Origin of the sequence: Microtetraspora fusca, assembly GCF_001570365.1 — a bacterium.
GTDB lineage: Bacteria > Actinomycetota > Actinomycetes > Streptosporangiales > Streptosporangiaceae > Microtetraspora > Microtetraspora fusca.
This window is the reverse complement of record NZ_BBYK01000071.1, coordinates 1-55,726: the sequence shown is the minus strand read 5'-3', so window position 1 is coordinate 55,726 and position 55,726 is coordinate 1. Positions and strand designations below refer to the sequence as shown.

The 55,726-nt window shown below is 71.3% G+C and carries 53 protein-coding genes (1 of these 53 cut by a window edge); 32 read left to right on the top strand and 21 right to left on the bottom strand.

Annotated elements, in window-relative coordinates:
• Positions 1-937, top strand: partial view of a hypothetical protein gene (locus AWQ68_RS33740; protein WP_066948616.1) — the 3' portion only. The gene continues 143 nt to the left of window position 1, outside the view; only the last 937 of its 1,080 coding nucleotides appear in the window; its start codon lies off the left edge, out of view; the stop codon is at positions 935-937.
• Positions 938-978: 41 nt separating this feature from the next.
• Positions 979-1,929 carry an SIS domain-containing protein gene (locus AWQ68_RS33735; protein WP_066948613.1) on the top strand — a complete coding sequence of 317 codons (951 nt, stop codon included), beginning with the start codon at positions 979-981 and terminating at the stop codon, positions 1,927-1,929.
• Between the two features lie 91 nt (positions 1,930-2,020).
• Here AWQ68_RS33735 and AWQ68_RS33730 read toward each other — a convergent pair whose 3' ends face one another.
• On the bottom strand, positions 2,021-2,404 hold the full coding sequence (locus AWQ68_RS33730; RefSeq protein ID WP_157546100.1) for a hypothetical protein: 384 nt from the start codon (positions 2,402-2,404) through the stop codon (positions 2,021-2,023).
• A 125-nt stretch (positions 2,405-2,529) separates the two neighbouring features.
• Here AWQ68_RS33730 and AWQ68_RS33725 point away from each other — a divergent pair, with 125 nt between their 5' ends.
• Together AWQ68_RS33725 and AWQ68_RS33720 are read left to right on the top strand one after the other, a co-directional pair.
• Positions 2,530-4,371, top strand: coding sequence for a M48 family metallopeptidase (locus AWQ68_RS33725; RefSeq protein ID WP_066948608.1), 1,842 nt, complete (start codon positions 2,530-2,532; stop codon positions 4,369-4,371).
• A 65-nt stretch (positions 4,372-4,436) separates the two neighbouring features.
• Positions 4,437-4,901 carry a GNAT family N-acetyltransferase gene (locus AWQ68_RS33720; RefSeq protein WP_066948605.1) on the top strand — a complete coding sequence of 155 codons (465 nt, stop codon included), beginning with the start codon at positions 4,437-4,439 and terminating at the stop codon, positions 4,899-4,901.
• A gap of 88 nt (positions 4,902-4,989) precedes the next feature.
• Here AWQ68_RS33720 and AWQ68_RS33715 read toward each other — a convergent pair whose 3' ends face one another.
• Both AWQ68_RS33715 and AWQ68_RS33710 read right to left on the bottom strand, forming a co-directional pair.
• Complete coding sequence (locus tag AWQ68_RS33715; RefSeq protein WP_066948603.1) at positions 4,990-5,238, bottom strand: hypothetical protein; 249 nt, start codon at positions 5,236-5,238, stop codon at positions 4,990-4,992.
• Positions 5,239-5,364: 126 nt separating this feature from the next.
• Positions 5,365-5,814: a DUF4188 domain-containing protein gene (locus tag AWQ68_RS33710; protein ID WP_218007141.1), complete on the bottom strand. Its 450-nt coding sequence runs from the start codon at positions 5,812-5,814 to the stop codon at positions 5,365-5,367.
• Between the two features lie 91 nt (positions 5,815-5,905).
• On the opposite strand from AWQ68_RS33710, the gene AWQ68_RS33705 reads away from it, so the two are divergent.
• Positions 5,906-6,598, top strand: coding sequence for a MerR family transcriptional regulator (locus AWQ68_RS33705; RefSeq protein ID WP_084464694.1), 693 nt, complete (start codon positions 5,906-5,908; stop codon positions 6,596-6,598).
• A 79-nt stretch (positions 6,599-6,677) separates the two neighbouring features.
• Here the strand turns inward: AWQ68_RS33705 and AWQ68_RS33700 are convergent, their stop codons facing one another.
• On the bottom strand, positions 6,678-8,228 hold the full coding sequence (locus AWQ68_RS33700; RefSeq protein ID WP_084464693.1) for an MFS transporter: 1,551 nt from the start codon (positions 8,226-8,228) through the stop codon (positions 6,678-6,680).
• Positions 8,229-8,282: 54 nt separating this feature from the next.
• On the opposite strand from AWQ68_RS33700, the gene AWQ68_RS33695 reads away from it, so the two are divergent.
• Together AWQ68_RS33695 and AWQ68_RS33690 are read left to right on the top strand one after the other, a co-directional pair.
• Positions 8,283-8,570 (top strand): ArsR/SmtB family transcription factor, encoded by a 288-nt coding sequence (locus tag AWQ68_RS33695; RefSeq protein ID WP_218007139.1) that lies wholly within the window; start codon positions 8,283-8,285, stop codon positions 8,568-8,570.
• A gap of 156 nt (positions 8,571-8,726) precedes the next feature.
• On the top strand, positions 8,727-9,971 hold the full coding sequence (locus AWQ68_RS33690) for a serine hydrolase domain-containing protein (protein ID WP_245656363.1): 1,245 nt from the start codon (positions 8,727-8,729) through the stop codon (positions 9,969-9,971).
• A 13-nt stretch (positions 9,972-9,984) separates the two neighbouring features.
• Here the strand turns inward: AWQ68_RS33690 and AWQ68_RS43805 are convergent, their stop codons facing one another.
• On the bottom strand, positions 9,985-10,200 hold the full coding sequence (locus AWQ68_RS43805; protein WP_169809037.1) for a hypothetical protein: 216 nt from the start codon (positions 10,198-10,200) through the stop codon (positions 9,985-9,987).
• 10 nt (positions 10,201-10,210) lie between these two features.
• Here AWQ68_RS43805 and AWQ68_RS33680 point away from each other — a divergent pair, with 10 nt between their 5' ends.
• Positions 10,211-10,459, top strand: a complete 249-nt coding sequence (locus AWQ68_RS33680) for a hypothetical protein (RefSeq protein ID WP_169809036.1) — start codon at positions 10,211-10,213, stop codon at positions 10,457-10,459.
• Positions 10,460-10,468: 9 nt separating this feature from the next.
• Here the strand turns inward: AWQ68_RS33680 and AWQ68_RS33675 are convergent, their stop codons facing one another.
• A complete protein-coding gene (locus AWQ68_RS33675; RefSeq protein WP_066948582.1) occupies positions 10,469-11,167 on the bottom strand; it encodes a GntR family transcriptional regulator in 699 nt (232 codons plus the stop codon).
• A gap of 183 nt (positions 11,168-11,350) precedes the next feature.
• On the opposite strand from AWQ68_RS33675, the gene AWQ68_RS33670 reads away from it, so the two are divergent.
• The 6 genes from AWQ68_RS33670 to AWQ68_RS33645 all read left to right on the top strand — a co-directional run bounded on the left by AWQ68_RS33670 (position 11,351) and on the right by AWQ68_RS33645 (position 17,789).
• Positions 11,351-12,127, top strand: coding sequence for a LamB/YcsF family protein (locus tag AWQ68_RS33670; protein WP_245656361.1), 777 nt, complete (start codon positions 11,351-11,353; stop codon positions 12,125-12,127).
• Between the two features lie 12 nt (positions 12,128-12,139).
• Positions 12,140-12,748, top strand: coding sequence for a 5-oxoprolinase subunit B family protein (locus AWQ68_RS33665; RefSeq protein ID WP_066948576.1), 609 nt, complete (start codon positions 12,140-12,142; stop codon positions 12,746-12,748).
• Between the two features lie 227 nt (positions 12,749-12,975).
• Complete coding sequence (locus AWQ68_RS33660) at positions 12,976-13,908, top strand: 5-oxoprolinase subunit C family protein (protein WP_157546097.1); 933 nt, start codon at positions 12,976-12,978, stop codon at positions 13,906-13,908.
• A gap of 13 nt (positions 13,909-13,921) precedes the next feature.
• Positions 13,922-14,728, top strand: a complete 807-nt coding sequence (locus AWQ68_RS33655; RefSeq protein WP_066948574.1) for a putative hydro-lyase — start codon at positions 13,922-13,924, stop codon at positions 14,726-14,728.
• A gap of 32 nt (positions 14,729-14,760) precedes the next feature.
• Positions 14,761-17,001 carry a serine/threonine-protein kinase gene (locus AWQ68_RS45395; RefSeq protein WP_084464691.1) on the top strand — a complete coding sequence of 747 codons (2,241 nt, stop codon included), beginning with the start codon at positions 14,761-14,763 and terminating at the stop codon, positions 16,999-17,001.
• Positions 17,002-17,039: 38 nt separating this feature from the next.
• Positions 17,040-17,789 carry a glucose 1-dehydrogenase gene (locus AWQ68_RS33645; RefSeq protein WP_066948568.1) on the top strand — a complete coding sequence of 250 codons (750 nt, stop codon included), beginning with the start codon at positions 17,040-17,042 and terminating at the stop codon, positions 17,787-17,789.
• A 13-nt stretch (positions 17,790-17,802) separates the two neighbouring features.
• Here AWQ68_RS33645 and AWQ68_RS33640 read toward each other — a convergent pair whose 3' ends face one another.
• Complete coding sequence (locus tag AWQ68_RS33640) at positions 17,803-18,429, bottom strand: PaaI family thioesterase (protein WP_066948566.1); 627 nt, start codon at positions 18,427-18,429, stop codon at positions 17,803-17,805.
• A 182-nt stretch (positions 18,430-18,611) separates the two neighbouring features.
• Between AWQ68_RS33640 and AWQ68_RS33635 the strand changes: the two genes are divergently transcribed.
• A complete protein-coding gene (locus AWQ68_RS33635; protein ID WP_066948563.1) occupies positions 18,612-19,259 on the top strand; it encodes a CHAP domain-containing protein in 648 nt (215 codons plus the stop codon).
• A gap of 52 nt (positions 19,260-19,311) precedes the next feature.
• Here the strand turns inward: AWQ68_RS33635 and AWQ68_RS33630 are convergent, their stop codons facing one another.
• Positions 19,312-21,558, bottom strand: a complete 2,247-nt coding sequence (locus tag AWQ68_RS33630) for an MMPL family transporter (protein WP_066948560.1) — start codon at positions 21,556-21,558, stop codon at positions 19,312-19,314.
• Between the two features lie 105 nt (positions 21,559-21,663).
• Here AWQ68_RS33630 and AWQ68_RS33625 point away from each other — a divergent pair, with 105 nt between their 5' ends.
• Positions 21,664-22,206 carry a TetR/AcrR family transcriptional regulator gene (locus tag AWQ68_RS33625; RefSeq protein WP_066948557.1) on the top strand — a complete coding sequence of 181 codons (543 nt, stop codon included), beginning with the start codon at positions 21,664-21,666 and terminating at the stop codon, positions 22,204-22,206.
• Between the two features lie 70 nt (positions 22,207-22,276).
• On the opposite strand, the gene AWQ68_RS33620 is transcribed toward AWQ68_RS33625, so the two are convergent.
• Positions 22,277-23,848, bottom strand: a complete 1,572-nt coding sequence (locus tag AWQ68_RS33620) for a serine/threonine-protein kinase (RefSeq protein ID WP_084464688.1) — start codon at positions 23,846-23,848, stop codon at positions 22,277-22,279.
• A gap of 251 nt (positions 23,849-24,099) precedes the next feature.
• Between AWQ68_RS33620 and AWQ68_RS33615 the strand changes: the two genes are divergently transcribed.
• A complete protein-coding gene (locus AWQ68_RS33615; protein ID WP_066948552.1) occupies positions 24,100-24,924 on the top strand; it encodes a HipA family kinase in 825 nt (274 codons plus the stop codon).
• Positions 24,921-25,307 (top strand): DUF3037 domain-containing protein, encoded by a 387-nt coding sequence (locus tag AWQ68_RS33610; protein WP_066948549.1) that lies wholly within the window; start codon positions 24,921-24,923, stop codon positions 25,305-25,307. Before AWQ68_RS33615 ends, AWQ68_RS33610 begins: the two co-directional genes overlap by 4 nt.
• On the opposite strand, the gene AWQ68_RS33605 is transcribed toward AWQ68_RS33610, so the two are convergent.
• From AWQ68_RS33605 to ispG, 3 genes are all read right to left on the bottom strand, one after another.
• Positions 25,288-26,130 (bottom strand): GNAT family N-acetyltransferase, encoded by an 843-nt coding sequence (locus AWQ68_RS33605; RefSeq protein WP_066948547.1) that lies wholly within the window; start codon positions 26,128-26,130, stop codon positions 25,288-25,290. The two genes, AWQ68_RS33610 and AWQ68_RS33605, sit on opposite strands and share 20 nt — an antisense overlap.
• A 39-nt stretch (positions 26,131-26,169) precedes the next feature.
• The gene (locus tag AWQ68_RS33600; protein ID WP_066948545.1) at positions 26,170-27,864 is read right to left on the bottom strand and encodes an alpha/beta hydrolase; all 1,695 of its coding nucleotides are present in this window, start codon (positions 27,862-27,864) and stop codon (positions 26,170-26,172) included.
• Between the two features lie 118 nt (positions 27,865-27,982).
• On the bottom strand, positions 27,983-29,146 hold the full coding sequence (ispG, locus tag AWQ68_RS33595; protein ID WP_066948543.1) for a flavodoxin-dependent (E)-4-hydroxy-3-methylbut-2-enyl-diphosphate synthase: 1,164 nt from the start codon (positions 29,144-29,146) through the stop codon (positions 27,983-27,985).
• Positions 29,147-29,542: 396 nt separating this feature from the next.
• On the opposite strand from ispG, the gene AWQ68_RS33590 reads away from it, so the two are divergent.
• A complete protein-coding gene (locus tag AWQ68_RS33590) occupies positions 29,543-30,646 on the top strand; it encodes a lytic polysaccharide monooxygenase (protein WP_245656359.1) in 1,104 nt (367 codons plus the stop codon).
• 56 nt (positions 30,647-30,702) lie between these two features.
• Here AWQ68_RS33590 and dxr read toward each other — a convergent pair whose 3' ends face one another.
• Positions 30,703-31,908, bottom strand: coding sequence for a 1-deoxy-D-xylulose-5-phosphate reductoisomerase (gene dxr / locus AWQ68_RS33585; RefSeq protein WP_066948539.1), 1,206 nt, complete (start codon positions 31,906-31,908; stop codon positions 30,703-30,705).
• A 120-nt stretch (positions 31,909-32,028) separates the two neighbouring features.
• Between dxr and AWQ68_RS33580 the strand changes: the two genes are divergently transcribed.
• Positions 32,029-33,036 carry a trypsin-like serine peptidase gene (locus tag AWQ68_RS33580; RefSeq protein ID WP_066948536.1) on the top strand — a complete coding sequence of 336 codons (1,008 nt, stop codon included), beginning with the start codon at positions 32,029-32,031 and terminating at the stop codon, positions 33,034-33,036.
• 61 nt (positions 33,037-33,097) lie between these two features.
• The gene (locus AWQ68_RS33575; protein WP_066948534.1) at positions 33,098-33,550 is read left to right on the top strand and encodes a GNAT family N-acetyltransferase; all 453 of its coding nucleotides are present in this window, start codon (positions 33,098-33,100) and stop codon (positions 33,548-33,550) included.
• Between the two features lie 24 nt (positions 33,551-33,574).
• Here the strand turns inward: AWQ68_RS33575 and AWQ68_RS33570 are convergent, their stop codons facing one another.
• Complete coding sequence (locus tag AWQ68_RS33570) at positions 33,575-35,023, bottom strand: aldehyde dehydrogenase family protein (RefSeq protein ID WP_066948705.1); 1,449 nt, start codon at positions 35,021-35,023, stop codon at positions 33,575-33,577.
• Between the two features lie 224 nt (positions 35,024-35,247).
• Here AWQ68_RS33570 and AWQ68_RS33565 point away from each other — a divergent pair, with 224 nt between their 5' ends.
• A complete protein-coding gene (locus AWQ68_RS33565; RefSeq protein WP_066948532.1) occupies positions 35,248-35,895 on the top strand; it encodes a TetR/AcrR family transcriptional regulator in 648 nt (215 codons plus the stop codon).
• Between the two features lie 15 nt (positions 35,896-35,910).
• On the opposite strand, the gene AWQ68_RS33560 is transcribed toward AWQ68_RS33565, so the two are convergent.
• Positions 35,911-37,326: a PucR family transcriptional regulator gene (locus AWQ68_RS33560; RefSeq protein ID WP_066948529.1), complete on the bottom strand. Its 1,416-nt coding sequence runs from the start codon at positions 37,324-37,326 to the stop codon at positions 35,911-35,913.
• A 96-nt stretch (positions 37,327-37,422) separates the two neighbouring features.
• Between AWQ68_RS33560 and gabT the strand changes: the two genes are divergently transcribed.
• Entirely contained in the window at positions 37,423-38,778 is a 1,356-nt protein-coding gene (gene gabT / locus AWQ68_RS33555) for a 4-aminobutyrate--2-oxoglutarate transaminase (protein ID WP_066948526.1), read from the top strand.
• Positions 38,779-38,974: 196 nt separating this feature from the next.
• On the top strand, positions 38,975-39,187 hold the full coding sequence (locus tag AWQ68_RS33550; protein ID WP_174554175.1) for a hypothetical protein: 213 nt from the start codon (positions 38,975-38,977) through the stop codon (positions 39,185-39,187).
• A 36-nt stretch (positions 39,188-39,223) separates the two neighbouring features.
• Here AWQ68_RS33550 and AWQ68_RS33545 read toward each other — a convergent pair whose 3' ends face one another.
• The gene (locus tag AWQ68_RS33545; RefSeq protein ID WP_157546094.1) at positions 39,224-40,528 is read right to left on the bottom strand and encodes an extracellular solute-binding protein; all 1,305 of its coding nucleotides are present in this window, start codon (positions 40,526-40,528) and stop codon (positions 39,224-39,226) included.
• A 101-nt stretch (positions 40,529-40,629) separates the two neighbouring features.
• Positions 40,630-41,955: an MFS transporter gene (locus AWQ68_RS33540; RefSeq protein WP_169809035.1), complete on the bottom strand. Its 1,326-nt coding sequence runs from the start codon at positions 41,953-41,955 to the stop codon at positions 40,630-40,632.
• Between the two features lie 128 nt (positions 41,956-42,083).
• Here AWQ68_RS33540 and AWQ68_RS33535 point away from each other — a divergent pair, with 128 nt between their 5' ends.
• Positions 42,084-42,875 carry an SAM-dependent methyltransferase gene (locus AWQ68_RS33535; protein ID WP_066948519.1) on the top strand — a complete coding sequence of 264 codons (792 nt, stop codon included), beginning with the start codon at positions 42,084-42,086 and terminating at the stop codon, positions 42,873-42,875.
• 145 nt (positions 42,876-43,020) lie between these two features.
• Here the strand turns inward: AWQ68_RS33535 and AWQ68_RS33530 are convergent, their stop codons facing one another.
• The 3 genes from AWQ68_RS33530 to AWQ68_RS33520 all read right to left on the bottom strand — a co-directional run bounded on the left by AWQ68_RS33530 (position 43,021) and on the right by AWQ68_RS33520 (position 47,461).
• Positions 43,021-44,526: a CoA-acylating methylmalonate-semialdehyde dehydrogenase gene (locus AWQ68_RS33530; protein WP_066948516.1), complete on the bottom strand. Its 1,506-nt coding sequence runs from the start codon at positions 44,524-44,526 to the stop codon at positions 43,021-43,023.
• Complete coding sequence (locus tag AWQ68_RS33525) at positions 44,513-45,808, bottom strand: aspartate aminotransferase family protein (RefSeq protein WP_066948513.1); 1,296 nt, start codon at positions 45,806-45,808, stop codon at positions 44,513-44,515. The genes AWQ68_RS33530 and AWQ68_RS33525 overlap by 14 nt, the downstream gene beginning before the upstream one ends.
• A 165-nt stretch (positions 45,809-45,973) precedes the next feature.
• A complete protein-coding gene (locus tag AWQ68_RS33520; RefSeq protein ID WP_066948510.1) occupies positions 45,974-47,461 on the bottom strand; it encodes an MFS transporter in 1,488 nt (495 codons plus the stop codon).
• An 86-nt stretch (positions 47,462-47,547) separates the two neighbouring features.
• Between AWQ68_RS33520 and AWQ68_RS33515 the strand changes: the two genes are divergently transcribed.
• The 6 genes from AWQ68_RS33515 (at position 47,548) to AWQ68_RS33490 (ending at position 53,379) form a co-directional block, all read left to right on the top strand.
• Positions 47,548-48,345 carry a TetR family transcriptional regulator gene (locus AWQ68_RS33515; RefSeq protein ID WP_066948507.1) on the top strand — a complete coding sequence of 266 codons (798 nt, stop codon included), beginning with the start codon at positions 47,548-47,550 and terminating at the stop codon, positions 48,343-48,345.
• An 81-nt stretch (positions 48,346-48,426) separates the two neighbouring features.
• Positions 48,427-50,037, top strand: a complete 1,611-nt coding sequence (locus AWQ68_RS33510) for a PucR family transcriptional regulator (protein WP_066948700.1) — start codon at positions 48,427-48,429, stop codon at positions 50,035-50,037.
• A complete protein-coding gene (locus AWQ68_RS33505) occupies positions 50,034-51,092 on the top strand; it encodes a DmpA family aminopeptidase (protein ID WP_066948504.1) in 1,059 nt (352 codons plus the stop codon). Before AWQ68_RS33510 ends, AWQ68_RS33505 begins: the two co-directional genes overlap by 4 nt.
• On the top strand, positions 51,089-51,436 hold the full coding sequence (locus AWQ68_RS33500; RefSeq protein ID WP_066948502.1) for a cupin domain-containing protein: 348 nt from the start codon (positions 51,089-51,091) through the stop codon (positions 51,434-51,436). Before AWQ68_RS33505 ends, AWQ68_RS33500 begins: the two co-directional genes overlap by 4 nt.
• 98 nt (positions 51,437-51,534) lie before the next feature.
• Positions 51,535-51,747 (top strand): hypothetical protein, encoded by a 213-nt coding sequence (locus AWQ68_RS33495; protein WP_066948499.1) that lies wholly within the window; start codon positions 51,535-51,537, stop codon positions 51,745-51,747.
• A gap of 156 nt (positions 51,748-51,903) precedes the next feature.
• On the top strand, positions 51,904-53,379 hold the full coding sequence (locus AWQ68_RS33490) for a phosphodiester glycosidase family protein (protein ID WP_066948496.1): 1,476 nt from the start codon (positions 51,904-51,906) through the stop codon (positions 53,377-53,379).
• Positions 53,380-53,665: 286 nt separating this feature from the next.
• On the opposite strand, the gene AWQ68_RS33485 is transcribed toward AWQ68_RS33490, so the two are convergent.
• Positions 53,666-54,550, bottom strand: a complete 885-nt coding sequence (locus AWQ68_RS33485; RefSeq protein ID WP_066948493.1) for a phenylalanine 4-monooxygenase — start codon at positions 54,548-54,550, stop codon at positions 53,666-53,668.
• A gap of 132 nt (positions 54,551-54,682) precedes the next feature.
• Between AWQ68_RS33485 and AWQ68_RS33480 the strand changes: the two genes are divergently transcribed.
• Positions 54,683-55,147, top strand: coding sequence for an Lrp/AsnC family transcriptional regulator (locus tag AWQ68_RS33480; protein ID WP_066948491.1), 465 nt, complete (start codon positions 54,683-54,685; stop codon positions 55,145-55,147).
• Positions 55,148-55,726 lie beyond the last annotated feature (579 nt).

The following is a 55,726-nucleotide window of genomic DNA, read 5'->3' as shown; positions in this document are numbered from 1 at the left end:
GAACCACTCGGTGATCGCCGGCGAGAGCGTGGTCGTCAAGTGGTTCCCGCGGCCGTCCCGCGCGCCGCAGCCGGCGCCCGACCTGCTGGCACATCTGTCCGCTTTCTCCCGCACCGCCACGCCGTACGCCGCCGTCTACTGGAAGGACGCGCTGGTCGCGCTGGTGACCGCGTACCTGCCGGAGGCCAGGGACGGCTGGGAGTGGTGCGTGGACGAGGCCGAGGCCGGGCGCACCGGCTTCGCCGCCGAGCTGGGCGCGCTGGCCGCCGAACTGCACCTCGCCATGGCGACCCCGTCCCCCGTGTTCCCCGAGCCGGTACGGCTCGCGCCCGACGGCAAGAGCGACGCGGGCGCGTGGGCGGAGCGCGCGGAGGAGGCGCTGCGCGACGCGCTCGCACTGACCGACGGCGAGGACGGCGCGTGGCTGACCTCCCGGGCCGACGAGCTGCGCCGCGAACTGGCGCCCCTGGCGACGGCCGGCCCGACCCCGCTGATCCGCATCCACGGCGACCTGCACGTCGGCCAGATCCTGCGGTGGCGCGACGGCTACGCGGTGGTGGACTTCGACGGGAACCCGACGGTGTCGGCCGAGGCGCCGGGCGGCGGCGCCTACCAGCCGGCCGCCCGGGACCTCGCCCAGCTCACCACGAGCGTCGATCACGTCGGCCAGGTGGCGATCCTCCGCAGGGGCGCCAACCCCGAGCGCGTCGCGGAGTGGGTCGCCGAGGCGCGGGCCGCGATCGACGCCGCGTACGCCGCCGGGCTCACAGAGGCAGGACGCTCCGACCTGCTCGACCGATCGCTGGTGCGGCCATTCGAGGTCGAGCAGGAGTGTCGCGAGTTGATTTACGCCGCCCGGCACCTGCCGCGCTGGCGCTACGCACCGATGGGCGTGCTTCGTTCCTGGTACGGCACCGATCCCGCCTTTACGAAGTAAGTCACGACAAAATAGGACAAAAAGAAAGATAGGAGTGCATTGTGGACGCGGGGCTGTTCGAGGCCGACCTGCTGGCCAAGCCGGAGGCGCTGGGCGCGCTGGCCGAATCGCTGGAGGCCGGTGACCCGTTCGAGGGCCTGCCCGAGCGCATCGACCGGGTGGTCTTCCTCGGGATGGGCAGCTCCCGGTACGCCGCCGGCGTCGTCGCGTCGCGGCTGCGCGCCTCCGGGATCGACGCCGTGGCCGAGTACGCCTCCGCCGCGCACACCGTGCCGGGGCCGGGGACGCTGGTGGTCGCCATCTCCGCGACCGGCGGCAGCAGGGAGACCCTCGACGCGCTCACCCGCTACACCGGGACCTCGTTCGTACTGGCCATGACCAACAAGCCGGGCTCCGCGGTGACCGAGGGCGCCGACCTGGTCGTACCCATGTCCGCGGGCGAGGAGCGTGGCGGCGTCGCGTGCCGGACGTTCCAGCACACCCTCGCGCTGCTGCTCGCGCTGAAGTCCCGGCTCGCGGGCGGCGGCGACGTCCCCGCGCTGGTCCGCCGCGCGGCCGAGGCCACCGCGGACCTGCTCGACCGGCGCGACGACTGGCTGAAGACGGCCTCCGACGTGCTCGACGGACCGCACGGCGTGTACGCGATCGCCCCCGCGGAGCGGCTCTCGTCGGCGGAGCAGTCCGCGCTGATGTTCCGCGAGGGCCCGCGCCGCCAGGCGGACGCGTGCGAGACCGGCGACTGGGCGCACGTGGACGTCTACCTCACCAAGACCTACGACTACCGTGCGCTGATGTTCCCCGGCTCCCGTTACGACGAGCAGGCCATGGAGTGGATCCGGCAGCGGGGCTCCACGGTGCTCGCGGTCGGCGGCGAGCTGGACGGCCAGGCCGCATCCATCCGGTACCGCCACGACGACGACCCGGAGGTCGCCCTGCTCACCGAGACGCTGGTCGCCGAGTTGCTCGCGGCCTCCTGGTGGGCCCGGGCCTGACGCGACAGACCGCGGCACGGGCCGTACCAGCGCGGGGCTCCCGGCGACGTCCGCCGGGAGCCTGTGCTCGTGTGCCCGGCCGCGGGCGACGTCAGCCGTACTTGAGCGAGACCTTGCGCATTTCGGCGAAGGCCGTCGACTCGTCGCCGAGGTAGCACCACGGCCAGTCGGTCACGAGGTCGCCGACCGCCGTGAACTGCTCCTTGGCGGCGGCGTGGTCCCCGGCCAGCGCGAAGGCGAACGCGAGCGCGTTGTGCCCGGCCGGCCAGCCGGGACGGCGCCGGAAGGCCGGATGCCGTACGGACCGGTCCGCGGCGGCGTGCAGCTCGGCCAGCACGTCGGGCTGCTTGAAGTACCCGTCGTCCTCCTCCTCGCTCAGCGAGAGCCACTGCTCGATGTGCGCGGACACGACGACCAGCGGCAGCGGGCCGCCGGAGGGCGCTGCGGCGGCCGCCTTCCTCGCGAAGGCGAACATCTCCTCCTCGCTGCCGAACCACTTCGCGGAACGACCGGTTTGCGCGTTCTTCCCGAGAAGAGCGAAAAAGGCATGGTGCGCATGGTACATAAGTGATCCAATTCATCCACCGGGAGTGAACAACCGTGGTCAGCACGATGCGCGCCGGGCTCTCCCTCGCCATGCTCGCCGGGTTCTTCGTGGTCGCGGCCGCCCAGGTCGCGGCCGCCGTCGCACTCGCCTTCTGGCTGTCCACGGTCATCGCCGGCGCCCTCGCGGTGAAGCTCGTCTGGTCCTGCTTCGCCGCGAGTACCCTGGCCGTCGGCCGGGGCACATGGCGGGCGATGCGGTCGCGTCCCGAGCCGCCCTCCGGGCTGCCGCTGACCGCCGACCGCGCGCCGCTCCTCTGGGCGACCGTACGGGAGTTGGCGGCCGAGGCGGGCACCCGGGCTCCGGACGAGATCTGGCTGATCCCCGAGGTCAACGCGTGCGTCCAGGAGGAGTCGCGGCTGCTCGGCCTGATCGGCAGGCGGCGCCGCCTCTGCCTCGGGCTGCCGCTGCTGCACACGATGACGGTCGCGCAGGTGCGCGCCGTGCTCGCGCACGAGCTGGGCCACTACTCCGGGAAGCACACACGGCTGTCCGCGCCCGCCTACCGGGGGCGGCTGATGATCGCGCACACGCTGCGGCAGATCGGGCCGTACAACCTGTCCGGATGGATCTTCAAGGGGTACGCCCAGCTCTATCTGCTGGCGGACAACGCGGTCTCGCGGAGGCAGGAGTTCGAGGCGGACCGGGCGTCCGCGCGAGTCGCCGGGGTCGAGGCCGCGGCGAGCGCGCTGCACGAGGTCCGCGTCCTGGACGCCGCATGGCACTTCTTCCTGAACGAGTACGTCCAGCTCGGCTGGGAATCCGGCTTCGCCCCTGACGACCTGTTCGCCGGGTTCGGCGCGCTGGTCGCGGGCCGCGGAGGCGAGCTGGACGAGCTGCGCGCGAGCACTCCGGAGGAGAAGGGGTCCCGGTGGGACACGCATCCGCCGCTGAACGAGCGGATCGCTGCCATCCGCGCCCTCTCCCGCACGCCCGTCATGCCCGATGAACGCCCCGCGGCCGTACTGGTCGGCGATCTGGCCGAGGCGGGGCGGGCGCTGCAGGAAGAGGTGGTCGAGACCGGCGAGCGCACGGTGCTCCCCTGGCCGATGTTCACCGCGGCGGCGCTGGGCGCGGAGCTCCAGCGGGACGCCGACGCGATCTTCCGCACGGTCGCACGGACCACCGGGCGCCCGGAAGTCGGGCTGGCCGATGTGTTCGACCTGCTCTCCGCCGGCCGGCTCATCGAGATCGCCCAGCCGTTCTTTCCCACCGCCACCCGCCGCGAGGTCGGCGAGCTGTTCGCCGGCCCGCTGGAGACCGTGCTGCGACTCGCCGCCGTACGGTCCGGCGTCGCCGGATGGCAGCACTCATGGAGCGGCCCCGCCGAGTTCACCGGCGGGGACGGGGTGGTCGCCGCACTGGAGGAGGTCGCCAAGCTGGCGGTCACGCCGGGCGGTGTCGAGAAGGCCCGCGCCGAGCTGGAGCTGCTCGGCATCGACGTCGGCCGGGCCGCGCAGGCCGAGCGGGCGCCGAGCACGTTCGGCTCCGCCGTCCTCGCCGGCCTCGCCAACGTCCGGGTGGACGGCACGGAGTACGACCTGATCGTGCTGAACACGGGCCTCGTCCTGGTGTCCGGCGCGGGCTCCGCCTCCGAGGGCAGGGAGCGGATGCGCCGGCTCGTCGGGTCGACGCCCGCGGCCAAGCTCGCCGAGTGGTACCGCTTCCTTTCGTACGAGGAGATCGCCGCCGCGAAGGTGACCAAGGAGATCCCGTTGTGCGCCGACCTCACCCTCCACGGCGGCGCGACCGTCTCGATCGAGCAGAAATGGACCGGCGAGGAGATCGACAAGGGCAGCCGGGATCGCCTCGCCCGGATTCTGGCCGAGATCGGCTGACGGCCCGCGTCCCCGGCGGGAATTCCGGGTGCGCCGGGGCGAGGCCGGCTGAGAAGGTGGCCGCCATGACCATCGACGATGTCATCCTGCGCCGGGCGACCGACGCCGACGCCTCCGCCGTGGCCGACGTGTGGCTGCGCTCGTACGACGCCGCCCTGCCGGGGGTGCGCCGGGCGCACACCGACGACGAGATCCGGGCCTACTTCCGCGAGGTCGTCGTGCCCGCACGCGAGACCTGGGTCGCCACGCTGGACGGCGCGGTGGTCGGGATGATGGTGCTCAACGAGGGCCTCCTCAGCCAGCTCTACCTCGATCCCGACCGGCGCGGGAGCGGCATCGGCGACCGGTTCGTCGCGCTGGCGAAGGAACGCTGCCCGGACGGGCTGGAGCTGTGGACGTTCCAGGTCAACGGCCCGGCCCGCCGCTTCTACGAGCGGCACGGGTTCGTCGCGGTCGAGCACACCGACGGCCGCGAAAACGAGGAGCGCGAGCCGGACGTCCGTTACGTCTGGCGGCCGGACGCGACCTGAGCGGCGCGACCACCGCCGCGTGCGGCGAGAACCCGGCCGTCGCGTGCGGTGGGACCCCGGCGTCGCGTGGGCACCCGGCCGTCGCGCCTCAGCCCTGCCAGCCGAGCCGGAAGGCGGCATCGTCCGGGACGTAGCCGTCGAACCCCGCCTCGCCGATCCACAGGATGTCGTCGTACTCCGTCACCGGCCCGATCACGTAGCTCATCGGCAGCCGGGGCTGGACCACGAACCGGACCTCCAGCTCCGGGTCGAACCGCTCCAGGGTCTCGATGAGATCGGACACGGTCTCGATGCCCGCCCCGTCGCGCCGGCTCCTGTCGCGCCTATGCCTGCCCATGGCTGCTTCTCCGTGCTCCGGTTGACCGGTGGTGTGCCGAACTTGTACGGAGAGTAACCTAGTGACATCACGGCGCGACAGATCCTTGACTCGTGGTTCACGATCACCTCGGGCGGCCGCTCGGCGTCAGCGGAGACTCGCGAGCCGCTCGGCCGCCCCCTCGCCGATCTTGTTGGTCGGGACCAGCTCACCCGCCCCGCCGAGACCGAACGCCGGCATGTTCACGTAGACGGTCTCGTACCCGCTCACCGTGTACGTCTCGTGCCAGACACCGACGGCCTTGCTCTTGTACGCCTCACGGAAGAAGCGCTTCCAGGCGGGCCAGTGGCTCGCCTCGCGGTCCCGCGCGTACGCCATCAGATGCTCGGTGCTGCGCCAGTACTGGACCATGAGCGTGGTGCGCCCGTTGACGAAGCTCTCGAAGCCGAGCAGGCCGTGCGCGGGATCCGCCCGCAACTCCTTGATCATCGGCGGCATGGCCATGGCGACCGGCAGCCACCTGCGCAGGGACCGGAACCTGTTGATCCGCATGCCGATCAGAAAGACGACGAAGTCGCCCTCCATACGCGCGCTCATGCGCATGACACCCTCCCATTGGATAGCCCAGCTACCTAATAATTGGATAGTAAAGCTATCGATGGATATTGGCAAGCAGTACTATCCAGCCATGCGAATCTCCCAGCTCAGCGCCGAATCCGGGGTCCCGATCCCGACGATCAAGTACTACCTGCGCGAGGGGCTGCTCCCCCAGGGCGACCAGACGTCGGCCACTCGGGCGGAGTACGACCAGGAGCACCTGCGCCGGCTGCGGCTGATCAGGGCGCTACTGGAGGTCGGCCGGCTGCCGGTCGCGGCGATCCGCCAGGTCATCGCCGCCGTGGACGACGAGCGGATCGACTTCCACGACATGCTCGGCACCGCGCACTACGCGCTCTCCACGCCGGTCGAGCCGCACCCGGAGGACGAGGACTGGCGCGAGGCCAGAGAGCTGGTCGACCGCATGATCGCGGACCTCGGCTGGGGCGTCCACCCGCTGGCTCCCACGCGGAACGAGCTGGCGCAGACCGTCGTCACACTGAAGCGCCTCGGGATGCCCACCTCCCAGGAGGACCTGCTGCCGTACGCGTCGGCCGCGCACGACCTCGTCCGCGACCTCGACATCACCAAGATCCCCTTCGACGGCCCCCGAGATGTCGCCGTCGAGACGCTGGTGATCTGTGAGGTGCTGTACGGCAAGGCGTTCGACGTGTTGCGCCGCCTGGCCCAGGAGTCGGAGTCCACCCGCATCCTCGACGTGACCCCCTGCTCCGACGACGGCGCGTCGAAGGTGACCCGCCAGGGTGCCCATCGCGACGCTTGAGCCGCCACACCCGCTTCGGCGAGTAAGACCCGGGCGCCCGGCCACCCCGGTGGTTGGGCGTGAGTGCGAGCCAGACGGGTCAGGACGGTGTCGTGATCGTGGGTGAGTCGGTGGTTTGCGCCTGCGGTCCGGAGACTTCCGCGGGCTTGGACCTCACCAGCCACAGGCCGGTGAACACGGCGCCGGCCAAGGTGACGGCGCCGGCCGCGACGAAGGCGCTGTTGAGGCCGGCCTCGAAGGACGCGCCACCGGATTCCCGGGTACGGACGATGGCTCCGAGCACCGCCACGCCGAGCACCGCGCCGATCTGCCGGGTGGTGCTGCTGATACCCGATGCGAGGCCCCCCTCCCGCGGGCTGACCGCCTGGATGGCGGCGCCGGTCAGCGGGGACATGGTCAGAGCGAAACCGACGCCGACGATCGCCAGCCGCCACCACACGTTCCCGTAGCCGGTGTCCGCATGCACGAAGCCCAGCGCCAGCAACCCCAGCCCGGCCAGCGCCAGGCCGACGGTGACCACGATCCGAAAGCTGTACCTGGCGGCGAACCGGCCCGCGAACGGGCTGACGATCACCATGGCGAGCGAAATAGGCAAGGTTTGCAGGCCGGCGCGCAGAATCGAACTGCCCTGGACGTACACGAAGAACTGGGAGAAGAAGAACGACGAACCCATGAGCGCGAAACCCACCACGGCCATCGCTGCGTTGGACACCGTGAACAGCCGCTGCCGGAACAGCCGCAGCGGCAGCATCGGCGCCGACCCACGTCCTTCGACGACGACGAAGACGGCGAGGAGCACCGCCGCGACGGCGAAGCTGCCCAAAATCACCGGCGAGGTCCAGCCACGAGAGCCGCCCTCGATCAGCCCAAAGGTCAGCGCCCCCACACCCACGACGGACAGGACCGTCCCCGGGATATCGATCGCCGGCGCGCTCGGATTGCGGGACTCGCCCAGCGCGCGCAGACCCGCCAGCAGCAGGGCCCCGCCGATGGGCACATTGACGAGGAAGATGGCGGGCCAGCCAAAGACATCCACCAGAATGCCACCGGCCAACGGCCCGGCGGCCAGGCCGATTCCGCTGAATCCGGCCCACAGCCCGATGGCCTTGACGCGTTCCTGCGGAACGGGATACGCAGCGGCGAGCAAGGCCAGCGAGGCGGGGCTCAGCGCCGCGGCCCCGATGCCCTGCACCACCCGTCCGGTGATCAGCCAACCGATCGACGGCGCGACGGAGCACAGCACGGACGCGACGGTGAACACCATGACGCCGGCCAGGAACACCCGCTTGCGGCCGAAGCGGTCGGCGAAGACGCCACCGGACAACAACAGCATGGCGACCAGCAGCACGTAGGCGTCGACAATCCATTGCAAACCGGTCAGTTGGGTGTGCAACCGCTGCTGCATATCGGGTAGCGCCGCGCCGACAATCGTGCTGTCGAGCAGCACCATGAACTGACCCAGGCAGGTCGCTGTAAGCAACGCTGCCCGGTTCGATCGAATGCCTGCGGCCTCATACGATCCGGCTTTCGTTGCACCTTCGTGTGCGGTCACCCCTGTTCCCTCCCTGAGGCGGATGCTCCCGCAGACGATAGTTCGATAATCCCGAAATGTCGAACAATGCGGTAACATCGAGGCATGCGACCACTACCGGAGCCCGCTTGCGAGTCACTGACGCTCGCGCCAGTGCTGCACGCGCTGGGTGATCCGGTGCGTTTGGAGTTGATGCGACGCGCCTGGGCCAAGCCCGAGTCGACCTGTTCGGCTCTCGCCGACGGTTTGAATGTGCCGATGTCGACGCTTTCCAACCATTGGCGGATCATGCGCGAGGCCGGACTGATCAGCATGACCGTCGACGGCCGGCACCGGCGGATCCGGCCACGCGCCGACGACCTGAGCGACCGCTTCCCCGGCCTGCTCGACCCGATCCTGCGCCTCGCCGTGGCCGAGTCGTCGAACAACGGCACGTTGTGACGCTGCTCCTCAACGTCCGGAAGGGTGGCGCTGGTCCGGCCGTGCCAGGCCATGATCGTCGCCCCCATGGGGGCGGGTCGTCCGGCCCTCTGGGAGGGAGGGGCCGTCCTTGTTAGGGTCGGTTGCCGAGCGAGCGCTTCTCGACCAGGGACGGCCATGACAGTTGGCGATCACCGCATGACCACGTCCGGACACTGCGACCCGCGATTCTCCCGGGTACGCGAGGTCTTCGACCGGCATTTCTCCGACGGCGAGGAGTTGGGCGCGGCCTTCGCGGTCTTCCTCGACGGCGAGCCCGTCGTCGACCTCTGGGGCGGCGTGGCCGACCGGCACACGGGGCGCCCCTGGGAGGCCGACACACCGGTGCTCGCCTACTCGTGCACCAAGGCCGTCGCGGCCACCGGCCTGCTGCTGCTCGTGGAGCGGGGCCTGGTCGACGTCCACTCCCCCGTCAGCGCGTACTGGCCGGAGTTCGCCCGCAACGATAAGGCCCGTGTGACCGTCGAGCACGTGCTCACCCATCAGGCCGGCCTGCCCGTGATCGAGGAGCCGGTCCCTCTGGAGGAGTTCGAGGACCTGCCCGCGATCGCGGACCGGCTCGCCACGCAGGCACCGCTCTGGGAGCCCGGAACGGCGCACGGCTACCACGCCGTGACGTACGGCTTCCTGGTCGACGAGCTCATCCGCAGGGTCACCGGCATGTCCACGGGAGAGTTGGTCGCGGCGGAGATCGCCGTGCCTCGCGAGCTCGACCTCTGGCTCGGCGCCCCACCCGACGTCGCGGCTCGCGCCGCCCGCCTCTCTGCCGGAGAGCGTGTGGGAGAGCGTACGGCCCCGGCCGGAGAGCAAGCGCCCCGGGCGGGAGAGCGTACGGCACCTGCGGGCGGAGCCGGTGTCGCGGACGACCCGATGGCCGCGGTGGCCGCCGCGGCACAGGACAAGGACAGCCTGATGAACCGGGCGCTCGGCAACCCGCCCATCCACAAGCTGCCCGGCGGCGGCAACCACCCGGTGATCCTGCGCGCGGGCTGGCCCGCGCTCGGCATGGTCACCACCGCGCGGGCGCTGGCCGGTTTCTACCGTGCTCTGGTCGCCGGCGAGATCCTCGCACCCTCCACTCTGAGCGACGCGATGCGCTCGCGTGTCGGCGGTCTCGACCGGGTCCTGTACGTGGACAGCGCCTTCGGCCTCGGCTACATGCGTCCGGCGATGACCTTCCTCACGCCCGCGCGCGGGGTGGAGTCGGCGTTCGGCCACACCGGCATGGGCGGCTCCCTGGGCCTCGGGGACGTCGAGCATGGCCTCGCCATGGCGTACACGATGAACCGCATGGCCGGGTCGGTGGCCGGCAACCTCCGGGCCTACCGTCTCGCCGAAGCCGTCTACGACTCCCTCACCTAGAAAACCCGGCCGATCAGGCCGGCCGCGCTCTCCGGCAGGACGTGTCGTCGGGCCGGTCCCCGAGCGCGAGCAGGACGTCGCGCAGCACGTCGGCGAGCGCGCGCACGGATGCCTCGGGGACGGGCGCGAACAGCTCCCGGTGCGCCGTGGAGTCGCTGATGGGCCACGGCTCACCCGAGATCGGACGGCTGCGCCGGTTCGGCATCCCGACCGGGCTCGGCGTTGACACAGTGGCGGCGGTGCCGGGCGACATGTTCGCCGTCATGCGGGCCGACGTGGTGGTGCTCGACACCAATCTGCCCAACCTCGCCCCGATGCTCGACGCGGTCGGGGCGGTCGCCACGGCCGCCGGCGTGCGCAACGTGGACACGGTGATCGTCGGGGGCGAGGTGGTCAAGCGGGGCGGGCGCCTGGTCGGCGTGGACCTGCCGCGCGTCCTCGGCCTGGCCAGGCGATCCGGCGAGCGGCTGGTCCGGGCCGCCGCATGACCCGCCCGGTCAGGAGGATCGTTCGTCGTACGTCGCGAGAAGCTGGGCCTCGGCGGCGTCGAGATAGGCGAGCAGCACGTCCGCCGCCCGCTCGTACTCCCCCTCGGCGAGCAGGGCGGCGATCCGCGCGTTGTCGTCGAGATACGGCTCGTGGAACGGCCGGGGCTCGCCCATCATGTGGAAGGCCAGGCGCAGCTCGGCCAGGATGCGGGCCATGGCCTCGTCCACCCGGCGGCTGCCGAGCAGCGCGGCGACGGCCGCGTGGAAGCGCATGTTGGCCGTGCCGACCCCGACCCAGTCGCCTGCCTCGGCCGCCGCCCGGCCCTCCTCGATCCGGCGTGCCACCTCGCGTACGGCTTCCGCCGGGGCGGAGCCCGCGGCGCGCAAGCCGGCGGCTTCGAGCGGGCGGCGCATCCGGTAGATGTCGGCCACGTCGGCGGCGGTCAGCCTGCGGACGAACATCCCGCGATGGAACTCGTGGACGAGCAGGTTCTCGTGGGAGAGCAGTCGGAACGCCTCGCGGAGCGTGTTGCGCGAGACGCCGAGCGCCTGGCCGATGACCTCTTCCGACAGGCGCGTGCCCGGGGGGAGTGAGCCCTCGATGACGCTCTCGCGCAGGACGCCGGCGACCAGTTCGGCGGTGCTGGCCCGTTCGAGCGCCGGCCTGGCGGCGCTCAGCCGGCTCGCCCACTCCGCCGTCGCGGTCATCACCGCAGCCCTTCTCTCAGGAAACGCGCAGGACCTGGAACCCCGAGCTTAGGACGCGACGGGACTCCCCGATAACTCTGGCGATCGAAGAATCTACCCACAGAGGGATTGCCGGATTGTTCAACAATCCTTACGTTCGCTATGAGGGCGATCAACCCGACAAGCCGCCCTCTGGAGCTGACCGTGGCTGACCCGACCACTCGCATCGACCTCAACTCCGACCTCGGCGAGGGCTTCGGCCGGTGGCCCCTCGGCGACGACGACGCCCTGCTGACGATCGTCACCAGCGCCAACGTGGCCTGCGGCTTCCACGCCGGGGACCCCTCGATCATGCGCCGCACGTGCGAGACCGCGGTCGAGCGCGGCGTGGCGATCGGCGCCCAGGTCGGATACCGCGACCTGGCCGGTTTCGGGCGGCGCTTCATCGAGGTGCCGCCCGGCGAGCTCGCCGACGACGTGCTCTACCAGATCGGCGCCCTCGAGGCGTTCGCCCGCGCGGCCGGCGGCCGGGTCGGCTACGTGAAGCCGCACGGCGCGCTCTACAACGCCATCGTCCGGCACGAGGAGCAGGCCGCCGCCGTCGTGGCCGCCGTACGCGCCTTCGACCCCGGGCTGCCGGTGCTCGGCCTGCCCGGCTCCGCCTGGCTGCGCCGCGCCGAGCGGGCCGGGCTGACCGCGGTCACCGAGTGCTTCGCCGACCGGGCGTACACGCCGGAGGGAACGCTCGTGCCGCGCGACCGGCCGGGCGCCCTCGTCCACGACCCCGGCGTCGTGGCCGAGCGGTGCGTGCGGATGGCGCGCGGCGAGCCCATCACCGACGTGGCCGGAGACCCCCTGGTCGTGCGCGGCGACTCGATCTGCGTGCACGGCGACAGCCCGGACGCGGTGGCCATCGCGCGCGGCGTCCGCGCCGCGCTGGAGGCGGCGGGCATCGACCTCACGCCGTTCAGCCGGGTCTGACGAGGAGGCCCGATGCGGCTGCGCCACTGCGGCGACCGTGCCCTGCTCGCCGAACTGGACGACCTCGGCGAGGTCGTCGCGTTCTACGACGCCCTCGTCGCGAGCCCGCCGGAGGGCGTCGTCGACATCGTCCCGGCGGCCCGAACGCTGCTGGTCCGGTTCGAGCCCCCGGCGACGCCGCGGGCGATCGAGTCCGCGCTACGTTCCGTACGGCCCACACCCGGGGCGCGCGGTGACGCGGGCGAGGTGCGGATTCCGGTGGTCTACGACGGCGCGGATCTCAAGGACGTGGCCGCGCTGACCGGGCTGGCGGAGCGCGAGATCGTGGCCGCGCACACGGCCACTCCCTGGACGGTCGCGTTCTGCGGCTTCTCTCCCGGTTTCGGGTACCTGACCGGCGGCGACCCGCGGCTGGCCGTCCCCCGGCGGGCCGAGTCGCGGGTCCGCGTGCCCGCCGGATCGGTGGCGCTGGCGGCCGGGTTCAGCGCCGTCTACCCGCGCGAGTCCCCCGGTGGCTGGCAGCTCATCGGCCGTACGGAGGCGGTGGTGTGGGATCTGGACGCCGACCCGCCCGCCCTGCTGCGTCCGGGCACCAGGGTCAGGTTCACGGAGGCGACATGAGCGAGCGAAGCGAGCGAATCAATAAGCACAGCGTCTTCGGCGAATGCCGCTCCGAACCGCCAGGCGAGGACAGGGCATGAGCGAGCGAATCAATAAGCACAGCGTCTTCGGCGAATGCCGCTCCGAGCCGCCAGGCGAGGACAGGGCATGAGCGAGCGAAGCGAGCGAATCAATAGGCACAGCGTCTTCGGCGAATGCCGGTCCGAGCCGCCAGGCGAGGACAGGGCATGAGTCGGTACGGGCTGCTTGAGGTGGTGGCGACCGGGCCGATGACCACGGTGCAGGATCTCGGGCGACCGGGACGCGGCGACCTCGGCGTGGGGCGCTCGGGCGCCGCCGACCGGGGCGCACTACGGCTGGCCAACCGGCTCGTCGGCAACTCCGAGGGCGCGGCCGCGCTGGAGGTGACGTTCGGCGGCCTGTGCGTGCGCGCGCACGGGAACCTGCTGATCGCGCTCGCGGGCGCCGCCTGCCCGGCGACCGTGACCGGCCCGCTGGGCACCCGATGGCCGATCGGGCACCACTCGGTCGAACGCCTGCCGTGCTGGGCCACGCTCCAGCTCGGAGCTCCGGCCCGCGGCGTGCGGACGTACCTCGCTGTGCGGGGCGGCGTGGACGTGCCGCCGGTGCTGGGCTCCAGGGCCACGGACATCCTCGCCGGTCTGGGACCCGACCTGCCCGCGCCGGGAGCGCTGCTGCCGGTCGGGCCGCCGCCCGACGCGTTCCCCGCCGTCGATCTCGCCCCGGTGCCCGAGCCCGCCGGCGGCGACCTCGTCCTGGAGATCCTGCCCGGCCCGCGCGACGACTGGTTCACCCCCGACGCGCTGCGCGTGCTGTGCGCCGAGCCGTACGAGGTGACGACCGACAGCAACCGGGTGGGCATCCGGCTGCGCGGGCCGGTTCTCGAACGGGCGCGTGAGGGAGAGCTGCCGAGCGAGGGCATGGTGCCGGGGGCGATCCAGGTGCCTCCGTCGGGGCGGCCCACGCTCTTCCTCGCCGACCATCCGCTGACGGGCGGCTATCCGGTGATCGCGGTGGTCCGCACCCGGGACGTGGACCGCGCCGCCCAGGCCCGCCCCGGCCAGCGGATCCGCTTCCGGATCGCGGGAGACCTCGCGCCCCCGAACGCGTCCCCGGCCCTGTCCTCGCATACCGCCTAGAACGGAGACCACCATGCGCGATCCGGCCCTGCTGACCCCCTCCGAGGCGCGTGAGCTCTTCCGCCAGGGGCTCGTCACGCCCACCTCCGGCTGGTGCCGCGGCTGGACCCAGGCGAACCTGATCGCCCTGCCCAGAGACAGCGCGTACGACTTCCTGCTGTTCGCGCAGCGCAACCCGCAGGCGTGCCCGGTGCTGGACGTGACGGAACCCGGGGAGACCGGCGCGTCGATCTTCGCCGGCGACCTGCGCACCGACCTGCCCGCCTACCGCGTGTACGAGAACGGCGAGCCGGTCTCCGAGGTGACCGACGTCGTGGAGCACTGGCGTGACGACCTTGTCTGCTTCCTCATCGGCTGCAGCTTCACGTTCGAGGCGGCGCTGCTGGAGGCGGGCGTGCCCGTGCGCCACATCGAGGCCGGGACCAACGTGCCGATGTACCGCACCGCCCGCGACTGCCGCCCGGCGGGCGAGCTGTCCGGGCCGCTCGTGGTGTCGATGCGGCCGGTCCCCGCCGACCTGGTCGACACCGCGGTGCGGATCACCGGGCGCTACCCGGCCGTACACGGGGCTCCGGTGCACGTCGGTGACCCCGGCGCGCTCGGCATCGCCGACCTCGACCGGCCCGACTTCGGCGACCCGGTGGAGGTGCGTCCCGGCGAGGTACCGGTCTTCTGGGCCTGCGGGGTGACGCCGCAGGCGGCGGTGATGCGGTCGCGTCCGCCGTTCGCCATCGGGCACGCCCCCGGCCACATGGCGATCACCGACGTCCGGGACGGCGTCTACCACTACAACCCCGAGGTGACATTACTCAATCGGTGACAAAACCCCCTTCCGGTGAGAAGTTCGGAAGGATGAATGCCTGGACGGTTCCGGGATACCGGGAGGTGCGCGAGCTCGGCGCCGGCGGCGCCGGGCGGGTGGTGCTGGCGACCTACGAGGCGACCGGCGCCCTGGTCGCGGTCAAATACCTCCGTTCCGAGCTCCGGGAGGACCCGCGCTTCCTCGTCGGGTTCCGGGACGAGGCCCGCGTCATGGTCGAGATCAACGACCCCAACATCGTCCGGCTCTACGAGTACGTCGAGACGGCGGCCGGGGCGGCGATCGTCATGGAGCTGGTCGACGGCGTCTCGCTGCGCCGGATCCTCGCCGAGCACGGCACGACCAGCCCCGAGGCGGCGCTCGTCGTACTGAAGGGATCGCTGGCCGGCCTGTCGGCCGCGCATTCGTCCGGGGTGGTCCACCGGGACTACAAGCCGGAGAACGTGCTGGTCCAGGCGGACGGCACGAGCAAGCTGTCCGACTTCGGCATCGCGGCCCCGAGCGGCGTCCCCGGCCTGCCCGCCGGGACGCCCCCGTACATGGCGCCGGAGCAGTGGGAGGGCGCCCCGGCCGGTCCGGCGGCCGACGTGTACGCCGCGACCTGCGTGTTCTTCGAATGCCTGACCGGGCACAGGCCGTACCGCGCGGAGCACGCGGCGGGGCTACGGCGCCTGCACCAGAGCGCACCCCTGCCCGTCGCGGAGGTGCCCGCCTCGGTGCGCGGGCTGGTCGGACGGGGCCTGGCCAAGAATCCGGCGGACCGCCCGCCCACCGCCCGTGCGTTCATCGCCGACCTGGAGGCCGCCGCCGCGGCCGCGTACGGGCCCGAGTGGGAGCAGCGCGGACGGCGGCACCTCGCGGAGCTGGCGACCCTGCTCGCCCTGCTGTTCCCGCTGGCGCAGCCGGCCCGGCCGTCCGAGGCGGGCACCTCGCTGGCGCGTACCGTGCTGTCGGACCGGTTCGCCCACTTCGCCCCCAGGTTCGCGATCGGCGCGACGGCGTTGTCCGCCGTCATGGTGGCCGTGGTGGTGGCGGCGAACCGGCAGGCGACGGTGGCGGACGACAGCCGGCTGCCGCCCGCCGCGACGACGCCCGCCGCGTCCGCTCCGGCCGTGCCGCACACGCCGAAGGCATCTCAGCGGCCGGCGGAGGAGCCGTCGCGAGAGCCGCCGGACACGCCGCCCGGCAGCACGACGGGCGGCGCGAACGGCAGGCCGACCACGCCGGACACGGGTCCGACGCCGCGCCCCGCACCGCTCTCGGTCACCGATCTCGGCGTCACCGAGTGGGACGGACGGTCGGCCGTCGTCCGGGTGCGTACGACCACCGGCGGGGCGGTGACGCTGAGCGTCAGGTTCTCCGAGGGGCCGTCGCCCGACGACCTGCGCCCGGTGACGGCGCAGACCGTGCCGCTGCAGGGCGCGACCTTCTACTCCCCCGCCGTCCAGCACGCCTTCGCCGACCCCGCCTGCGGCACGTCCGTCTACCGTCGCGTCGAGGCGGCGACCGTTCCCGGAGCGCACGGGGGCGCCGCCGCCGCGACCGTCCAGGTGAAGGGGCCGCCGTGCCCGGCGCCCGCCGTGCGGAGCGTGGCGATCACCCGCTGGGACGGCGTCGCGGCGGCCGTCGAGGTCGGTACCGAGGGAGCCGGAGGAACCGGACCGGTCAAGGTGGTCGCCGAGTTCACCCGGGACGGCGCGACCGTGGCACGCGAGACGCGCACCCTGTCGGGACGCACGTCGTACGCCGTCGAGCTGACGCCCGACCCGATCAAGGTGGAGTGCGGAACGACCGCCGTGCTGGGGGTGCGGATCCGGACCGAACCCGCCGCGGCCAACGGCGCGCAGGCGAAGGAGACCCGCGTCACCGGCCCCGCCTGCGCCCCGCCGTCCGTCTCGATCGCCTCCTGGGACGGCACCGCGCTGGGCCTGCGGGTCACCTCCGGCTCCACCGGGCCGGTGACCGTCGTCGCGACCTTCACCCAGCGGCTGCGCGGCGCGGAGGGGACGACGACCTCCGAGCAGACCCGGCGAGAGATCCTGGAGGGGGACAAGGTCTACACGCCGTCGTTCTCGGTGTCGTTCAAGCAGGCGGGGTGCGGCGTCGAGGATGTCAGGAGCGTGAGCGTCACCCTGTCGCCCGGCGGGAGCGGCGCGACGAGGTCGGTCACGCTGCACGGGCCGCCGTGCCCGGATCCCGAGGAGACGCCGAGCGCCGACACGCCGAAGGACGGCGAGGACGCGGATCTTGTCCGTCAACCAAGCGTTCGCTAGGTTGAGATCACAGGTTGGGCGCTAGGCGGGAGGAAGCCATGGGCATGCTCGACGGCAAGGTCGCGCTGATCACCGGTGGGGCGCGCGGGATGGGCGCGTCACACGTCCGGCTCTTCCTCCAGGAGGGCGCCCGGGTGGTCTTCGGCGATGTGATCGACGAGGAGGGCAAGGCGCTGGCCGACGAGACCGGCGCGCTCTACCTCCACCACGACGTCACCCAGCCCGCCGACTGGGAGCGCGCGGTGGGCACGGCGGTCGAGGCGTACGGCCGGCTCGACGTGCTGGTCAACAACGCCGGCATCCTGATGTTCCGCCGGATCGCCGACATGGCGGTCGAGGAGTACCAGCGGGTCCTCGACGTGAACCTCAAGGGCACGTTCCTGGGCATCAAGTCGGTGATCGAGCCGATGAAGGCGGCCGGGGCCGGATCGATCGTGAACATCTCCTCGATCGAGGGCTTCATCGGGGCCGCCGGGCTGTCGGCCTACTCCGCGTCGAAGTTCGGGGTACGCGGCCTCACCAAGGCGGCGGCGCGCGAGCTGGCCCCCTTCAAGATCCGGGTCAACTCGGTGCACCCCGGTGCGATCAACACGTCCATGACGAGCAACCCCGAGCTCATGGCCGAGGTGGACGGCGAGCAGTTCGTCAAGTCGATGGTGATCAAGCGCTTCGCCGAGCCGGTGGAGGTCTCGCACGTCGTGGCGTTCCTCGCCTCCGACCGGGCCGGCTACTGCACCGGCAGCGAGTTCACGATCGACGGCGGCCTCCTGACCGGCGCCGGCTACTGACGCCCCCGCCGGCTCACTCGGGGATCGCGTTCACCCAGGGAGTCGGCGTGATGAACAGGCCGGTCGCCTCCACCAACACGGTGCCGTCGGGCAGGCTGATCGTGCCGTCCACCCAGGTCTTGCGCCCCTCCGCGCGAGTCGCGGTGGCCCGGCCGACGACCGGCTCCCCGTACGGCACGCGCCGGCGATAGCGGATCGTCAGCGTGCCGGTCATGCCCGCCCGGCCCGCCGCCGCGACGGCGTCGCCGAGCAGGTGATCGAGGATCATGGCGCTGACGCCGCCGTGCACGCTGTCGGGCGGCCCCTCGTGCGTGGGCCGGAACTCCAGATCGGCGCGGGAGCCGTCGGCGTCGCGCTCGATCACGAGCGGCAGGGCATGCGGGTTGCACGCGCCGGTGACGGCGTTGCCGAGGTGGCGGAAGCCGTTCCGCGTGAGCTCCGGGACCGGCGGACGGTCGCGGCGGGCCGCCTTGAGCCGCTCGGTGAGCGCCACGAGTTCGGCGGTGACGGCGGTCATCTCATCCTCGGACACGTCGGTGAGCACCACCGCGTCCATCAGCTCTCTGACCTGCTGGGCGAGCACGGCCTGAGCCGAGAGCCGCGCCTCCTCGTCGTACTCGGGGGCGAGATCCATCGTCATGCCCGTGATTGTAGAACGTGTTCCATCCATCTCAGCATTTGGGGTGATTTCACCATGTTTGGGTAAAGAAGCTTTGGTTTGTGCATATTTTGCATTGAACATCCCTTTTTGGATGGCTAGCCTCCCTCGTCACGTACGAGCCCAAACGACCGAACAGAGGCCCCATCCCCATGAGCCCCGAGATGACGAAGCTGCTGGAACTGCTGCGCTCCCAGGTCGGTTACAGCGCGCAAGGCAATGGCTACACCAAGTTCGGCCAGTGGTACAACAACGTGGAGCAGGACGCCGACTACTCCGACCAGCCCTGGTGCGACATGTTCCTGTCCTGGGGCGCGCGCCAACTCGGCTACGGCGACTGGTTCGGCCAGTTCGCCTGGACCGTCCGCCACGCCGAGTGGTTCAAGGAGCAGGGCGCCTGGGGTAACCGGCCCGCTCCCGGCGCCCTCGTGTTCTACGACTGGAACGGCACCGGCACGATCAGCGGCATCGACCACGTGGGCATCGTGACCAAGGTCATGGGCGACAAGATCCAGACGATCGAGGGCAACATCGACGGCGGCCGGGTGAGCATCAAGGTCCGCGGCCAGAACTCCGTCGTCGGCTACGGATACCCCGAGAAGATCAAGGAGCGGATGGAGAAGGGGCAGACGATCTCCGCGACCAAGGCGTCCGCGCAACAACTCGTCACGACCCCTCCGTACGACGTGAGCTCGCAGGCGGTCGTCGCCTCCGTCGTGGTCGCCGCGCTCGCCGTCGGCGTCATGCGGGCCCGCCGCCGCGTCCGCGCACGCATCCTCGGCGGGCGGCCGTCGGCACGCTCCCGGATGTGACTCTCCGGACTCTGTGACGACGTGCCGTACCGCGCGACGTGCGAGCCGGGGGTCAGTGACGCCCGGCCGTCGTGAGGTCCCGATCCGGCGCCTCGGCCGCCGGCTCCTCCTCGCGACCCTCGATCGAGATGTTCGGCAGGACGCGGTCCAGCCAGCGCGGGATCCACCAGTTGAGCCGCCCGAGCAGGACCATCGTCGCGGGCACCAGGAAGCCGCGGATGATCGTGGCGTCCACGGCGATCGCCACCGCCAGCCCGACGCCGAACACCTTCACCAGCGGGTCGGGATAGGCGACGAACGCGGTGAACACCGCCACCATGATCAGCGCCGCCGAGGTGATCACGCGCCCGGTCGTCCCCAGCCCCTCGGCCACGGCCGCCCGATTGTCCCCGGTCCGCGTGTACGCCTGCCGTACCGCGGTGAGCAGGAACACCTCGTAGTCCATCGACAGCCCGAAGAGGACCGCGAACAGCATCAGCGGGACGTAGTTGTCGATCGGCACCGAGAAGAACAGCGTATGCACGAAGGTGCCCTCGGGGGAGAAGGGCGGGTCCATGCCGACGAGCCGGCTGCCCAGGCCCATCGAGAACACGACGGCCAGGGCCCCGAACGCGGTGCCGAGGGACACCAGGTTCATCACGGCCGCCTTGATCGCCACCAGCGGGGCGCGGAACGCGAGCAGCAGGAGCAGCGCGCTGAGCAGCACGACGACCGCGACCACCAGCGGGGTCCGCCCCATGATGCGGTCCCCCGCGTCCGCGAGCCCGGCGACCTCGCCGCCCACGTGGACACGTACGCCCGGGATCCGGATCGCGCGTACCTGTGACACGACGTCGAGGGCGCGCGGGTCGCTCGGCGCGTACTCGGGGATCACCTGGACGAGCACGGACCTGCCGTTCTCGTTGACCTTGTGCGGTGACACGTGCGCGACGCCGGAGGTGTCCCCCAGCCTCCGGGTCAGCTCCCGTACGAGGGGGTCGGCCGGATCGGTGTCGGCGATCGCGCGGTCCAGTTCAGCGACGACGATGAGCGGCCCGTTCGCCCCGGGCCCGAACCCGACCGACACCAGCTCGTACGCCCGGCGCTCGGCGGTGCCCTGGTCCGAGTAGCCCTGGTCGAGCGCGCCCAGCTTCAGCGCCGTCGCCGGGGCGGCCAGCGCGGCGAGCACGACCACGGTGGCCGTGAGCACGCGCCACGGGCGCTTGGCGACCCAGGCGCCGAGCGCGGCCCAGCCGGTGGCGGGTCCGTGGCCGCGGCGGCCCGCCACCCGCCCCACCAGCGGCAGCCGGAGCGCGTTGACGCGGTGCCCGAGCAGGCCGAGCAGCGCGGGCACCAGGGTGATCGACGTGAGCACGGCGGACACGACGGAGATGCCGGTGATCCAGCCGAGCGTGCGCAGCATCGGGAACCCGGCCAGCATCAGGGCGCTCAGCGCGATGACGACCGTGCCGCCCGCGAAGAGGACCGCGCCGCCGGAGCTCGCCACCGTACGCCGGACCGACTCCCGTACCGGCACGCCGTCGGCGAGCAGCCGGCGGTGCCGCGACAGCAGGAACAGCGCGTAGTCGATGCCGACGCCGAGCCCGATCATCGTGGCCATGATCGAGGCGGACTTGGGGACGTCGACCACGTGCCCCAGGAGGCCGATCACGCCGAGCCCGACGCCGATGCTGATCAACGCGGTGAAGATCGGGATCAGCGCGGCGACCAGCGTGCCGAAGGCGAACAACAGGACCAGCAGCGCCACAGACACACCGATGATCTCGCTGGCGCCGGTCTTGATCTCCTTGTCGGCCGGCGAGCCGGAGGTCGCGGGCACCACCTCGATGCCCGCCTCCACCGCGGGCGCCGCCGCCGCGACGAGCTCGCTCGCGGTCTCGCCCTGCTTGGCGCTGTTCTGGCCCGCCAGCTTCACCGAGATCATGCCGATGCGCTGGTTGGACGCCATGCCGCCCATGCGGTACGGCGTCTGCGCCTCGACGACGTGGGGGACCTGCCGTATCCGGGCGAGGGCGTCGCCGACCGCCTTCTCGCGCTCCTTCGACAGGAGGGTGCCCTTCTCGGTGTACAGGACGAGCTGGACGGTGCCGCCGGAGTCGTAGCCGGGGCCGAACCCCTCGCGCATCAGCTCGTGAGCGCGCTGCGCGTCCGTTCCGGGGATGGCGACGTCGTTGCTGACCGGGCTGCCGAAGACCATGGTGAGGCCGGTGAGCAGGCCGGCCGCGAGCACCCAGAGAGCGAGTACGAGCCGCCCGTGCCGGGCGCACCAGCCGCCGAGACGTCCTAGCAACGAACTCATGGGATCCGCCCCGCCATGTCCCTGAAACGCCGTCCTGTACGGTCGTACAGGACGAGCGTAAGACGCAAATCACCTCGAATGCCGCGGCTCACTGGAAATGAGACGATGACCACATTCGACCCCGGGAACGACACCCGATCCCGCATCCTGGCCGCCGCCCGCGAACTGTTCGCGGAGCGGGGGTACGCCGGCACGTCGCTGGCCGACATCGCGGCGGCGGTGGGCCTGACCAAGACCGCCGTGGCCTACCACTTCCATCCGAAGGACCGCCTGGCCGCCGAGCTCATCACGCCCGCCGCCGAGGACGTGCTGCGACTACTGGGCATGGACTTCGGCGACGACCGCGCCGCCTACATCCGCGCCTTCGTCTCCTTCGCCGTACGGCACCGCACCGTCATCCGGCTGCTCATGGAGGACATCGGCGGCGCCGACGACGCCGCTCCCGGCACCACGGGCGAGGCGATCAGGACCTTCCGCGACGAGCTGTACCGGCGGCTGGCCGGGGACGACCCGGACCACACCAACCGCATACGCGCCTGGGCGGTGCTCGGCTGCGTGCAGGCCGCCGTCGTCAAGACCACCGAACTGCCCGCCGAGCCGGTCGAGGAGGCCGTCGTCCGCGCCGCGCTCGCGGTCTACCAATCCTGAGACCGGGACGCCCGTATCGGCTCGTCGGCGTCGATGCTCAGTCGACGATCCGTCGATGGTCCGTCGATGGTCAGGAGTCGCGGGCGAGGCGGCCGGTGTAGGCGACCTCGTCCGACCCACTCTTGATCACATCGACCGTGGCCTGCCGGTCGTCCTTCGTCCGGAACACGACGGTCCCGGCATAGCAGCTCTTCCCCGTCACCTGGTCCAGCCGCAGGACGAGGTCGCCTCCCGTCTCCTTGCGCCGGGTGAGCCGTCCCTCGCAGTGCAGGTCCGCGCCCCATCGCATTCGGGACGACCCGGACAGATAGATCTCGATCGGGAACGTCCGGGAGGCCGCGGGATAGCGGGCCACCCCGATCCACATGCCGTCGTGCGCGGCCGCGGCCCCGCCGCCGCCGTCCGCCCGCACGTCGCCGCCGCCCCGCACATGGCCACCCTGCGGCGCCAGGAAGACCGCTCCCCCCGCGAGGGCGGCCACCACGGCGATCCCGGCCGCCAGAAGAGGCCACCGCCGCCGGAGCCCGCCCGACCTCTGCACCGGAGCGCCCTCCGGAACAGCCGGAGCACCCGCCCGACCCGCCGCCCCCTCGCCCCGCGCCTCGCCGTCCGCCGTCGGGAAGCCCGCCGCCGTACCGCCGCTCCCCGGAAGGGTGCGATCGATCCCCCGGGGGACGGTCGCGGAGCCCCGCGCGCCATCGTCCCCATACGCGAGGACCGGCGCATCGTCCCGGCCGCCCATCGGCCCGTACGACTGCTGCGCCTGGGCGGCGGGCGCGGCGGACGCCTGTGCGGGGGGCGCGGCGAACGCCTGAGCGGGGGCCGGGACCGCCGCCCCTCCCCCGCCGAGCAGCCGGCCGAGCACCTCCTCCGCGGTCGGCCGGTCGCGCGGCTCGCTCGCCAGACAGGCGACCACGATCTCGCGGAGCGGGCCGTCGAGAGGCCCGAGGTCCGGCGTGCCGTACAGGATCCGGGCGAGGATGGCGCCGTACGTGTCGGCGGCGAAGGCGTGCCGCCCGCTCGCGGCGAACGCCACGGTGAGCGCCCAGCTGAACATGTCGCACGCGGGTCCGACGGGCTCGGCCCTGAGCTGCTCGGGCGCGAGATAGGCGGGTGTGCCGACCGGACCGCCGGTGGTCGTGGTGGCGTCGAGCAGGCGCGAGATGCCGAAGTCGATGACGCGCGGCCCGTCCGCGCCGATGAGGACGTTCGCCGGCTTGAAGTCGCGGTGGATCACACCCGCCCGGTGGATCGCGGCGAGCGCCGTCGCGGTCCCCACCGCGACCCGGTCCAGCGCGCCGTCCGACCTCGGGCCGTACGCCCGGACGTACTCCTGGAGCGAGACGCCGTCGATGTACTCGCTGACGATGTAGGGCCGGTCGCCGTCGAGATCGGCGTCCAGGACCTGCGCGGTGCAGAAGGGGGCCACCCGCCGCACGGCCTGGACCTCTCCGACGAACCTACGCCGGTCGCCGCCGTCGCCGGTCAGGCGGGCGCGGAGCAGTTTCACCGCCACCGGCGAACCGTCAGGCCCGGTGGCGTGGAAGACCACGCCCTGCCCACCCGCGCCGATGCGACCGTTCAGGAGGTAGCCGCCGAGCTGCTGTGGATCTTCGGGCCGTAGGGGGGAAAGCCGCGACACCCGCCATACCTACCACGATCACCCCAGACGCCCCCAACCAGGACGGCGCCCCCTCTATCCGACGACCTCGATCGGGCAGCGCGCCGACCCCGCCTTCGCGATCCTCGCGTCGCTGGTGACCAGGGGGCGGTCCAAGGTCTCCGCGAGCGCGACGTAGAGAGCGTCGTACGCGCCGCGGTTCTCCCGCAGGCCCCACGCCCCGACTTCGGTGGGCGCAGGGGACGGAGCCGGCAGCCGATAGCCTTTACGGCGTGCTGGAACAGATCACGGCGACGCGATACGTGACGCCGCTCAGGGAGGGCGGGTCGCTTCCCGGTGTCGTGGAGGCCGACGACCTCGGCACCTATGTCGTGAAGTTCCGGGGAGCCGGGCAGGGGCGGCGGGTCCTCGTCGCCGAGATCATCTGCGCCGAGCTGGCCCGGAGCCTCGGCTTCGCCACCCCCGAGCTGAAGATCATCGACATCGACCCGCAGCTCGGCGCGCGCGAGCCCGACGAGGAGATCCAGGACCTGCTGACCGCGAGCGCCGGGCACAACCTGGCGATCGACTTCCTCCCGGGAGCGCTCGGCTTCGACCCGCTCGGCTGGCGGCCCGACCCCGGCTTCGCCTCCCGGTTGCTCTGGTTCGACGCCCTGATCCACAACGTCGACCGGAGCTGGCGCAACCCCAACCTCCTCGTCTGGCACGGCGACGTGTGGCTGATCGACCACGGCGCCGCCCTCTGGTTCCACCACAACTGGCGGTCCGCCAACCCCCGGCGCGACTTCGACGGCAGCGACCACGTCCTCGCGCCGTACGCCACCGAGATGGACGCGGCCGACGCCGACCTGGCCCCGCGCATCACCCGCGACCTGCTCGACAAGGTGACCGCGCTGATCCCCGACGAGTGGCTGGAGGACGAGCCCGGGTTCGACGGCGCGCAAGCCGTACGCGACGGATACGTCGAGCACCTCCTCGCCCGCGTGCACGGCCCGCGCGACTGGGTGCCGAGCCCGGCCGCCGCGCCTCCGCCGGAGCGCGAACGGCAGGGCTCGATCGGCCGCTTCTGGCGGGCGGCGCGGGAGGAGGGCCGATGAGCCGCGACGTCTACGAGTACGCCGTGATCCGGGTGATACCCAGCGTCGAGCGGGGCGAAGTGATCAACGTCGGGGTGATCCTCTACTGCCAGCCCCGCGGCTACCTGTGCGCCCGGGTCGAACTGGACGAGGCCCGGCTGCGCGCGCTCAGCTCCTCCGTCGACCTCGCCGGCGTACGGCACGCACTGGACGCCTACGAGCAGGCCTGCACCGACGACGCCGGACCGCTCGACGGCGAGGCCCCGGGCAGCAGGTTCCGGTGGCTGACCGCCCCGCGCAGCACGATCGTGCAGACCGGCCCGGTCCACGCGGGCCTGACCTTCGACCCGGCGGCCGAGCTCGACCACCTGATGGAGCGGCTGGTCAGAACAGCACGGACATGAAAGTGTCGACCTCGCGGAAGCCGACCCGGCGATAGACCGCCCGCGCCGGCATGTTGTAGTCATTCACGTAGAGGCTGACCAGCGGCGCGAAATACTTCAGCGCCTGCTCCACGACGGCGGCCATCCCGGCCGAGGCGTGACCGCGCCCGCGCAGCTCCGGGTCGACCCAGACGCCCTGGATCTGGCACGCCTGCGGGGTGACCGCGCCGATCTCGGCCTTGAAGACCACCCGGCCGTCGTCGATGCGGGCGAGCGACCTGCCGATGCGGATCAGCTCGGCGACCCGCGAGCGGTAGAGCGCGCCGCCGTCCCCATTGTCCGGGGAGACGCCCACCTCCTCGGTGAACATCGCCACGCAGGCGGGCAGCAGGAGGCCGAACTCCTCGGGCTTGACCCGCCGTACCAGCGGGTCCGGCTCGACGGCGGGGGCGGAGCTGGTGGCCATCACCGGCTGGGCCCGGCGGATCGCCCGGGCCGGGCCCCAGTGCGGCTCCAGCCGCTCCCAGAGCTGCTCGACCGCGGTCGCGGGGCCCACGATCGACGAGCACCGGCGGCCCTGCTTGCGGGCGCGGTCGGCGAACGCGTGCACGGCCTCGCGGCCTGCGTTCACCGGGACCAGGTTGGCCCCGGCGTAGCAGAGCGAGATCAGCCCGCCGCGCGGGCCGTATCCCCACATCTGCCCCCCGAGCCGGGACGGACTCAGCCCGACGGACCTGATCCGGGAGGCGACGAAGACGTTGGCGACGGGATCGGAGTCGAGGAGCGCCAGCACCTCTTCGCGATCGTTGTCGTCGAGGACGCGCGACGCCGAAGTACGCAGCATCACGGGGCCAAGCCTACGCGACTGCCTCGATTTTGGAAGTTAGCGGACGCGTCCCAGCAGCAGCTCGGTCAGGAGCGCGTGGCCGCTCGGCCCGCCCGCCGCCATCGGGGTGACGGGACGCGGCTCGGTCGCGCCGTCGCACGCGGCGTCGGCCCCCTGACCGATCCGGCGCGGTGGCGTGGTCCCGTCCCGCAGATAGGCGGCGAGGTAGCGGTCCACGCAGCCGTTCCCGGCCAGCGCCACGCCGTGGTCGCCACCCGGCACGGTGACCAGCCGCGCGGTCGGGAACAGGCCGCGGACGCGCAGCGCGCCCGCCTGCGGCGTGGCCGCGTCGCGCCGGGCCTGGAACAGCAGGACCGGCGGCAGCTTCGCCGTCCCCACTCTGGGCGGGGTCCCGCCGCGCTCGGACCAGAAGGCGCACGGCGCGTTGTAGACGGCGTTCGGCCAGGTGAGGAACGGCGCCTGCGCGGCGACCCGCGTCGTGTCCGTGTGCCAGCGGGTCCAGTCGCGCGGCCACGCGGCGTCGCGGCACTGGACGCCCAGGTAGACGGCGTAGCTGTTCTCCTCGGCGGCGTCGTTGTCGACCAGCGCGTGGTAGGCGGAGACGAGCCCCGTGGTGTCGCCCTTCTTGACGTAGTCGGAGAAGACCTGGGCCAGGACGGGCCAGACGGAGCTCGAATAGCCGCCCACGGTGTACAGGTCGTCCAGCTCGCTCGGCCCGACCACGCCGCCCGCCGGACGGCTCCGCAGCCGGGAACGCATGGAGTACCAGGCGAAGCCGAGCCCGGACCCGGTGCGTCCCAGGCCGTACACATCGTCGTGCCGGGCGACCCAGTCGAGGAAGTCCCGGTGGCGCTGGTCGAAGGCGTAGTCCTGCGTGATGTTGGCGTCGTACCACACGCCCGCGGGATCGACGACGCTGTCGAGCACGAGCCGCCTGACCCGCTGCGGGAAGAGCGTCGCGTAGACCGCCCCCAGATAGGTGCCGTACGAGTAACCGAGATAGCTGATCTTGTCCTCGCCGAGGGCGCTCCGGATCGCGTCCATGTCGCGCGCGGAGTTCTCCGTCGTGAGGTAGGGCAGGAACCAGGCCCAGCGATTGCCGCACGCGTCGGCGTACTCGCGGGCGCGGCCGACCAGCGCCCGCTCCTCCGCGGCGTCGCGCGGCACGTTGTCCAGCCGTGGCGGGGCGAAGAAGCGGGCGGGGTCCACACAGCTGAGCGCGGGCTCGCTGGCCCCCACCCCACGCGGGTCGAAGCCGATCACGTCGTACCGCGCGGCCACGTCCCGCGGGAGCGAGCCCGCGACGAACGTGGCCAGCGAGCGCCCGGACGCGCCGGGCCCGCCCGGGTTGACCAGCATCACGCCGAGGTGGTTGCCGTCACGCGGAGCGGTCCCCTTGATCCGGTTGAGCGCCAGCGAGATCTGCTGCCCCTCCGGCACGGCGTAGTCGAGGGGGACGCGCAGGGTGCCGCACTCGACCTCGCCGACGGGCGCCTGCCGCTGCCCGGCCACCCGCCGGGTGACGTGCGCGCCCGCGTCGCCGATCCGGCCGAGCGTCTGGCCGAGCGCGCCGGTGGCCGGCCTGGCCTCCTCGCACGCCCGCCACGTGATCGCCTCCGGCATCGCCGTGCGGGCCCGGGCGCTCGTCGCCCCGGCCCCGCCGGCTCCGGTGACCGCCGCTCCGGTGACGAGCACCGTCGCACCCGCGACCATCCCGATGATTCGCCTCACCCGTACGCTCCCTCTGCTCAAACGGCAGAGGCCAGCTTGGCGTGGGTCACCACACGGTCACTCAGCGCATCCGAGGATGCCTGTCAGGGTGTAATCGAGGTATTGCGGAGTGTAACGATCAGCCGACGACGATCTGGGGGCCCGGGGCGTCGTCGTCGAGGTCGACGTCCACGCCCATCTCCTCGGCGAGGCGCAGCGCCTCCTCGATGAGGGTCTCGACGATCTGCGACTCGGGCACGGTCTTGATGACCTGCCCCTTCACGAAGATCTGGCCCTTGCCGTTGCCGGAGGCGACGCCGAGGTCGGCCTCCCGCGCCTCGCCGGGGCCGTTGACGACGCAGCCCATCACGGCCACCCGCAGCGGGACCTTCAGGCCGTCGAGACCGGCGTGGACCTGCTCGGCCAAGGTGTAGACGTCCACCTGGGCCCGGCCGCAGGAGGGGCAGGAGACGATCTCCAGGCCGCGCTCGCGCAGGTTCAGCGACTCAAGGATCTGGCAGCCGACCTTGATCTCCTCGACCGGCGGAGCGGAGAGCGATACGCGGATCGTGTCGCCGATGCCCTCGGCGAGCAGCGCGCCGAACGCCACCGCGGACTTGATCGTGCCCTGGAACGCCGGACCGGCCTCGGTGACGCCCAAGTGGAGGGGGTAGTCGCACTTCTGCGCGAGCAGCCGATACGCCTGGATCATGACGACCGGGTCGTTGTGCTTCACCGAGATCTTGATGTCACGGAAGCCGTGCTCCTCGAACAGCGAGCACTCCCACAGGGCCGACTCGACCAGCGCCTCGGGGGTGGCCTTGCCGTACTTCCTGAGGAGGCGGGGGTCGAGGGAGCCCGCGTTGACGCCGATGCGGATCGGCACGCCGTGGTCGGACGCCGCCTTGGCGATCTCGCCGACCTTGTCGTCGAACTTCTTGATGTTGCCCGGGTTGACGCGTACGGCGGCGCAGCCGGCCTCGATGGCGGCGAAGACGTACTTGGGCTGGAAGTGGATGTCGGCGATCACCGGGATCTGCGACTTCCTGGCGATCAGGGGGAGCGCGTCGGCGTCGTCCTGGGAGGGCACCGCGACGCGGACGATCTGGCAGCCCGCCGCGGTGAGCTCCGCGATCTGCTGGAGCGTGGCGTTGACGTCCGCGGTGAGCGTGGTGGTCATCGACTGCACCGAGATCGGAGCGTCCCCTCCGACCGGGACCGAGCCGACCATGATCTGCCGCGACACCCGCCGCTGGGCGATCGGCTGGGTCCTGACGGTGGGAATCCCGAGATCAACAGACATTTCAGCACCTTGGGTTCTGGTCGACGGCCGCGTGCGGGCTCTCCCAGTCTAGGGAGTCCGCCAAGATCTCCGGCCCGGTGGTCGGATTGTCCGGATCTGCGAAGCAGGGCGCGGCCAATGAAGGTTTCATCACCCGGCGTCCGCGTACGGCCGCCTGAACTGCGAGGACGCGGAGCGGCCGGTACGGCGGCCGCCGCCGTCCTGGGCGGGCGCGCGGGCCGGGGTTAGTGTCCGGAGCGCGTGAGCGCTTACGCGCAAATGGTCCGGTATGTCAGCGGCTGTCCCCCGGCCGGCGGGCTTCGCATCGCCCGCGGTGCCGTGCCGCGCCACGAGTGCGGCAGCCTTGACCACGCGAAAGGGTAACCCGTGGGAGCACCACGAAGAACACGGTCACGAGTGACCGTCGCCACCGTCGTCACCGCCCTGTCCGCCCTCGTCGCCGCCGTGCTCATCGCCTCCCCCGCGTCCGCGCACGGGGCGCCGATGGTCCCGGGCAGCCGCACGTACCTGTGCTGGAAGGACGGCCTGACCCAGAGCGGCGGCATCGTCCCCAACAACCCGGCCTGCGCGGCCGCGGTCGCCCAGAGCGGGACGAACGCGCTCTACAACTGGTTCGCCGTCCTGCGCTCGGACGGCGTGGGCCGCACGTCGGGCTTCATCCCCGACGGCAAGCTGTGCAGCGGCGCCGCGGTCGTCTACGACTTCAGCGGCTTCGACCTGCCACGCGCCGACTGGCCGGTGACGCACCTGACCTCCGGCGCGGCGCTGCAGTTCAAGTACAACAAGTGGGCGGCCCACCCCGGCTCGTTCCGCTCGTACATCACGAAGGACTCGTGGAGCCCGACCAGGCCACTCGCCTGGAGCGACCTGGAGTCCACGCCCTTCTACAGCGTCACCGACCCGCCGAGCGTCGGCTCCCCCGGCAACGAGGACGCGTACTACTACTGGAACGCCACGCTGCCGTCAGGCAAGAGCGGCCGCCACATCATCTACACCGTGTGGCAGCGGTCGGACAGCAACGAGACGTTCTACAGCTGCTCGGACGTCGTGTTCGACGGCGGCCACGGCGAGGTGACCGGGGTGGGGCCGGGTGGCTCGTCCCCCTCGCCGAGCCCGTCCTCCAGCCCGTCCTCCAGCCCGTCGGCGAGCCCCAGCCCCTCCCCCTCGCCGAGCCCCTCGACCTCTCCGGGAACGGGCCGCTGCACCGCGACGTACGCGATCACGAACCAGTGGCAGGGCGGTTTCCAGGGCGAGGTGACGGTGCGCAACACCGGGACCTCGTCGACCACGCGCTGGACGGTCGGCTGGACGCTCCCGTCCGGCCAGACGATCACCCAGGTTTGGAACGGCATCAGTAGTCAGACGGGCGCCTCGGTGACGGTGAAGAACGAGAGCTACAACGGCTCCCTGGCCCCGAACGCCTCGACGACGTTCGGCTTCCTGGGCAACGCCTCGGGCGCGGTCACCGCTCCTTCGAGCGTCACCTGTACGGCGGCCTGACCGCCTGACGGAGGCGCGGGGACCCGGGACGGGCGCGAGCACCGCTCCCGGGTCCCTCAGGCCGTCAGCTCGGCGGCACGGGAGCGGGCCCACTCGTCGGCCGCCAGCACCTCTTCCATGGTGGACGCCTGGCCGGTCACGTGCTCGGACACCACCTGGGCGACCGTGTCCACGATCCCGGGGAACGGCAGCGCACCCTTCAGGAACGCCTCCACGCACACCTCGTTGGCCGCGTTGTAGACGGCGGGGGCCGTGCCGCCCTGGGCGCCGACCTGGCGGGCCAGCGAGACCGCCGGGAACGCCTCGTCGTCGAGCGGCTCGAAGGTCCAGGTGTGCGCCTGGGTCCAGTCGACGGGGAACGCCGCGCCGGGCACGCGCTCGGGGTACCCCAGGGCCAGCGAGATCGGCAGCCGCATGTCGGGCGGGCTCGCCTGCGCGATCGTCGAGCCGTCCACGAACTCGACCATCGAGTGGATCACCGACTGCGGGTGGACCACGACGTCGATGCGGTCGAACCCGATGTCGAAGAGCAGATGCGCCTCGATCACCTCGAGGCCCTTGTTGACCAGGGTCGCCGAGTTGATCGTGATCACCGGCCCCATGTTCCAGGTCGGGTGGTCGAGCGCCATCTCGGGCGTGACGTCCCACAGCTCCGCGCGCTTCCTGCCGCGGAACGGCCCGCCGCTCGCCGTGACGACGAGCCGCCGGACCGTTCGCGCGTCCGCTCCCGAGGGACCGGCCGCCCACAGACACTGCGCGAGCGCGGAGTGCTCCGAGTCCACCGGGAGGATCTGGCCCGGCTTGGCCAGCCGCTTGACGAGCGGCCCGCCGACGATCAGCGACTCCTTGTTGGCCAGGGCCAGGTCCCGGCCCGCCTCCAGCGCGGCCAGCGTCGAGGTCAGGCCGAGCGCGCCGGTGATCGCGTTCAGGACGATGGGCCGGTCCGCCCCGTCCGCGCCGCCGGACGGCCACGCGGCGACCTCGGCCACCCCCTCGGCGCCCGCGAGGACCGTGGGCGCCGCTCCGTGCGCGGCCAGCGCGTCCTTCAGGGCCGGTACGGCCGACGGGTCGGCGACGGCCACGGCCTCCGCGCGGAACTCGGCGGCCTGGCGGGCGAGCAGACCGACCCGACCTCCGCCGGCGGCGAGCGCGGTGATCCGGAGCCGCTCGGGGTTCCGGGCGACGACGTCGAGCGCCTGGGTGCCGACGGAGCCGGTGGAGCCGAGAAGGACGACGGGGCGCGGGCTGCATTCAGGAGTCATCGTCCCATTGTCTCGCCATCGCCGTCGCCCGGGACGTCAGGGGAACGCGGGCGCGGCGACGCGCCGACGTTCACCAAAAGTAGCGACAGAAATACAATGTGTAGTGCAAAATCGCGTTCCATGACCCCGAGCCTCCTTCTCCTCACCACCTCCACCCTCGTCGCCGAGCTCCTCGGGGTGCCCGCCCCGGCGAACCCGCCCGCCGACGTCGTCGATCACACCGCGGCCGCCGCGCCGGCCGCGTACTGGACGCCCGAGCGGATGGCCCGAGCGCTCCCGTTCGACCTGCTCTCCTCCACCGTCACGCGCGTCGGCGCGCTCGCGGGGCGGCTGGTCTCTCCGCGGTCCGTCCCGCTCAGCGCGGTGCGCCCGCTGGGCGTGGACCAGCGGACGATCGCCCGGCGCTCCGCCGTCGGCCGCCCGGCGAGCATGACGATGGATACGGTGACCAGCGGCTCCCGATGGGCCGGCGGCGGGGCCGTCACGACGACCGTCGGCAGGGTGTTCCTCACACTGAACGGCGTCGACTTCGTCTGCTCGGGCACCGCGGTGCGCAGCGCCAACAGGGACGTCGTGGCGACCGCCGGCCACTGCGTCAAGGACGGCACCGGCGCCTGGGCGGAGAACTGGACGTTCGTCCCCGGCTACGAGTCGGGGCGGCAGCCGTACGGCAGCTATCCGGCACGGCGGATGTTCGTCGCCGGACCGTGGGCGCGGGACGCGAACGACGGCTACGACGTCGGCATGGTCGCGGTGAGCGACCGCGGGGGGCAGCACCTCACGGACGCCGTCGGAGCCCATGCCATCGGCTGGAACGCCGTGCGCGGCCGGCAGACGTACACCTTCGGATTCCCGGCCGACCCGCCCTACAACGGCGAGCACCTGCTCTACTGCGCCGGCATGCCGTCCGACGACCCGTACAAGAAGACCCAGGACCAGGGCCTGAAGTGCGATCTCACCGCCGGAGCGAGCGGGGGCCCGTGGTTCAGCGGCTTCGACCCCGTGACCGGCCAGGGCCAGCTGACCTCGGTGAGCAGCTTCAAGTACAGCAACGACAGCGGCAGCATGTACGGCCCGTACTTCGGCGACGAGGTCAAGCAGGTCTTCGACACCGCCCAGCAGGCGTGAACAATAGCCGCAAAAGAGGCGTAATACGCGTGAAACAGGCACCCGGCTACGGTTTCCCGGCATGGTGCTGGAACTGACGCGTGCGGGCGCGACCGACCCGCTGGTGATGGAGCTGTGCGCGGCACAGCAGGCGGAGCTGGCCAGCCGGGAGCAGGATCGGGACATCGTGCACGACGTGCCCAAGCGCCTCGACCCGCGCATCGCGTTCGTGGTGGCGTGGCGGGACGGCGCGGCCGTCGGCTGCGCGGGGCTCCAGCCGCTCGAACCCGGCGTCGGCGAGGTCAAGCGGATGTACGTGCGCCCCGCCCATCGCGGGCGGGGCGTGTCCCGGGCGCTGCTCGCCGAGATCGAGCGGCTCGCCCGGGAGGACGGGCTGAACGCGCTGCGCCTGGAGACCGGGCGGATCTTCACGGAGGCCGTCGGCCTCTACACCTCCAGCGGTTACGCGAGCATCCCCCGTTTCGGGGCGTACGCGGACCTGCCGGAGAGCGTCTGCTTCGAGAAGACCCTCTAGATCTCCAGGCGCGTCTCGCGAGACCTAGAGGGTCACGCCGGTGATGACCATGACCTTCTCGTAGGTGAAGTCGTTCATCGCCGAGAGCACGCCCTCGCGGCCCACACCGGACTGCTTCACTCCGCCGTACGGCATCTGGTCGGCACGGAACGACGGGACGTCGCCAATGATCACACCGCCGACCTCCAGCTCGCGGTTGGCCCGGAACGCGATGTCGAGGTTCCGGGTGAAGATGCCCGCCTGCAGGCCGTACTTGGAGTCGTTGACGGCGGCGAACGCCTCGTCCACCGAGGCCACCGGCTGGATGATCATGACAGGGCCGAAGACCTCCTCGCAGGACAGCTTGGCGTCCGCGGGGACGTCGGTGAGCACGGTCGGGGCCACCGTCGCGCCGTCCCTGGTGCCGCCGGCGAGGACCCGGGCGCCGGCCTCGACGGCCTCCTTCACCCACTGCTCGACCCGCTCGGCGGCCGCGACCGACACGAGCGGCCCGACCTGGGTCTTCTCGTCGGACGGGTCGCCGGTGACGAGGGCGTCCACGGCGGCGAGGAGCTTCTCGGTGAACGGCGCGAGCACCGACTCCTCGACGATCACGCGCTGCACGGAGATGCAGCTCTGACCGGCCTGGTAGTTGGAGAACAGCGCCGCGCGCGCCGCGGCCCAGTCGAGGTCGGCGTCGGCCAGCACGACCGCGGCGCCGTTGCCGCCCAACTCCAGCGTGACGTGCTTGCGCGGGACCTGGTCCATGAGGGCGTAGCCCACGGGGCCGGAGCCGGTGAAGGAGACGATCGGCAGGCGGGGGTCCTCGACGAGCGCGCCGGCCCGGTCGTTCGGCACGGGCAGCACGGAGAACATGCCCTCGGGCAGGTTCGTCTCGGCCAGGATCTCGCCGAGCAGCAGCGCGGACAGCGGCGTCGCCGGGGCGGGCTTGACGATGACCGGGGCGCCGACGGCGATGGCCGGGGCGACCTTGTGGGCGACCAGGTTCAGCGGGAAGTTGAACGGCGTGATCGCGAGCACCGGGCCGTGCGGCACGCGGGAGACGTAGGCGATGCGGCCCTGGGCGGCGGGCTCGGTGTCGAGGCGCTGGACGGCGCCGCTGAACCGGCGGACCTCCTCGGCGGCGAACCGGAACGTGGAGACCGCCCGGTTGACCTCGCCGCGGGCCCAGAAGATGGGCTTGCCGTTCTCACCGCTGATCAGCTGTGCGATCTCCTCGGCGCGCTCGGCGAGGCGGCGCGCGACGTGGGAGAGCGCGTCGGCGCGGACGTGGATGGGCAGCGCCGCCGCCTCCTTGCGCACCGCGTCCGCGGCCGCGACGGCCTGCTCGACCTGCTCGGCCGTCGGCACGGAGTAGACCCCGACGACACGGCCGTCATGGGAGTTGGTCACCTCCAGCTCGGCGTCTCCCGTCGCGGGACGACCGGCCAGCCAGAAGGGGATCGGTGAGGTGGCGTTCGCGCTGCTGTCCATGCCCACGACGCTATGCCAACCGGTCGGGGACGGCCCTACTCCGGGGCGCACAATCACCGGGCGATGACTGGCCAATGTGGACAACACCCTGTTGCCACGCTATGTCACAGATATGGCGCGATTTCGCGATGAATTCAGTTTCGGAGCGGTTTGAAAGCGCAACGGCATGGTTAAGTCTCAACCGGGTCCGTCGCGGACCCCATCGATGGAAGGGCTCGTCGCTGATGAGTACGCCGGCGCCTCTGGGACTTCAGGGCGCCTACGCCCTCGGGCAGCGTAATAGCAACGACGAGCTGCGCACCCGGCTCCTCGACGTCGCGAGCAAGCTGCTCGCCACCACCGGCCCGGAGAGCCTCACCGTCCGCAGGATCGCGGCGGAGGCCGGCTGCTCGACGACCGTGATCTACACGATGTTCGGCAGCAAGGAGGGGCTGGCCGAGGCGCTCTACCTCGAAGGGTTCGAGCGGTTCCGCCGTCGCCTGGCCGCCGTCCCGCCGCGCGCCGACCCGCTCGAGTTCCTCGTCGCGCTCGGGCCCGCGTACCGGGAGGCCGCGCTCACCGACCCCGGGTACTACAGCCTGATGTTCGAGCAGGCGATCCCCGGTTTCGTGCCGAGTGAGCGGGCGAGGACGCTGGCCCGCGCCGCGCTGAACATCCTCGACCGGGTGATCGCGGACTGCATCGCCGCCGGATATCTCATCCCCACCCAGCCCAGGAAGATCGCCGACGCGGTGTGGGCGGCCGCCCAGGGAGCGCTCAGTTTGGAGCGTGCCGGGCACCTGCGCGACGCCAAGACGTACGAGACCGTGACCACCGCCACGATCAGCTCCTTCATGACCCGCCGGCCCGACGCACCGGCATCGTTCCGCTGACCTCGCCTGACCTCGTCAGACGGATCCGTAGCTGAGCGCGATCCACAGCTCGGCGCGCGCGGCGGGGTCGTCGAGGTCCCGCCCGAGCAACTCGCTCACCCGCTTCATCCGATATCGCAGCGTGTGCCGGTGAACGCCGAGCCGCTGCGCCGCCGCGTCCCAGTGCCCGTTGCAGGCGAGATACGCGCGGAGCGACTCGATGAGATCGGCGCGCGAACCGTACTCGCGCAGCGGCGCGAGCAGCGCGGCGGAGAACGCCGCGGCGGCGGCCGGGTCGAGCAGGGAGAGCAGGCCCTGCCCGGCCAGCTCGGGGAACCGGGCGATCGGAGCGGCCGACGCCAGCGCGCGTTCCGCCTGGTCGAGCCCCAGGGCCAGCTCCGCGTACGCCACCGGCCCGCTGGCGCCGACCCGTCCCCGCCGGGCCACCCGCGCGATCACGCCCTCGGCCTCCTCCTGGTCGGCCAGCACCACGGTCAGCCCGCCGTACGGCAAGCCGTGGGCGGGAGGCTCGTCGGTGTCGCAGGCGAGGACGACGAACGGCTCGGCGGGCAGTTCCTCGTCCATCGCGGCGAGGGTCTCGCCCGCCGCCGCGCGCTCCCCCGCGAGCAGCAGCCGCAGCACGGCGGCGTGCACCCGCCGCTCGGCCGCCCGCTGCTCGCGCCCCTGCTCCAGGCCGAGGGTCAGCAGCGATCCGGCCGCGTTGACGATGGTGTGGCCGACGGGGGTGAACGGCCGCGTGGAGCCCACCGCGAAGAAGCCGCGGCGGCCGAGCGGCTGCACGATCACGTGCTCGCCCGGCACGGACAGAGCGATGCTGGAGGGTGCTCCTGGGGCGCGCAGCCGCGCCAGCTCCGGCTCCAGCGCGCGGGCCCGCGCGGCCGGCTGTCCCGTGCGCGCGGCGTGGCGCACCGCCCCCGCGGGGTCGAGGAGCAGCGCCCAGCCGTCGATCTCACGGGCGAGCCGCTCGATGACGGCGCTCATGCCCTCCGGCTGGAGCGCGGCCCTGGTGAGCCGGCCCTGGGCGGCGAACGCGCGGCTGATCTCCTCGTACTGCTCGGCCGCGAGCAGCTCGCTGACCGCCTTGCCGATCGCGATGAACGGGGTGTCCCGCGGCACCTCGACGAGAGGAAGCCCGGCCTCGGCCGCCGCCTCGATCAGATCGGCGGGCACATCCTCGTGGGTCAGGCCGACGCCGAAGCCGAGCCCGGTGACGCCCCTGGCGACCAGCCGCGACACGTACGGCAGGGCGTTGCCGGCGTCGAGCCGCATGCCGGTGGTGAGGACCAACTCGCCGCCCTCAAGGAAGGGTGTGGGATCCTCGAGCTCACTCACCGCCACCCAGCGGACCTGCCGGTCGAGCGCCGCCGCGCCCGCCAGGACCTCCAGATGGAGCGGGGCCATCGCCGTCACCCTGCGCAGCGTCGGCGCCATGTCGTCCTCGACTTATCCACCTGGTACAAACGAACATCACCATTGTGCCACGGCGACACATCGGCAGGCCGGGGCGCGGGCCGTACCGTCGATGGCATGAGCACTGCCACGCACGGCGGCCCCGGACTTCCCCAGGAGCGCCGCCTCGTCACCGAGATCCCCGGCCCCAAGTCGCGCGAGCTGTTCTCGCGCAAGCAGTCCGCCGTGCCCTCCGGCGTCGGCACGACTCTGCCCGTCTTCATCACCCAGGCCGGCGGCGGCGTGGTCGTGGACGTGGACGGCAACTCCCTGATCGACTTCGGTTCGGGCATCGCCGTGACGAGCGTCGGCAACGCCGCGCCGCGCGTCGTCGAGCGGGTCCAGAAGCAGGTCGCCGACTTCACCCACACCTGTTTCATGGTCACGCCGTACGAGTCGTACGTGGCGGTGTGCGAGAAGCTCAACGCGCTCACCCCCGGCGACCACGAGAAGCGCACGTTCCTGGTGAACAGCGGCGCCGAGGCCGTCGAGAACGCCGTCAAGGTCGCCAGGAACGCCACCGGCCGCCAGGCGGTCGTCGTGTTCGACCACGGCTACCACGGCCGGACGCTGCTCACGATGACGCTGACCGCCAAGAACATGCCGTACAAGCACCGGTTCGGGCCGTTCGCTCCCGAGGTGTACCGGGCGCCGCTGGCCTACCCGTTCCGCTGGCCGACGGGGCCGGAGAACTGCGCCGACGAGGCGGCGGCCCAGGCGATCGACATGATCAACAAGCAGATCGGCGCGGAGAACGTCGCGGCCGTCGTCATCGAGCCGATCCAGGGTGAGGGCGGCTTCATCGAGCCGGCCCCCGGCTTCCTGCCCAAGATCGTCGAGTTCTGCAAGGCCAACGGCATCGTCTTCATCGCCGACGAGGTGCAGACCGGCTTCGCCCGCACCGGCCACCTGTTCGCCTGCGAGTACGAGGGCATCGTCCCGGACATCATCGTCACGGCCAAGGGCATCGCGGGCGGCCTCCCGCTGGCGGCCGTGACCGGCCGGGCCGAGCTGCTCGACGCCGTCCACGGCGGCGGCCTCGGCGGCACGTACGGCGGCAACCCGCTCGCCTGCGAGGCGGCGCTCGGCGTGCTGGAGACCATCGAGGAGGAGAAGCTCGTCGAGCGCGCCGCGCACATCGGCGAGGTCATGCTCTCCCGCCTCAACGCCTTCAAGGAGCGCTTCGAGATCGTCGGCGACGTCCGCGGCCGGGGCGCCATGGTCGCGATCGAGCTGGTGCTGCCCGGCGGCAAGGAGCCGAACGCGGCGGCCACCGCCGAGATCGCGCGCCGGTGCCACGTCGAGGGCCTGCTCGTGCTGACCGCCGGCACGTACGGGAACGTCCTGCGCTTCCTGCCGCCGCTCGTCATCTCGGACGAGCTGCTGGAGGAGGGCCTGTCCATTCTGGAGAAGGCCATCGCCGCGGTGGCGTAGGGAACAAGGTTTAGACGGGGACACCCGGCTTCACGCCGGGTGTCCCTTTTGTTGTTATACGGTCTGCCACATGCCTGCGATTTAACCCGTGCTTGACATCTCCCTAATCGATCACACGCCGTAACCGCGTTATAACGGTTCGGGTATGCGAAGGGGGAACGCGATGGGGTGGGATTCGAAAGGGGCCGGAAGGCTCATGCCGACGTTCGACCCCGCGGGCCTGACCACGACCCAACTCGAAGGTGACGCCTGCGTGGTGTGCCACAAGAAGTGGCCGCGCCCCCGGGTTCTGGTGGGTCGGCTTCCCGACGACGCGCCCGTCCACGCGTGCGACGACTGCGCCGAGGCGCTGCTGCCCGTTCCGGAGGGCGCGGTGCCGCTCCAGCGCCGCAGCCGGGCGTTCTCCTGAACCCCGCTTGCCGTTCCCGGGAAGGTGAGTCAGGGGTCAGTCCACGAGGCGCTTCCAGCGCTCGACCCACTGGCCGTAGGGCACGCACTCCCCGTCCGCGCCCGCGCAGTTCTTCGCCGGGCGTGAGGCGAAGTAGACGTCGTCGAACGACTCGTGGTCCGCACAGATCCGCCGCATACGGCCGGTGCACGCCTCGTTGTTGACCGGGGCCAGCCCCACCCACTCGGCCGCGTCCTTCTGCACCGTCACCGAGCTGACCCAGTCGAGCCACTCGTACGCGCATGAGGGGTGGGCGGCCGCCGAGGAGACCATCCACGCGTCCGCCCAGCCGGTCACCGGCCCGCTCGCCGCCTTCACCGGCCGGTCGCCCTGGGCCAGCACGTCCCGCTGGAACGGCGTGCCCTGGGCGAGCCGTACGGACCCGGAGGCGAACCCCTGGACGACCTCGATGGGGTCGCGCCAGTAGACACGGTCGGCCGACTTCCCGCGCGACAGCAACTCGATCGCGTCGTCGAACTGGGACGGCGTGAGCTGGAAGGGGTCCTCGATGTCGGCTCCGCGCCGCTTCAGCACGAGGGCGGCGTCCGCGATCGTCAGCGGGCTGTCCTTGAGCATGACCTTGCCGGTGCCGCCGTAGAGGGCCGCCGCCGTCTTCGGCCCCTCCTTGGAGGAGTCGTAGAGGACCTCGTTGACCCCCCACAGGTACGGCACGCCGTACGCGTCGCCCTTGCGGGTTTCCAGTCGGCGCAGCCGCTTGGGGATGTCGCGGTAGGCCGCGATCAACGAGGTGTTCAGCGGGGCGACGGAGCCCTCGTCGATCAGCTTGCCCGCCACCTCGGGTGGGGCGACGACCACGTCGAACGAGCCGGGGTCGAGCGGCCGCGGCCCGGCGGCCGTCGCGGCGTCGTAGGTGCGCAGGTTCACCTTGCAGCCGGTCCGCGCCATGAACGGCGTCACCCAGTTGACCTTGGGGTCGGTGCCGCCCCATTCGACGTATCCGGGGAGCGCGAGAACGTTGACCGCGCCCTCCCCAGGTCCGGTCGAGGCGACCGGCGTGGGGGTCTTCTCCGGCTTGGACGGCGTGGCCGAGGCGGGGCTCGGCGAGGGGCCGGTCGCGCGCGCCCGCGGCGCGGCCCCGGACCCGACCGCCGGGGTCTTCGCTCCCTGGGAATGCGGCGTCGCCGTGGCTGTCACCGTCGGGGTGGCGGCCGTGGTCGCGGCCATCTCGGCCGTCGTCGTCTCCGTCGCGCCGCAGGCCGCGGCGAGCAGTCCGATGAGGGCGGCGGCGCACGGCACGGCGGGGTGGGCACGGCGGGAAGGGCGGGCAGGACGGATCGCCACTCGGACCCCCTTAGGAAACGGACGTCACGAGCCTACTGGCGCGGCGGCGGGACGACGCCGTTCGCGACGCCGTCCCGTCCCGCCTTCCCCGAGGCCGTCCCTCAGACCGTGGAGAGCGCCTCGCGCGCGGGCCCCTCGTCGGCCCTGGCCTTGATGCGGTGCCGTACGACGAGGCCGAAGACGGCGACGAGCAGGCCGAAAACGCCGGCGACCACGAACGGCCCCGCGGGACGCCACGCGTCGTGGAGTGCCCCGCCGAGCGCCGAGATGATCATGACGCCGAGGGCTCCGCAGAGGGTGTGCACCCCGAACGCCGCCCCTCGCACCGCGGCGGGAACCTGTTGTGCCAGCAAGGGCCCCGCGGTCGTGATGCCGGCGATCTCGCCGATGCCGATGAGCACGGCGACGATCATCATGCCCGGGCCGAGGGGATCGCTGACGAGCAGCGTCGACAGGTAGGCGCCCGCGCCGATGAGCTGGGCCAGGATGAGCAGGTCCTCGCGGCGCATGCGGTCGCCGAGCCAGCCGAAGAGGGGCGCGAACACCAGCGCGACGGTCTGCGAGATGCCGACCACCGCGCCCGCCTTCGCCAGCGCCTCGGCGCTCGACAGCCCGCCCTCGGCGGTCGCGTACTTGACGATCCAGAGCGACAGGAAGCTCACGACGATGGCAAGGTCGGCGCGCGCGACGAACGAGGCGGCGTAGGAGAGTGCGACGCCGGGATCGCGTCCGAGCACGAGCCCTTCGCGGACCAGGCGGGTCAGCGGCGTGCGCTCGGTGGTGGCCACCACCGGAACCCGGGAGAGCGTCGCCCAGAGGAGGCCGGCCACGAGCAGGATGCCCACCGCGATCAGCAGGAACGACACCCGGGTCGCCGCCACCGGATCCAGGCCGCGCTTCTCCATGGTCTGCGGCAGTTTGGCCACGACCAGCACCGCGATCAATGCGCCGAGCCCGCCGAAGACACCGATGAGCCCGTACGACTTGCCGCGCGACCGTTCACGCACGTAGTCGATGGCGATCGTCGAGAGCATGGCGTTGATGGCCGCGACGCCGAGCCCGAAGATCACCCTCAGAGTGACAAGGACGGTGGTGTTGCCGGCGAAGGGGAACAGCAGGGCACCGATCGCGCACAATGCCAGACCGCCGACCACGATGAGGCGGCGGCCGAACCGGTCGGCGAGCGCGCCGTACCAGGCGAGGCTGAGGATCATCGCGAGTTCGGCGGACGAGGTCAACAGGCCAACGATCGTGCCCTGCTCCGACTCGGGCATGCCGAGGATGGTGGTGAGGATGTGCGGCTGGGTCGACGGCAGGAAAGAGACCACTGCCGTTCCCGCGGTCGCGAGGAACAGCAGCGCCCACATGTTTCCCTTGGAGATGCCGTCCGCAAGCTGTGCGCCCAGCACGCGAGGCGGGGAAGTCACGGGACTGATCATGGCACCGCAAAACCTCGATAAGCTAGCTTTTCCTCAGATATCCGGATATCTCAGCTTTTCCAGTGAATTCAGCCCGGTACGCGGCGCGCGAGGATCAGCGATGAATAGGGGACGTGATGGGCGTCGAGTTTGACCCGAATACTCCCAATGCGGCACGGATGTACGACTATTACCTGGGCGGCAAGGACAACTTCCCCGCCGACCGCGCGGCGGCCGACCAGGTCCTGCGCTACGTGCCGGAGATCCCGATCGGGATCAGGGAGAACCGCGCCTTCCTGCAGCGCGCGGTGCGGTTCCTCGCCGAGCAGGGCGTCCGCCAGTTCCTCGACATCGGCGCCGGCCTGCCCACCCAGCAGAACGTGCACCAGGTCGTCGCCGAGATCGACCCCGAGGCACGCACCGTCTACGTGGACAACGACCCGCAGGTGCTCGTCCACGCCCGTGCCCTGTTGCAGGACAGCCCCCAGGTGCTCGTCGTGGAGGGCGACCTACGGCAGCCGGGCGAGATCATGGACCACCCCGAGGTCCGCGCTCACCTGAACTTCGACGAGCCGATCGCCGTGCTGCTGCTGGCGATCCTCCACTTCATCCCGGACTCCGACGACCCCCTCGGCATCATCGGCGGGATCCGGGGCGCGCTGCCCGAGGGCAGCTACATGGTCATGTCGCACGTGGCGGTGGACGAACGCCCCGAGGCCGCCCCTCCGGTCGAGGGCATCTACCGGAGCGCGTCCGCGCAGTTCGTGGCGCGCATGTCCAGCGAGATCGAGCCGTTCTTCGACGGCCTGGACGTGGCCGAGCCGGGCGTGGTCAACCTGCACGAGTGGCGGCCGGACAGCCCGGTGCTCGCGCCGCCCCTGGAGAAGGTGAAGTCCTACTTCCTCTGCGGCGTCGGCAGCGTCAAGTAGAGCCGCGCCCGAGAAGTCCAGTCCCGACGGGAACGGCGCCCCTCGCTCGCGTACGCGTGCGGCGGGCGCCGTTCCATGTCCGGCGCGAAAACGCGCGCCGGGGCGTGTTCCCACGTCCCCGGCGCGCGTCCGGCCGGTATGCCCGTTACTTGTTGGTCGGGAAGCCGAGGTTCACGCCCCCGTGCGAGGGGTCGAGCCAGCGCGACGTCACGACCTTGCCGCGGGTGTAGAAGTGCACGCCCTCGGTGCCGTGGACGTGCGTGTCGCCGAACAGCGACGCCTTCCAGCCGCCGAAGCTGTAGAACGCCATCGGCACGGGGATCGGCACGTTGATGCCGACCATGCCGACCTCCACCTCGTTCTGGAAGCGCCGGGCCGCGCCGCCGTCGTTGGTGAAGATCGCGGTGCCGTTGCCGTACTCGCCGGTGTTGATCAGCTCCAGGCCCTCCTCGTACGACTTGACCCGCACGATGGACAGGATCGGGCCGAAGATCTCCTCGCGGTGGACCCGGGAGTTGGCCGGTACGTGGTCGAGCACGGTGGGGCCGAGCCAGAAGCCGGAGGTCTGCGCCGCGGTCGTCCCGCCCTGGATGGGCGTCTCGCGGCCGTCGACCACGAGCTTGGCGCCCTCCTCCTGACCGAGGTCGATGTAGGAGGCCACCTTGTCGCGGTGGACCTCGGTGACCAGCGGGCCCATCTCGGACGTCGGCTGGTCGCCGGGGCCGACGGTGAGCTTCCCGACCCGCTCGACGATCTTGCTCACCAGCTCGTCGCCGACCGGGTCCACGGCGAGCACGACGGAGATCGCCATGCACCGCTCGCCGGCCGAGCCGAAGCCCGCCGACACGGCGGAGTCCGCGACCAGGTCCAGGTCCGCGTCGGGCAGCACGAGCATGTGGTTCTTGGCGCCGCCCAGCGCCTGGACCCGCTTGCCGTGCGCGGTCCCCGTCTCGTACACGTACCGGGCGATCGGGGTCGAGCCGACGAAGGAGACGGCCGCGACGGAGGGGTGCTCAAGCAGGCGGTCGACGGCGACCTTGTCGCCCTGGACGACGTTGAACACGCCGTCCGGCAGGCCCGCCTGCTTCCACAGCTCGGCGATCAGCAGCGACGCGGAGGGGTCGCGCTCCGACGGCTTGAGGATGAACGTGTTCCCGCACGCGATCGCCACGGGGAACATCCACATCGGCACCATCGCCGGGAAGTTGAACGGCGTGATGCCGGCGACGACGCCGAGCGGCTGCCGGATGGAGTACGAGTCCACGCGAGTGGAGACGCTCTCCGAGAAGCCGCCCTTGAGCAGGTGCGGGATGCCGCAGGCGAACTCGACGACCTCGATGCCGCGGGCGACCTCGCCGAGCGCGTCGGAGTGCACCTTGCCGTGCTCGGCGCTGATCAGCGCGGCCAGGTCGTCGCGGTGCCGGTCCAGCAGCTCGCGGAAGCGGAAGAGGATCTGGGCCCGCTTGACCAGCGACGCGTCACGCCAGGCGGGGAACGCCGCCTTCGCCGCCTCGACGGCGGCGTCCACGTCCTCGACGGCAGCGAGCTCGACGGCGCCGCTGACCTCGCCCGTGGCCGGGTTGAAGATCTCGGAGGTGCGGCCCCCGCCGGAGACGCGGGTCCCGTTGATCCAGTGGTTAACGTGCTTCATCGTTGACGGTCTCCAGAGCGGTGATCATGATGTCCAGGCCCTCCCGGGCCTCGTCCTCGGTCAGGGTGAGCGGCGGGGCCATGCGGAGCGCGCTGCCCTGCAGGCCGCCCTTGCCGACGAGCAGGCCGAGCTTACGGGTCTCCTCCATGAAGCGGGCGGCCAGCGCGGGGGCGGGCGCCTTCGTGCCCGGGTCCACGAGCTCGATCGCGAACATCAGGCCCTTGCCGCGGACCTCCTTGACGATCGGCAGCCGGGTCGCCGCCTCGCGCAGGCCGGAGATGATGATCTCGCCCGTCTTGGCGGCGTTGGCCTGCAGGTCGTTGTCGAGCACGTAGTCGAGGGTGGCCCTGGCCGCCGCCATCGAGATGGGGTTGCCGCCGAAGGTGGCCACGCCGAGCGCGTGCGGCCCGTCCATGAGGTCGCGCCGGGCGACGACGCCGCCGACCGCGAAGCCGTTGCCGAGCCCCTTGGCGAAGGTCATCATGTCGGGGGTCACGCCGTGGTTCTGGATGCCGAAGAACGCGGAGCCGGTCCGGCCCCAGCCGGTCTGGACCTCGTCGGAGATGAAGAGGATGCCCTCCTCGTCCAGGACCTCCTTGTACGCCGCGAACAGGCCGTCGGGGGCCATGGTGAAGCCGCCGACCCCCTGGATCGGCTCGGCGATCAGCGCCGCGACGTTGTTCGACACGCCGGTGGCGAGCACGTGCCGCAGGTCGTCGACGCAGGCCGCGATGTAGTCGGCGTCCGACATCCCGCGGAACTGGGCGAGGTGCCGGTCGGTGCCGTGCAGGAACTGCACGTTGAGCGGCGACAGCGAGTTGTTCTTCCACGACCGGTTGCTGGTGACGCTGATCGCGCCGAAGGAGCGGCCGTGGTAGCTCTGCCGCATGGCCAGGACCTGGTCCGACTTGCGCGCGTAGGTGGCGAGCAGCAGGGCGGTCTCGTTCGCCTCGGTGCCGGAGTTGGTGAAGAAGACCTTGGCGTCCTCGATGCCGGAGAGCTTGGCGATCTTCTCGGCCAGCTCGATCTGCCCGCGCAGCAGGTACGCCGTGGACGTGTGGACCACACCGGTGGCGAGCTGCCGCTCGACGGCCTCGCGCACCTCGGGCACGTCGTACCCGATCATGTTGGTCAGGATCCCGATGAAGAAGTCGAGGTAGCTCTTGCCGGAGGCGTCGACGACACGGTTGCCCTTGCCGCTGACGATCTCAATGGGCTCTGCGTAGTTCAGGGAGAGCCAGTTGGGCATTACCGCGCGATGGCGGGCAAGAAGGTCCGACATGGTGTCGAGTATCCCGCCTCGCGCCCTCCGCTCCCACCGGCACTATGTCGGCGTTCTCGTGTTCTGCCTTACATGATGAACCTTCCGCAAGGACATCCGCATGTCCGGACAAAGAGAGGTACGACCGCCGGGGCGCGGCGGCCGTACCTCGGGTGAAGCGACGAATCAGGCCGGAGTGTCCGCCGTGGGCGCCCCCGCGACGGGCGCCTCGGCCGCCGGCGTCCCCGCCGCGGCCGAGCGGCGCAGCACCAGCAGCGCCACCGTCGCGGCGGCCAGCGAGCACCCGACCCCGACGAGGGAGCCGACGGACATGGCCGACACGAACGCCTCCTTGGCCGTGGCCACGATCGAGGGGTCTCCGAGGGCCAGCGCTCCGCTGATCGAGTCCCGCGCCGCCTCGGGCGCCGACTCCGGCATCGCGGCGGTGTAGGCCCCGGCCAGCACGCTGCCGAGCACGGCCACCGACAGCGCCATGCCGACCTGCTGGACGGTGTCGTTCAGCGCTGAGCCGACACCCGCGTGCTCGACCGGCACCGCCCCCATCAACGTCGCGTACGCCGCGGGACCGGCGAGGCCGCCGCCGACGCCCATGACGATCAGACCGGCGATGAGCGTGCCGTACCCGTCGGTGAGCGTGGACAGGACGCCGAACCCGGCGGCCATGACGAACAGGCCGACCACGATCAGCGTGCGGTTGCTGACCTTCTTGCCCAGCCCGGCGCCGAGCCCGTTGAACACGAGCGCGGCCACGACGTACGGCAGCAGCGCGAGCCCGGCGCGCATCGGCTCGTAGCCGAGGACGAACTGGAGGTACTGCGTGAGCGCCAGCATCAGCGCGCCCGAGCCGAAGGAGAGCAGCACGATGGAGAAGCAGGCGCCGCTGAACGACCGGTCGCGGAACAGCCCGAGCGGAAGCATGGGGTGCTCGGCCCTGCGCTCCCAGAACACGAACCCGGCGAGCGCGATCACCGCGACCGCGAGGGAGAGCGGGTCCAGGCCGTCGGTGGGCATGACGATGACGACCCACACCAGGGCGGCCATTCCGACGACCGACAGGACGACGCCCACAGGGTCGATCTTCCGCGTCGAGCCGCGCGACTCGGGCATCAGGACCACGGCGGCGATGACGGCGAGCACGGCGATCGGCACGTTGAGCAGGAAGACCGAGCCCCAGTAGTAGTGCTGGAGCAGGAACCCGCCGATCGTCGGCCCCGCGATCACGCCGAGCATCGCGACCGCGCTCCAGGCGGCGATGGCCTTGCGCCGCTCCGACTCGTCGAAGACGGTGATCAGGATCGACAGCGTGGACGGCATGATGAACGAGCCTCCGACGCCCATCAGCGCCCGCGCCCCGATGAGCTGCCACGGCTGCGCCGCGAGCATCGCCAGCAGAGAGGCCCCGCCGAAGAAGACCAGGCCGACGATGAGCATGCGGCGCCGGCCGTACCGGTCGGAGAGGCTTCCGGCGGTGAGCAGCAGGCCCGCGAACACCAGGACGTACGAATCGATGATCCATTGAACGTCCGACGGACTGGCTCCCAGGTCCCGCATGAGCGCGGGGATCGCCAGGTTGAGCACGGTGTTGTCCACCACGAGGACGAGCAGGCTCAGGCAGAGAACGCCGAGGATCCACCATCGGCGCGGATGTGACATCGATCTTCCTCTCGTACAGTGTGCGATTGGGCTCGCACACTGTACGACAAACCTCGTACGCCGTGCGAGTTTTATATTCTGGGACGATGTCAGCGAAGCCCTTCACCTCCGTCTGGACCCGGGAACCCAAGGGGCGGCGCGAGCAAGGGCTCAGCCGCGACCAGATCGTCCGCGCCGCCCTCGAACTGCTCGACGAGGAGGGTCTCAACGCGCTGAGCATGCGCAAGCTCGGCGCGCGGCTCGGCGCGGGGGCGACCAGCCTCTACTGGCACGTCGCCAACAAGGACGAACTGCTCGAACTCGCCTTGGACGACGTCTACCGCGAGGTGCTCACACCCGCCGGGGCGAGCTGGCGCGAAACCGCGGGGGCCGTCGCGTGGGGCCTGCGCGGGGCGGTCCTCGCGCACCCGTGGTGCGTCGGGCTCATCGGAGTGCTGCCGAGCATCGGGCCGAACGCACTGGCGATGTCGGACCGGCTGGTCAAGGCGTGCAAGGAGGCCGGGTTCCAGGGCATGGACATCGACTTCGCCGTTGGAGCCGTCATCGCGTACACCCTGGGCGCCGCCGTGCCGGAGGCGACGTGGCGCGGCATGCTCAGCCGTTCGGGCGGCTCCGCGCGCGAGGCCCAGAACGAGATGATCCCGATGATCGAGGGACTGGCCGCCGGGCACCCCGACCTGCTCGAACGCTACAAGGACTACACCTCCGGCGGCCTGGACCCGCTGACCGCTCGGCAGATCGCCTTCGACTACGGCCTGGTCGCGCTGCTCGACGGCCTCGACGCGCGCCGGCCCCGGCCGGGCGCCACCCCGGACGAGGGCGGCACGGCACGGGTCGGCGGGGAGCGAGTCACTCCGGACGCGCCCGGGACCGCCCCCCAGTAGCGGTGACGCTGACCGATGCCACGTCATCCTGTCAGGCTGGCCCGCATCGGCCTTACATAATGATCAGGTAGCCTCATGGGCATGCTACCGACGGTCGCCGACGTGCTCGCGCTCGACGCCGTCCGGCGTGGCAACCCACGGGTGGTGGCCGGCGCGGACCGGCTGGACACCCGCGTGCGCTGGGTCCACGTCGGCGAGATCAGCGACATCGCCACCATGCTCCGCGGCGGTGAGCTGGTGCTCACCACCGGCGTCGCCCTGCCCGACGAGCCCGACAAGCTCGCCGACTACATCGCCGACCTGGCCTCGGTCGGCGCCTCCGGCCTCGTGGTCGAGCTCGGACGCAAGTTCGTGCGCGAGCTGCCCCGCCTGGTCGTGAAGTCGGCGGAGGAACACGGCCTGCCCCTGATCGTGCTGGCCCGCGAGACGCCGTTCGTGCAGATCACCGAGTCGGTGCACGCCCGGATCATCGACATCCAGCTCCAGGAGCTGCGGGCGTCCGAGCAGTTGCACGAGGTGTTCACCGAGCTGTCGGTCGAGGGCGCGTCTCCGGCCGAGGTGCTCGGCCAGGTCGCCCGTTTCTCCGGCCGCCCGGTCCTGCTGGAGAACCTCGCCCACCAGGTGCTCGCCTGCGACACCGCCGGCCGCGATACGGGGACGCTGCTGGCGAGCTGGGAGACCCGCTCCCGCGCGGTCTCCCCCGACGAGCGCACCGCGTACGACGCGGCCTCGGGCTGGCTGATCACCATGGTCGGCGCCCGGGGACAGGACTGGGGCCGGCTGATCCTGCTCTGCGACGGCGAGCCCAGCCCCCGCGACATCGTCCTCGCCGAGCGGGCCGCCACCACGCTGGCGCTCAGCCGCCTGCTCGAACGCCACCAGGAGTCCCTGGAGCGCCAGGCCCACGGCACGATCATCACCGGCATCCTGACCCACGCGTACGCCGACCCGGAGGAGGCGGCCGCCCGGGCCCGCGCCGTCGGCGTGCCGCTCACCGGGCGGAAGCTGGTCAGCGCCGTCTTCCGGCTCACCGGCCCCACCGACACGGCGCTGGGCGAGCAGGCCCAGCTCGGGGAGCTGGCCGAGGCGGGCGCGGCCGCGTGCCGCGACGCCAAGCTGCCCGCCCTGGTCGGCACGCTGGACCAGAACCACGTCGGCCTGCTGCTCCCCCTGCCTCCGCGCCTCACGGCCGAGGCCGCGCTCAACGCGCTCGCCGACCGGCTGCGCACCTCCTACACCGGCACGTTCGTGCTCGCCGCGGGCTCCGTGGTCGAGTCCATCAGGGACGTACGGCGCAGCTTCCTCGAAGCCGAGCAGGTGGCGGACGTGGCGGTGCGCCAGCCCGACGGGCGGGCCTTCTACCGGCTGCCCGACCTGCGGCTGCGCGGCCTGCTCCACCTGCTGCGCGACGACTCCCGGTTGCAGACCTTCGCCGAGCGCGAGCTCGGCACGCTGCTCGCCCACGACGCCCAGCGCAACGGCGACCTGACCCGCATCCTGCGGATCTATCTGGACGCCGGGCGCAACAAGGCCGTGGCCGCGCAGAAGGCCCACCTCTCCCGGCCGGCGTTCTACGACCGGCTGCGCCGCCTCGAACGCGTTCTGGACACCGACCTGGACGATGTTGAATCGTGCCTGTCACTTCACGTGGCACTGCTTGCCTTGGAATCCTTCCGAAGGGAGGCCCGTTGAGGGCTCGCGAGCACGGCATCGTCATCGGCACGGGAACGCCCGGACCGCACAACGCCATCACCGACGTCGCCGGAGTGCGTGTCGGCCACACAACACTGATCAGCGGCGAGGGACCCCGGGTCACCGGTCAGGGCCCGATCCGCACCGGAGTGACGGTCATCCTCCCCCACGAGGGTTCGACCTTCGACGAGCCGCTGTACGGCGGCTTCCACTGGCTCAACGGCTGCGGTGAGATCACCGGAACGGCGTCCCTCGAGGAGTTCGGGATGCTCACCTCCCCGATCGGCCTGACCAACACGGCATCGGTGGGTGTGGTCAGGGACACATTGGTGGAGCTCGAGATCGAAAGCGGCAGGCAGGCGTGGTCCCTGCCGGTCGTGGCCGAGACCTGGGACGGCCGGCTCAACGACATCAGCGGCCAGCACGTCCGGCGTGAGCACGTCCTCCAGGCGTACCGCGAGGCCGGCGACGGCCCGGTCGCCGAAGGCTCGGTCGGCGGCGGGACCGGCATGATCTGCCATGGCTTCAAGGGCGGCATCGGTACGGCCTCACGGGTCGTGGACGGCTACACGGTCGGCGTCCTCGTCCAGGCCAACCACGGCAGGAGGGACCGTCTGACGGTCAACGGGGTCAACGTCGGCGCGCGACTGCCCGCCGAGCCGGTGGCGCACGAGGGCGCCGGTTCGATCATCGGCATCGTGGCGACCGACGCGCCGCTCCTCCCCCACCAGTGCAGGCGGCTCGCGCAGCGCGCCGGGCTCGGCGTCGCCAGGACCGGTGGCGCCGGCGAGAACTTCAGCGGCGACGGCTTCCTGTGCTTCTCCACCGGCAACAGAAACCTCCCCTCGGCGGCCCTGGACTCGAACACGCCACGCACCTACCAGGTGACCGTGCTCTCTGACGAGCACATCGACCCGCTGTTCTACGCGGTCATCGAGGCGACCGAGGAGGCCATCGTCAACGCCCTGGTCGCGGCCGAGACCATGACCGGGGCCGACGATCTGACCATTACCGGCCTCGATGGGGCCACTCTGGCAAAGGTACTGACCACATGATTTCTGACAACCTGGCCACCGCCGGGGCCATCGCCTTCCCCGTCGCCGACGTGGAGCTGGAGCCGTACGAACTGGACCCGGGCCAGATCGTCTCCGGGAACCCGCGCGTGGCGCTGGCGCAGCTCAGCCCGGGTCGCGGCGTGTGGGAGATCACGCCGGGCGTGGTCACCGACGTCGAGGCCGACGAGATCTTCGTCGTGCTCACCGGCCGCGCCACGATCGAGGTCGAGGGCGGGGCGACCACCGAGGTCGGCCCCGGCGACGTCTGCCTGCTCGCCGAGGGGGCCAAGACGACCTGGACGGTCCACGAGACGCTCCGGAAGGTCTACCACTCCCGATCCTGACCCCGGCGGGAGCGGTTTTCCCACCCGGGTGTAAGACCTATCGCACCGGCCACGTTCCGTAGGGATGTGCGCACGGTGCGATGTGGTTTTCTCGATGGGTGCAGACGACCAGCGAACCTGAGATCAGTCCGGACACCGTGGTCCGCGCCCTGTCCGCCCGCTTCCCCCGATGGACGATCTGGTGGGGCAAGTCCACCTCGCACTACTGGGGACTCTCCCGCCGCCGGGACGGCGCGTTCGTCTACGTCGAGGCACACTCGGCGCGGGAGTTCATGCAGCGGGCCCGCGAGATAGACTCCCAGCGCCCTTAGCGTTTAGTCCCCCTTTAGGGGGAAGTGTCGCAATTGTCGGAATTTGGCCGATGCGAATCTCGCCACATTTTTCGATAATTACCGGTTTTCACTCCCGTCGCTTTGCGTTTCTCGCCACCATGGTCATTTCACAGATCATGAATGGGAGAGACCGCAATGAAACGCCGCCTGATCGCCGGCGCCGCCGCCCTGGCCGTCGGGATGCCGACGCTTGTCGGGCTGACCACGTCCAGCGCCGTCGCCGCTCCGGTCACCGGCCTGCCCACGACCGCCTTCCCCCTGGGCCAGCCCGGCGTCCCCAAGTCGGCGCACAAGTCCCTCGGCCCCGGCATCGACTACTTCACCGTGAAGCACGGCACCTCCACTGACGGCTACACGGTCAGCATCATCGCCGGGGGCAAGGACTTCATGTCCGAAGCGACCGCGCAGGCCCAGGCGCTCGCCGTCCAGGACGCCGGGATGACGCCCGTCGTCGTGAAGTTCACCCGGCCCGCCGTCGCCGACTTCCCCGCCGCCGACTTCTGGTCGGTCCGCGTCGGCTCCTGGTCCCTCAAGGACAAGGACGAGGCCGCCAAGGTCGTGAAGGAGCTGAAGAAGGCCGGCATCAGCTCCAAGGTCGACTTCACCGGCGACGACGGCTTCCAGACCACCGGCCCCTGGTCGATGCGGGTGGTCACGATCGACCCGCGCACCTTCCGCGGCTCGTTCCGGTCCTCCCTCGGCGTCAGCGTCGCCAAGCGTGAGACGGTGTCCTCGATGGCCAAGGCCGCCGGCGCCAAGATCGCCGTCAACGGCGGGTTCTTCGACATCCACACCCTCAAGAACCTTCGCGGCGACCCGACCGGCCTCTCCGTCGTCAACGGGAAGCTGCTCAGCGAGGCCGTTGCCGGCCGCATCGGCATCGTCCTGAAGGGCCGTACGGCTCACATCACCGAGCTCTCCTCCAGCGTCGTCGCGACCGCCGGCGGCGCCAAGGCCGTCGTCGCGGGAGTGAACCGGGTCGCCAAGCCCGACGAACTGGTCATGTACACCGAGGAGTTCGGTGCCAAGACCCCCAAGGACGACGGCACCGAAGTCGTGCTCGACACCTCGGGCAAGGTCATCGCGGTGCGCTCCCCCGGCGCCGCCGTCATGCGCGGCACCCGCGTCCTGCACGGCGTCGGCGCCGCCGCCGACTGGCTGTGGGAGTACGCCGAGGAGGGCGCCACCGTCCAGGTGGCGACCACCGTCACCGACCTGCGGACCAAGAGGACGATCCCGCTCACCCCGGACACCAGCATCATCGCCGGCGCGATCGGCCTGGTCCGCGGTGGCCAGACCGCGATCACCGCGAACCGGGACGGCATGGCCAACGTCAACATGATCCTGCGCCGCCACCCCCGCACCCTCGCCGGAGTGACCACGTCCGGGAAGCTGATCCTCGCCGTGGTCGACGGCCGGGACCCGGGCAAGACCGTCGGCGCGTCCTTCATCGAGGCGGCGCAGATCATGCGCTGGCTGGGCGCCCGCGACGCGATCAACCTGGACGGCGGCGGTTCGAGCGCCATGGTCATCGGCAACAAGGTCGTCAACCACCCGTCGGACGGCGTCGAGCGCGGCGTCGGCGACGCCCTGCTCGTCGTGCCCGAGTAAGGCCCGTACGAGCCCCTGACGACGACGCGGCGGCTCCTCGGACCGGCCCCAGCCGGAGCCCGAGGAGCCGCTTTCCGTTTCTCGCGACGGCTCAGCCGCTGTTCCTAGTCCGCTTGTTCCAGTACGCCTGTTCCGGTACGCCTGTTCCGGTACGCCTGTTCTAGTGCGCCCGTTCCGGTACGCCTGTTCTAGTGCGCCCGTTCCGGTACGCCTGTTCCAGAGCGCTTGTTCCAGTACGCCTGCTCCAGAGCGCCCGTTCCGGCGCGTCGACTGCTGTTCCGGTGGCTCAGCCCTCGGCGACGATGCGCGCGATGCTGTCGTCGTCGCAGGTCGCCCAGAAGGACCCCACGACGTCTTCGAGCTGGTCGAACGACATCGCCTCGAACAACACGTCCTGATATTTCGTGATGTCGTACTCGGTCGTCCCCATGGCCTTGAGATCGAGCGGCCGGATGTCCATGCCCCTGAACTCCTCGATCTCGCCGTACGAGCTGAGAATCCCCGCACCGTACGCCTTGAGCTCCGACGCCTCCCGCATCACGCCGAACTCCAGCGTGAACCAGAAGACCTTCGAGACGAACTGGAGGGCGCCCTCGCTCTCCACCCTCCGCGCCGCCCCTCCCGCGAGCCGGTACAGCTCCGCGAACCGGTCCGAGGCCAGCGTGTTCGCGTGACCTATCACCTCGTGGATGATGTCCGGTTCCGGAGTGTAGAACGGGACGGAATGGTGCCGGATGTACTGGGTCGAGTGGAAGTATCCGTCCGCCAGCACGCCGTAGAACTCCCGTAGCGGGACGAGACCCGCCGCCGGGATGTAGCGGAACCCGGTGAGCGGGTAGAGGCGATCACTGACCTCCTGAAGCTGGGGGATGTGATCCTTCGGCAACCCCAGCCGTTCCCCCGCATCCAGGAACTCCCTGATCGCGTAGCGCTGGTGTTTGACCGCCAGTTCCCGTGACACCAGAGCCCACACCTGATGCTCTTCCTCGGTGTACTCCGCGTGTGGGACGGGATCGCCCAGCTGATAGTTGAGCGCCAGGGCAGCGATGGCGTTGCGCCGCTCGCGGTAGACCTCGTCGGCGAATCCGGGGTGGTTGGACGCCAACTCGACGGTGACCGAGCCGTCTTCCCGCTTGGCGACGGGAGCGAAGTATTGGGCTTCCTCGAACATACTTCCTTATGACAGCAAGTCGGATTTCCGCTGGCAAGAGCGACCAGTCTAGGTACGCGAACCGTTCAATATCGCCATCGTTATCCGCTTTTGACTGGTCGAATCGCACAGTCTCGGCGTAACGTCGACTTCATGCTCGACACGCTGGACAGCAAGCTCTTGATCACGATGCGTGACAACCCGAGGATCGGTCTGACCGAGCTCGCCCGCCTCCTCGGCGTCGCCCGCGGCACGGTCCAGGCCCGCCTGGAGAAGCTCACCGCCCGGGGCGTGATCGGCGACTTCGGGCCAACCGTGATGACCGAGGAGATCGGCTATCCGATCCTCGCCTTCGCGCAGCTCCAGATCGCCCAGGGCAAGCTCTCCGAAGCCGTCGAGGCACTCGACGTGATCCCCGAAATCCTCGAGGTGTACGGCACGAGCGGCCAGGCCGACCTCCTCTGCCGGGTGGTCGCCCGTAACACGCCGCACCTCCAGGAGATCATCGCCCGCATCCTCGCCTCGCCCGCCGTCCAGCGCACGGACACGACGATCGCCCTCTCCACCCAGATCCCGTACCGCATCACCCCCTTGCTCACCGCCGCCGTGTCACCGTGACCCCCTCGTAGGCCGCATCTGTGACAGAACCAGCCGGACAGCCCCTCACCCTGCTGTCACGGCCGGCCGTGGCAATCGTCGTGCCCACACCAGCGAAGTCCTTGCTCCATATGGGCCAAGTCCGCAACCTGCTCTCATACGGCTAAGGCCCGTAGACGCTCCCCAGGGCTGAAGCCCGTAGGCGGTGCGCAGAGCCAGCCCCACAGATGCTGCCATGCCTGCGGCCATAGGAGCTGCCGTGGCTGAGCCTTCTGAGCACTCCGCAGGGCTATGCCCGTCCGTGGTGCGCATGGCTAAGGTCCGAAGGCGGTACGCAGGGCTGAGGTCCGTAGGCGCTGCGGCGGGGGCTGCTCCGGCCGGCCGTGATAGTTGCGCTCTGGTGATGCCGCTCCCGCGGCCGTCGCAGGCGCGGTGGTACATGGCACGGTCCTACGCCGGCCTCCACAACCCCCGCCTCCGCGCCAACCTCCCCCGCCGCACCCGGGCCAACTCCACAACCGTCCGAGGAGCCACATACCGCGCAGAGGCACCGCCGACTACGCACCAGTGCCGCCAGCAGCAACCAGCTCTCAGGGCCAG

Excerpts from the sequence above, each read along its gene's own strand:
- AWQ68_RS33730 (WP_157546100.1), bottom strand. The coding sequence starts at position 2,404 with ATGTTCGCCTTCGCGAGGAAGGCGGCCGCCGCAGCGCCCTCCGGCGGC.
- AWQ68_RS33720 (WP_066948605.1), top strand. The coding sequence starts at position 4,437 with ATGACCATCGACGATGTCATCCTGCGCCGGGCGACCGACGCCGACGCC.
- AWQ68_RS33715 (WP_066948603.1), bottom strand. The coding sequence starts at position 5,238 with ATGGGCAGGCATAGGCGCGACAGGAGCCGGCGCGACGGGGCGGGCATC.
- AWQ68_RS33710 (WP_218007141.1), bottom strand. The coding sequence starts at position 5,814 with ATGAGCGCGCGTATGGAGGGCGACTTCGTCGTCTTTCTGATCGGCATG.
- AWQ68_RS33705 (WP_084464694.1), top strand. The coding sequence starts at position 5,906 with ATGCGAATCTCCCAGCTCAGCGCCGAATCCGGGGTCCCGATCCCGACG.
- AWQ68_RS33700 (WP_084464693.1), bottom strand. The coding sequence starts at position 8,228 with ATGTTACCGCATTGTTCGACATTTCGGGATTATCGAACTATCGTCTGC.
- AWQ68_RS33690 (WP_245656363.1), top strand. The coding sequence starts at position 8,727 with ATGACAGTTGGCGATCACCGCATGACCACGTCCGGACACTGCGACCCG.
- AWQ68_RS33675 (WP_066948582.1), bottom strand. The coding sequence starts at position 11,167 with ATGACCGCGACGGCGGAGTGGGCGAGCCGGCTGAGCGCCGCCAGGCCG.
- AWQ68_RS33665 (WP_066948576.1), top strand. The coding sequence starts at position 12,140 with ATGCGGCTGCGCCACTGCGGCGACCGTGCCCTGCTCGCCGAACTGGAC.
- AWQ68_RS33660 (WP_157546097.1), top strand. The coding sequence starts at position 12,976 with ATGAGTCGGTACGGGCTGCTTGAGGTGGTGGCGACCGGGCCGATGACC.
- AWQ68_RS33655 (WP_066948574.1), top strand. The coding sequence starts at position 13,922 with ATGCGCGATCCGGCCCTGCTGACCCCCTCCGAGGCGCGTGAGCTCTTC.
- AWQ68_RS45395 (WP_084464691.1), top strand. The coding sequence starts at position 14,761 with ATGAATGCCTGGACGGTTCCGGGATACCGGGAGGTGCGCGAGCTCGGC.
- AWQ68_RS33645 (WP_066948568.1), top strand. The coding sequence starts at position 17,040 with ATGGGCATGCTCGACGGCAAGGTCGCGCTGATCACCGGTGGGGCGCGC.
- AWQ68_RS33640 (WP_066948566.1), bottom strand. The coding sequence starts at position 18,429 with ATGACGATGGATCTCGCCCCCGAGTACGACGAGGAGGCGCGGCTCTCG.
- AWQ68_RS33635 (WP_066948563.1), top strand. The coding sequence starts at position 18,612 with ATGACGAAGCTGCTGGAACTGCTGCGCTCCCAGGTCGGTTACAGCGCG.
- AWQ68_RS33630 (WP_066948560.1), bottom strand. The coding sequence starts at position 21,558 with ATGAGTTCGTTGCTAGGACGTCTCGGCGGCTGGTGCGCCCGGCACGGG.
- AWQ68_RS33625 (WP_066948557.1), top strand. The coding sequence starts at position 21,664 with ATGACCACATTCGACCCCGGGAACGACACCCGATCCCGCATCCTGGCC.
- AWQ68_RS33610 (WP_066948549.1), top strand. The coding sequence starts at position 24,921 with ATGAGCCGCGACGTCTACGAGTACGCCGTGATCCGGGTGATACCCAGC.
- AWQ68_RS33605 (WP_066948547.1), bottom strand. The coding sequence starts at position 26,130 with ATGCTGCGTACTTCGGCGTCGCGCGTCCTCGACGACAACGATCGCGAA.
- ispG (WP_066948543.1), bottom strand. The coding sequence starts at position 29,146 with ATGTCTGTTGATCTCGGGATTCCCACCGTCAGGACCCAGCCGATCGCC.
- dxr (WP_066948539.1), bottom strand. The coding sequence starts at position 31,908 with ATGACTCCTGAATGCAGCCCGCGCCCCGTCGTCCTTCTCGGCTCCACC.
- AWQ68_RS33580 (WP_066948536.1), top strand. The coding sequence starts at position 32,029 with ATGACCCCGAGCCTCCTTCTCCTCACCACCTCCACCCTCGTCGCCGAG.
- AWQ68_RS33575 (WP_066948534.1), top strand. The coding sequence starts at position 33,098 with ATGGTGCTGGAACTGACGCGTGCGGGCGCGACCGACCCGCTGGTGATG.
- AWQ68_RS33570 (WP_066948705.1), bottom strand. The coding sequence starts at position 35,023 with ATGGACAGCAGCGCGAACGCCACCTCACCGATCCCCTTCTGGCTGGCC.
- AWQ68_RS33565 (WP_066948532.1), top strand. The coding sequence starts at position 35,248 with ATGAGTACGCCGGCGCCTCTGGGACTTCAGGGCGCCTACGCCCTCGGG.
- AWQ68_RS33560 (WP_066948529.1), bottom strand. The coding sequence starts at position 37,326 with ATGGCGCCGACGCTGCGCAGGGTGACGGCGATGGCCCCGCTCCATCTG.
- gabT (WP_066948526.1), top strand. The coding sequence starts at position 37,423 with ATGAGCACTGCCACGCACGGCGGCCCCGGACTTCCCCAGGAGCGCCGC.
- AWQ68_RS33550 (WP_174554175.1), top strand. The coding sequence starts at position 38,975 with ATGCCGACGTTCGACCCCGCGGGCCTGACCACGACCCAACTCGAAGGT.
- AWQ68_RS33535 (WP_066948519.1), top strand. The coding sequence starts at position 42,084 with ATGGGCGTCGAGTTTGACCCGAATACTCCCAATGCGGCACGGATGTAC.
- AWQ68_RS33530 (WP_066948516.1), bottom strand. The coding sequence starts at position 44,526 with ATGAAGCACGTTAACCACTGGATCAACGGGACCCGCGTCTCCGGCGGG.
- AWQ68_RS33525 (WP_066948513.1), bottom strand. The coding sequence starts at position 45,808 with ATGTCGGACCTTCTTGCCCGCCATCGCGCGGTAATGCCCAACTGGCTC.
- AWQ68_RS33520 (WP_066948510.1), bottom strand. The coding sequence starts at position 47,461 with ATGTCACATCCGCGCCGATGGTGGATCCTCGGCGTTCTCTGCCTGAGC.
- AWQ68_RS33515 (WP_066948507.1), top strand. The coding sequence starts at position 47,548 with ATGTCAGCGAAGCCCTTCACCTCCGTCTGGACCCGGGAACCCAAGGGG.
- AWQ68_RS33510 (WP_066948700.1), top strand. The coding sequence starts at position 48,427 with ATGCTACCGACGGTCGCCGACGTGCTCGCGCTCGACGCCGTCCGGCGT.
- AWQ68_RS33500 (WP_066948502.1), top strand. The coding sequence starts at position 51,089 with ATGATTTCTGACAACCTGGCCACCGCCGGGGCCATCGCCTTCCCCGTC.
- AWQ68_RS33490 (WP_066948496.1), top strand. The coding sequence starts at position 51,904 with ATGAAACGCCGCCTGATCGCCGGCGCCGCCGCCCTGGCCGTCGGGATG.
- AWQ68_RS33485 (WP_066948493.1), bottom strand. The coding sequence starts at position 54,550 with ATGTTCGAGGAAGCCCAATACTTCGCTCCCGTCGCCAAGCGGGAAGAC.
- AWQ68_RS33480 (WP_066948491.1), top strand. The coding sequence starts at position 54,683 with ATGCTCGACACGCTGGACAGCAAGCTCTTGATCACGATGCGTGACAAC.